Raw genomic sequence first — 57,671 nt, 5'->3', positions numbered from 1 at the left:
ACAGCACGTTGATGAACTGCGGCAGTTCGTCGAGGCTCGTGCGGCGCAGGAAAGCGCCGATTTTCGTCACGCGCGGATCGTTGCGCGTCGCCTGCGTGACATGGCCCTGCGTTTCCTTGTGCACGGCCATCGAACGGAACTTGTAGATGCGGAACGGCCGTCCATCCGCGCCCTTGCGATGCTGCGTGAAGAACACGGGACCGTCAGACGTCGCCTTGATCGCGATGGCGATCGCCACCAGCAGCGGCGACAGCGCCAGCAGCGCGGCGGCCGCGAAACAGCGATCGAACAGCAGCTTGGGCCACATCTGCAGCGTATTGACCGGTGACGTCGTCAGGTTGATGGTTGCAAGCCCGGCGACATCGGTCATCGAATGATTGAAGAGCGAGATGCTGCGCGTGTCCGGAATCAGCCGTAGGTTCACGAAATCATGGCGCAGCGCATGCACGAAGCGATAGATCGTGTGCTCCTGCGACAGCGGCAACGCGAGCCACACTTCGTTGATTTCCTCGGCGCGCACTTTCTCGACGAGTTCGTCGAAGTCGTTCAGCACCGGCAGGCGAGTGGAAGCGCCGAGCCGGCTGCCGACGCCGCTTGCCTGCAATTCTTCATCGCCGGTCGTATCGAGCAGGCAGACGGGCGTGAAGCCCTGTTCCGGCGTGCTGCTCAAATGCGCGAGCAGCGTGCGCGCGAAGCCCTGCGCGCCGACGATCGCCACGGTGCGCTGATTGAAGCCGCGTGAGCGCATCACGCGCAAGCCGAAATGCACGGCGCACTTCGCGAACACGATGAGCGCGCCGGAGATCAGCGTCGAGTAACCGAGCCACAGGCGCGACACCGCATCCATGCGATGCAGCGTGAACGCGAGCAGCAGGGCGCCCGCGACCACGGCCATCCAGGCGAGCGTGACGCGCGCGAGCATCATCGGCAGCGGCTTGCCGCGCCAGGTGTCGTACACGCCAAACGCGGGGAACAGCAGCAACGCGAGCACACTGTTGAACGCGATCAGCAGTTTCTCGACATCGCTGAAATCGAGCGAGGAGAAGCGCATCGAATGCGCGATTACCCCGCCTGCGACGATCAGCGACACGTCGAGACAACGTGCCGTCCAGCCGAACATGTCGTGCGTATTTCTCGTCTGCATCTGCATCGTCAGACGCTGGACGCCGACACGGCTTCCTGCGCACGCAGACGCGGCAGAAGGCGGTCGAACTCGCGCTTCACGAGGCCATAGCACTCGCAGGCGCGCGCTTCGAGGCCTTCGCGATCCACGACCTTGATGCAGCCACGGCTGTGATGGATGAGGCCCGCATCGTGCAGCTTGCCCGCCGCTTCGGTCACGCCTTCGCGACGCACGCCCAGCATGTCGGCGATCAGCTGCTGCGTCACCTGCAGTTCGTTCGACGCCGTGCGGTCGATCTCGATCAACAGCCAGCGGCAGAGCTGCTTGTTGAGCGAGTGATGACGATTACATGCGGCGGTTTGAGCGACCTGCGTGAGCAGGGCTTGCATGTACAGCAGCATCAGGCGACGCAGAAAGTCGGAACGGCCGAACTGCTCACGCAGCGCCTGCGCGCTCATGCGGTACGCAAAGCCCGGGCATTGCACTTGCACGCGCGTCGGCATGGTTTCGCCGCCCGTCAGCACGGGCACACCGGTCATGCCTTCGCGGCCCACTGCGGCGATTTCGACCGAGCCGCCGTCTTCCATCGTATGAAGCAGGGAGATGATGGCCGTCGTCGGAAAGTACACGTGATGGATGCGTTGGCCGGAGTCACAGAGCAGTTGTTCAGTGCGGAGCTGAACGAGTTCGAGATGCGGAGTCAGCGCTTGCCATTCGTGCGCGGGAAGCGCGCCAAGCAGGTGGTTGCCGTGCAGGTCGGACTGGAGGGTCAGCATGATTTTTTCTCTCGTAACTTCGCGCGTTGCGCTTCACTTTTTATACTGGTGTCACCGTTCTCTCGCGCGGCGCTTGCCGCTGCTGAAAACGCCTCACACCAGCCCCGTTAGCAGCCCGTCCTCGCTTGAGTTGGTTTAGTTGTCGCGTCGGTTCGGGTTGCGCGACTGTTTTAGCGAGGACTGTGCCAATCCGGGCAACGTCAATGCTGGTGGGGCCTCATAGTGGGAGCACCCCTCGTGATGCGGCGCAGCGCCGCATTTTTGTTTCAGTCTTGAACATGGGTGGTCTTAAGAATACGAATGCGCCGCCGAGCCTATCGTCAGCGCAATCCCGAGATCCGCAGCCCTGTCGTCGATCATCACCGTGCGATAAGCCTCGCGGCGATCCGCCATCGCTACAGAACACTTACTATCGTAGGGATAAAGAAAATTGATTCATCCATGTTCCATCGGTTTGGTGGCTTAGCGAACGCGTAATCGGGACACGCGATCTTCATCCCCCTCGCAGCCTTGTCATACGGGGCCCACAGCGCGCCCGACGAAACGTCGCGGGATTTTTCCGGAAAACAGCGAACGTTGCGCTGACTGCACGTTTCGAAAAGTGTGTGGGCAACGCCTCGTACGAATGCGCCCAGGCGCACCACGCTGCAGCGTGAAGAGGCCCACACAAGCCTTGCGCGGCCCCCGAATTTCTCATGACAAAAAGGCCGTAGGCGTAAAACGTTTGCGTGGGATAAACGACGCGTCGTGCTTTTTCGACTGACGAGAGTCGTGATGCAAGCGCACAGAAACGTTTCATCGAGGACAATCTTCGCGGTCATTCATCTCATCACGTGCCGATGAAACGCGAATGACACGGTCCGGCTGCACGACGCTACTGTCGGCGCCGCACCGACACGCCGCCTCGATGTGTCGGCGCGGGCGCGTTTCGAATGATCAACAGACGATAGCGGCCAACGGCGGAACGACGCGATCGTAGGCCTCCTGCATCGCGTCGAAGGATGCATCGCAAAGGTCGCGCTTCGAGTGCGAGAGCGCACGAGCAAGACGGCATTGCATGACCATCGCTTCGCTCGCGATTCTGCGCGCGCCGAGATGCGTCGACACGGGAATATCGAAGCCGTGCTCGCGCATCCATTGCAGGTAATGCGCGAGCAGCTCGAAGTTCGCGCCGAGTGGATGCATCACGTTGCATGCATAGAGGCGAGCGTATGCTTCGCCCCGCGCGAGCATGGTATCGACGTGTTCGGGAAATGCAGCGCGCCATCGTTCGATCGGGTTATGCATCGGACGCCGCAGGAGATGCGCGCAAAGCAGATCCGCCGAAACTTCGGCGAGCGCCGTCCCGGCAAGCGGATCACGTACACGCTTTGCGAACTCGACGTGCGGAAAGAGCGCCTGCCCATGCACTGTGCTCGCTGCACCGCCTTGTTCCGCCGCGTGCGCAGGGCTGGTTCTCAGGACGCCGTCGTAATCGTCGTCATCGAGCAGGTGATAGCCCGTGTGATGAAAGTAGCCGAGCCGCTTCGCATCGGGATCGATCACGTCGATACCGATAGTCGTCTTCGCATGTTCCGATCGATACGACGGCGCACGCGTATCAGGCAGAAAGAAGGCGTCCACTTCGACGAGCACGATGTTCCCGCGCCGCGTCTGCACGATCGCGCGTTCTTCGAGCGAATCGAATACGGACAGCTCCTGCACCTGCAGCCCGTATAGCTTCTCGATGTCTTCTTGCGGCAGGCGCGCGAGCGTGAACTGATCGTCTTCGAAATCCTGCGTGACGGTGAAGGCGAGCCCCGCATGCGGGTCGAGTCCGTTGCCGTGAAGAAGCTCGATCCACAGATCGACAGGACCGGCGCCGTCGCGCCAGATGCGCTCGCCGCGATGCAACTCGTGCGCACGATGACGCCGCGCGCGCATGCGTAGCGGGTCCAGTGAAACAACGCGTGAACGACTGACGCTGGAAGTCGTCATAGCGCTGGTATGAAACGCGCTCATGGTGTGACCTCGGGACCGGAGAAGCCGGCAACCGATACCGCGTGCGTTTGGAAGCGCTCGTTGTTTTTACCTGCGTTTTTATCGCGTTCGATGGCGGTATGCATTTTGATTTTCACATGAAGGCGCCTGAAGACGCGAGCGCAATCGGCACACGTGCGCCATCCTTGCGTGATTTTTTTCGCAAGGCATTTCGACGTGTGCGCGCTGAAGCGAGCGACGTCTTTTCCCCGGACGTCTTGTGCGCTTGAGGCCTTATTTGACGGGCCCGCAACGTCGAGCGTCGGTGCGCCCGCGCACTGAAACATTGGCGCGCGGGACTTAACGTTCAATCGTCAACGCCGGGACAACCGGAAAGCAAGGAGAACAAGAATATGAATTGGAAAATCCTGGATTTCGAACAGCTCACTGCGCGCGAGCTTTATCTGATTCTGCGCGCGCGCAGTGCGGTGTTCGTCGTCGAGCAATCGCATGTTCATCTCGATGCAGACGGCCGCGATGAAACCGGCGTGCATATCTTCGCCACCGATGACATGACGCGCCCGATGCCGGTGCTTGCCTACGCCCGCGTTCATGAAGGCGATCTCGAAGATCCCGAAGTCGTGGTGGACAAGATCCTGACAAGCCCTCTGCGTCGTGGCGACGGCACCGCGCACGCGCTCATCGAGCGCGTGCTCGCGGTATGTGCCGAACGCTGGCCCGGCCGTGCCGTGCGTCTGACGGCGCCGGTCAGCCTGCGCGGTTTCTACGAAGCATTCGGCTTCAGAAAAACCGAAGGGCCGTTCCTCGAACATGGCATGCCTTTTATCGGTCTGACGAGAAAGAGCCGTCAAGCGCGCGAAACGATGAACTCGGGCAAACGTCCGATCGGCGCGAACGCATTCGCGAACACCTACGAACTGCTATAACCCGCGCCGGCGCGCGTCGCTCTGCTGCGCGCCATCCGCATTTCCAATCCAGAAGAATAACGAAACACGCGACCGGCCTACTCACGTATGACGGGCACGCGTGCAACCTGCACCCTCATGCGAATAGTTCATCTCGCCAGCCATGCGCAGACGATCGGTAACGGCACCGTCAACATGATGGTGGACCTCGCGTGCATGCAGGCGCGTATGGGGCAAGACGTGGTGGTGGCTTCGTCGGGCGGCGGCTTCGAGCCGCTCTTGCGCCGGCATGGCATCACGCATATTCCGCTTCAGCAGTCGCGTCAGCCGTGGCGTGTGCCGTCGATGATCGCGGGCTTCAACAGACTCATCGATCGTTTCGATCCCGACATCGTTCACGCCCACATGATGACGGGCGCGCTCATTTCGCGTTTCGGCAGCATGCGCCGGCGTTTTGCGCTCGTGACCACGGTGCATCACGAGTTGCAGAAGAGCGCATCGCTGGTGCGCGCGGGGGACCGCATGGTCGCGGTGAGCGACGCCGTCGCGCGCACGCTCGAGGAGCGAGGCATCGGCCGCGAGCGGCTGTCGGTCGTGCTCAACGGCGCGGTAGGCGCGCCGCGCCTCGTGTGCCGGCCGATGGCGCGGCAGGTGCGCCTGAAGCATCCGAACGTCGTGTGCGTCGCGGGGCTGTATCGCCGCAAAGGCATCGCCGATCTGCTCAGGGCGTTTGCGCTCGTGCGCGCGCAGACCGAGGATCAGCGCTCATTCGTGCCGGAGCCGCATCTGTACCTGATCGGCGATGGCCCCGAGCGGGACGCGATGGAAGCGCTCGCCGCCGAGCTCGGCATCGCGCATGCGGTGGAGTTCACGGGCTTCGTCGCGGACCCGCGCCCGTATCTCGCGTGCGCCGATGTTTTCGCGCTCGCATCGCATCAGGACCCGTGTCCGCTCGTGATCGCGGAGGCGCGCGAGGCCGGTTGCGCAATCGTTGCGACGCGCGTGGGCGGTATCCCCGACCTGCTCGACGATGGCGCCGCCGGCGTGCTCGTGCCGCCCGGCGATCCCGCGCAGTTCGCCGCGAAGCTGCGCTGGCTGCTCATCGACTCGCCGGCGCGCGGCCAGTACGCATCGCGCGCGCGGGACGATCTGCAGCGCCTTTCGGTGGAACGCGTCGCGTCCGACTACATGACGGTTTATCAGCAGACGCTGACCGAACGCGCGTCGCTGGATCATCGGTCGATGCGTATCGACACGAGGCGCACGCGTACTTCCGACGGAGCCGCCTGACGTCACGGCGAAAGCGTGCCGGCAATCGTATTCGTCGGGGGAATGTACTAAGCAGTGCAGGATATTCGCTGCAACGCGTCATACAATAGCCGCGCCCAATCGGGCGAGCGTTCGCGTTCGCACAGAAAGCCTACGAGATGCTTGCTCAAATGGGTGTATCAGCGGCCAGCGAAATCGACGGCCGAAAAATAGCGAACGCCAGCGCCGCGCTGCGGCGCCGCCATTCCTCAGTTTTGCTGATGAATGGCGGCACGCGCGCGGCGCAAGCGCAGCTAGGAGAAACAAGCGGACGGACAAGGCAAGCGGCAATGCGGCGGCGCTTCGTGCGAAGGTGAGAGGGATAACCCTGTCAGGAGTCCCCCCGACTGGTTTTCGACGCAACGAAGACGCAACGTATAGCGCGATGATCGAATGCGAAAGCAGTCATCGTGCCTTGCCGCCACGGGACGCGCAACGCGATGCGCACGGACACACACGGCTACGGACAGGCGGAAAGGGGAGAAGCGTAATGGATGAAAACAAAGAGCGATCGCTGGTGGCGAAAGTCATGGACGGACTCGTCTCCGGCATCGTCGAGCAAAAATACGGCGCGATATTGCCGCCGCAGGACATTCTCTCGAAAGAATTCGACGTGAGCCGCACCGTGATGCGCGAGGCGCTCTCGATGCTGCTCGCGCGGCACATGCTGGACGTGCGGCCCAAGACGGGCACCCGCATCCGTCCGATGAGCGACTGGCGTCTCATCGACGAGGACGTGGTGAGCTGGCGTTTTCGCGCCAAGCCGGATCAGACTTTCTTGCGCGATGTAATCGAATTCCGCATGCTGATCGAGCCGCGCGCCGCCGCACTCGCCGCCGCCCGCGCGACGCCCGATGAGATCGCCGGCATCCGCGATGCGTTCGAAGCGCTGTCGCGCCTGCACTTCGGCGAGCCCGAATATCAGGCGGCGGACGAGGTGCTGCATACGCGCATCGTCGCCGCGAGCGGCAATCAGTTCTTCAGGCAAATGACCGCCATCGTGCGCGGCGCGCTGGTCACTGTGAATCCGATCGTCGACGGCATCGAGTCCGTGCGCGAAGCGACGCTTGCGGCGCAGCGAAGCGTCGTCGAAGCGATCGAGGCGAAAGACCCGGCAGCGGCCGAGCGCGCGACGCGAGAACTCGTCGATCTCGCAGCGGAGGAGGTCGGCCGCGCGTTTTCGCTCGAGCGCATGGGCGCGCGCGCGACGCCGCCGGACGTGAACGCTTCCGCAGGCGCCTGACGCCATCGCCCGCGCAATCGCGCCAGGGGCGAACATGCTGTCCGAGCGAAGCCGGGATGCGTCCCGGCTTTGTGCTTTCTGCCACGCGCGCTCCGATACCTTTTCGAGCACGCGTTCAGGCACAATGCCCCGCACGACGAACACATCGCGGAGGCGCGCTTGACGCATACCGACACCAATCTCGAAACGATACGCTGGGGCATCGTGGGCGCGGGACGCATCGCGCGGCGCTTCGCCGACAGTCTGCAACACGTGGAAGGCGCGATGCTCGCGGGCGTGTGGTCGCGGCGCGCAGAAACGGCGCGCGCGCTCGCCGAGCCCTTTGGCGCGCGGGCATTCGATGACTTCGACTCTCTGCTCGCGGGCATCGACGCCCTCTATATCGCGACGATGCAGGACAGTCACCCGCAGTACGCGTTGCGCGCGTTCGAAGCGGGCAAGCCGGTGCTCTGCGAAAAGCCTGCCGCCGTGAACGCGCGCACGCTGCAGCGCATGATCGATGCGGCGCGTGCATCGAAGCTGCTCTTCATGGAAGCGATGAAGCCGCCTTTCTACCCGCTCTATCGACGCTTGCGCGAGCATCTGCAAAAGGATCCGATCGGCGATATCGGTCTCGTGCGCGCGGGCTGCTCGATGGCGAACGTGCCGGCCGATCATCCGTCGTTTTCGCTGGAGGCGGGCGGCGGCGCGCTGCTCGATATCGGCATTTACGAGGCGTTTCTCGCGGTGGACTGGCTCGGCGAGCCGCTCGACGTGCAGACCATCGGCCGGCTAGGCGCGACGGGCGTCGATGTGTTCGCGAGTCTCAACGTGCGTCACGAGCGAGGCATATCGCAGACGTTCTGCGGGCTCGACATCCAGGGGCGCGGCGATGCGCTGATCGGCGGCACGCTCGGCACGGTGACGATTCACGAGAACTGGTGGAATCCGGCGCGCGCGACCATCGCTTATACGGACGGGCGCACGGTCGAACTGGATGAGCCGTTCACGGGCGGCGGCCTCAACTACGAGACCGCGCATTTCTGCGCGCTGCTGCGCGAAGGTGCGATTGAAAGTCCGGTGATGCCGCACGTGATGTCCATGCGCATGATGACGATCATGGACGCCGCGCGGCGTGATCTGGGGGTTCGGTTTCCGTTCGAAACCGATTGAACGAAGGCGGCCTCTCAATGCCGCCCAGGCAACGCGAGACGCCGCTCGAACACGCGCTGCACCACTTCGAGCACACTGCACAGCACCCAATAGACGAACGCCGCCGCGAGATAGAGCGGCAGCGGCTGATACGTCGATGCAATCACCTCCTGCGCGCTTCTCAAGAGTTCCGTGACGGTGATGACCGACACGAGCGACGTATCCTTGATGAGGCTGATGAGGCTGTTCGACAGGCTCGGCACCGCGATGCGCAGCGCCTGCGGCCCGATCACGTAGCGCAGCGTCTGCGTGCGCGACAACCCGAGGCTGTACGCCGCGAGCCATTGCCCGCTGTGGATGCCGAGAATCGCGCCGCGCATGCTTTCGGACAGATACGCCGCGACGTTCGCCGACAGTGCGATCACGCCGGCGGGCGTCGGTTCGAGCGAAATGCCGAGACTCGGCAAGCCGTAATAGATGACGAAGATCTGCACGAGCAAGGGCGTGCCGCGCATGACGCTCACATAGCAGCGCCCGACGGCAACCAGCGCCCGATTGCGGCTGATGCCCATCAACGCCAGCACGACGGCCGCAATGAGGCCGAAGAACATCGAGTAGAGCGCGAACTTGATCGTCAGTAGCGCGCCTTGCGCCAGCACCGGCGCCGATTGGACGAGCAGGGAAGTCGTGGACATGAAAGGGGAAACGTAAGCGGAAAGCGCTCGAATGGCGCACCGGTTGCGCGCAAAGCGCCCATCATAAACCGGACGCCAAAAAGAGAAGGGCGGCACCGCGAAACGATGCCGCCCACCACCGATGCCGACCAGGCCGCGATTACTTCGCCGGCTTGGTCACGTCGATGCCGAACCACTTGTCCGAGATCTTCGCGAAGGTGCCGTCCTTTTCGAGCTGGGCCATCGCGTCGTCGATCGCCTTCGCGAACTTCGGATTGCCCTTCTTGAACGGAATGCCCGACGGGTTGCCCGCGCCGACGCTCGCGCCCGTGCGCAGCGGCAATTGCGAGTTCTTCAGCAGATACGCGAGCATCAGGCGGTCGTTGAGCGCCGCGTCCAGACGCCCCGCAGCGAGATCGCGCAGATATTCCGGCGCGCCCGGATACGTCTTCACGTCGATGCCCGGCACCGACTTCGCCATGTCCATGTAGTTCGTGCCGAGGCCGACGCCGAGCTTCTTGCCCTTCAACTCCTCGAGCGACTTGAACTCGCGCTTGTCGTCGGCGCGCTGGATCAGCTGCGCGTTCGAGTACGTGTACGCCGGCGAGAAGTCGAGCGTTTCCTTGCGCTTGTCGGTGATGCCGACCTGGTTGACGATCACGTCGAACTTGCCCGCCTGCAGGCCCGCGATGATGCCGCTCCATTCCGTCGTGACGAATTCCGGCTTCACGCCAAGCTTGGCGGCGACCGCCTTCGCGATGTCCACGTCGTAACCGACGAGCTCGCCCGACGGCGCTTTCGAGTTGAACGGCGGGAACGTGCCTTCCAGACCGACGCGCAGCGTGCCGCGCTGCTTGACCTGATCGAGCAGGTCCTCGGCGTGCGCGGCCGTGGCGACGGCGGTGAAGGATGCGCCGATCAGGCTGGCGGCGACGAGCTTCTTGAGCGTGGACAGTTTCATCGTATTGTTTTTCCTGGTGTTGACTAGGGCGCGGCGCGCGTCTCTCGCGTCACGCCCGATAGGTGCGGCATCATAGAGAATAGGCAAGCCGCGCGTCATATCGTTTGCTTATGTCGATATTCCCTGAGCGAGCGCCTCGACGCATTCCGTCACCAGCGCCGGCCCGCGATAGATCAGCCCCGTATAAATCTGCACGAGCGATGCGCCCGCCGCGAGCTTCGCGCGTGCATCCGCGCCCGAGAAGATCCCGCCCACGCCGATGATCGGCACATCCGCGCCCATTTCCGCGCGCAACTTGCAGATCACCTCATTCGATGCATCGAACACCGGACGCCCGGACAGGCCGCCCGCTTCGTCGGCGTGCGGCATGCCGGCGACAGCCGTGCGCGAAAGCGTCGTGTTGGTCGCGATCACGCCGTCGATGCCATGCGTGAGCACGGTGCCGGCGATCGACTTGATCTGCTCGTCGTCGAGATCGGGTGCGATCTTGAGCGCGAGCGGCACGAGCTTGCCGTGCAGGTCGGACAGGCGCTGCTGCTTGTCCTTCAGCGCGCCGAGGAGGGCGTCGAGCTCGCCCGCGCCCTGCAACTGGCGCAGGTTCTTCGTGTTCGGCGACGAAATGTTGATCGTCACATAGCTCGCGAACGGATACACGCGTTCGAGGCAATAGAGATAGTCCTCGGCGGCGCGCTCGATCGGCGTATCGGCGTTCTTGCCGATGTTGAGCCCGAGGATGCCGCGATACCGCGCGGCCTGCACGTTGGCGACGAACTGATCGACGCCGCCGTTGTTGAAGCCCATCCGGTTGATGAGCGCGTTCGCCTCCGGCAGCCGGAAAATGCGCGGACGCGGATTGCCTGCTTGCGCGCGCGGCGTGACCGTGCCCACTTCGATGAAGCCGAAGCCGAGCGCCGCCAGCCCGTCGATGCACGCGCCGTCCTTATCGAGACCCGCAGCGAGCCCGACCGGATTTCGGAACGTGAGGCCCATCACCGTGCGGAGCGAGTCGGGGCCGTGTTTGCCGAGGATGCCGGCGAGCCCGGTGCGGCCGGCCGCGCGAAGCATGCGCAGCGTCAGGTGATGCGCGTCTTCCGCGTCCATGCGAAAGAGGTGCGAACGCGCGAGCGGGTAGAGAGAACTGAACACGAAGTGAAAGCCGGCGACGGCGATTTTTTTTAAGACCGCTATTTTAGCGGCTTTGGCGCGCCTGCCGGACTGCTGGAAACGCTGCCGCTATTTGGGCTGGCCCGGACCGTTCATGCGCCCGGGCATCGGCAGCGCACCGGCCGAATGCGTCGACGTGGGATCGAGCAGCGACCAGTGGCCGTCGATCAGTCCTTCGAGCGGCCGGAAGTTGGCCTTGTACGCCATCTTCTCGCTTTCGCGAATCCAGTAGCCCAGATAGACGTGCGGCAAGTCGAGGCTTTTCGCCTGCTCGATCTGCCAGAGGATGTTGAACGTGCCGAAGCTCGTCTTCGGCATGTCCGGTTCGAAGAACGTATAGACCGATGAGAGCCCGTCGCCGAGGATATCGATCATGCTGATCATGCGCAGCGCGCCCGGCGTATCCGGCTGCTCCGGCGACGGCCGCTCGCGGAATTCGACGAGCCGCGAGTTGATCCGGCTCTGCAGCAGGAACTGCTCGTACTGGTCGCGGCTGTCGCGGTCCATGCCGCCGCCCGCGTGCCGCGCCGACTGATAGCGCATATAAAGCGCGTAATGTTCTTCGTCGTAGTGCAGCGGCGCGACGCTCGCGACGAGATCGCCGTGCAGCTTCCAGACGCGCCGCTGCGCACGGTTCGGCACGAAGCGCCCGACCGGCACGCGCACCGGCACACAGGCCCGGCAGCCGTCGCAGTACGGCCGATAGGTGAAGACGCCGGAGCGCCGGAAACCGGCCTTGACCAGTTCCGTGTAGACATCGGAGTTGATGAGATGGCTCGGCGTCGCGACCTGGGAGCGCGCGACGCGCCCTTCCAGATAACTGCAAGGGTAGGGCGCTGTTGCATAGAATTGCAGCGCGGAAAGCGGTGACAGCGGCAGCTCGTTCGGATGTGTCACGTTGGCGGCTCTCGCAGGCGTCGTCTCTCGTGGCCGGCATCGCGGGCTTTTAGGCAAGCGGTGCCTGGCTAATCGGGCTTGTCGTCAGTAGTGCGTCGCACACTCGTTGCAAGGGTCGCGCCTGGCGGGATGCCGTGCGCTGAAGGCGTCAGCGCGCGGGCGTCTCGATGAGACCGGCGAGGACGGATTTGTCGAAGCGCCAGGGAATGGGCGGTTCGGCGACAGCCTTGCGCAGATGCGCGACGAACGCGCGGCGGGCAATCTCGCGGCCGCCCAGTGACGCCAGATGCGACGTGTTCTGCTGACAGTCTATCATCTCTATTTCGTGGCGGCGCAAGTGTCCGACGAGTGCGGCGAGCGCAATTTTCGACGCATCCGTGCGGTGCGCGAACATGGATTCCCCGAAGAACATTCTTCCGAACGAGACGCCGTACAGCCCGCCGACGCGCACGCCGTCGAACCACGTCTCCACGCTATGCGCCTTTCCCGCGCGGTGCAGCGTCGTGTAGGCGTCCACGATATCCGCCGTGATCCATGTGCCGCGCTGGCCCTCGCGCGGAGTTTGCGCGCACGCGCGCATGACGGCGGGGAAATCGTCGTCGACGCGCACTTCCCAGAGCGGATCGCGCAGGACGTGCTTCAGTGTCTTGCGCAGCGAATGCGACACCTTGAACTCCGCGGGCAAGAGCACCATGCGCGGATCGGGGCTCCACCAGAGCACCGGCTGGCCGTCCGAATACCAGGGAAAGATGCCGCGCCCGTAAGCGTCGACGAGGCGCGCCGGCAGCAGATCCGCGCTCGCGGCGAGCAGCCCCGGCGCACCGCTCGATGCGCCGAGCGCCCGCTCGACGGGCGGGAACGGATCGTCAAATGCGAGCCAGGGGACCATGATCGTCGGGCGGGCCGGATTCAGCCTTCGCGCAAGGTGCGGAAGATATCGCCCGTATGCAGGGTGAAATTGCCGGCGGCGCGGTCCGCGAAGAAGAAGCGCAGCGTCTGCCCGACTGTCGGGAACGCGATTTCGTCCCACGGAATCTCGTTTTCCTCGAAAAGACGCACTTCGAGACTTTCCTCGCCGGCATCGACTTCGATGTCGAGCAGCCGCGCGAGATAGAACAGATGCACCTGATGCACGTGCGGCACGTTGAGCAGCGTGAAGAGGCTCTGAATCTCGACGCGCGCGCCGGCTTCCTCCAGCGTTTCGCGCGCCGCGCCCTCGCTCGTCGTCTCCTCCATTTCCATGAAGCCCGCGGGCAGTGTCCAGTACCCGTAACGCGGCTCGATCGCGCGGCGGCAAAGCAGCACCTTGTCGTCCCACACCGGCACCGTGCCCACGACGTTGCGCGGATTCTGGTAGTGGACGGTGCCGCAACTGCCGCAGACATAGCGCTCGCGGTTGTCGCCGGGCGGAATGCTCAGGCCGACCTCATGGCCGCAGACGGAACAGAATTTCATGGAAATGGATGGCGGGAAGTGTGGTGCGAGTGTATCACCGGGGCGGGGCGGCTTTGGCGCGTGACGGCGGTTCGCTTCTGTCTTGTCGATGCTTCGCTCGCGCGGGCGGAGCCGGCCGCCTACTCGCTACAATAGTTGCCTATAACCTGCCGTCCCTCTACACGAGCGCCTCGCGCGCCCCCAAGCGAACCATGTCATCACAGCCCCGTCCTCCGCTGCTCGCCACCGCCGACGCCCTCGGCCTCCTGCTCGACGCCGCGCGCCGGGTGGATGGCGTCGAGCGCATCGACACGCTCGACGCGCTCGGCCGCGTGCTCGCCGCCGACGTGATCTCCCCGCTCGATGTCCCGCCGATGCACACCAGCTCGATGGACGGCTATGCGGTCCGCGCCGCCGATCTCGCCGCCGCCAGCGACGCCGCGCCGGTCACGCTGCCCGTGTCGCAACGCGTCCCGGCCGGTCACACGGCCGAGCCGCTCGCGGCGGGCACGGCGGCGCGCATTTTCACGGGCGCGACGGTGCCGCCGGGCGCCGATGCGGTCGTGATGCAGGAAATGGCGCGCGTATCGGATGACGGTGCTGTCGCCTTCATGCAAGCGCCCGAGGCGGGCGAGTGGATCACGCGGCAGGGCGCGGATATCCGGCACGGCTCGGTCATCCTGCCGTCGGGCACGCAATTGACCGCGCAGGCGCTGGGGCTCGCCGCATCTGTCGGGTGCGCGTCGCTCGACGTCGTGCGCCCGGTGCGCGTCGCGATCTTCTTCACCGGCAACGAACTGCGCATGCCCGGGGAGCCGCTCACGCCCGGCGCGATCTACAACTCGAACCGCTTCACGCTGCGCGCGCTGCTTGCGAAGCTCGGCTGCGACGTGACGGATTTCGGCATCGTTCCCGATCGCCTCGACGCGACCCGCGATACCCTGCGCCGCGCCGCGCTCGAACACGATCTGATACTGACGTGCGGCGGCGTGTCGGTCGGCGAGGAAGATCACGTGAAGCCCGCGGTCGAGGCCGAAGGCCGCATCGCCATGTGGCAGATCGCGATGAAGCCGGGCAAGCCGCTCGCGTTTGGCGCGGTGCGGCGCGGCCAGGCGGGTGAATCGGGGCGGCCGGACGAGGCGTATTTCATCGGCTTGCCGGGCAATCCGGTATCGAGCTTCTGCACGTTTCTGCTCTTCGTGCGGCCGTTCATTCTTCGGCTCGCGGGCGTGGCGAACGTCGCGCCGCGCGTGCATACGATGCGCGCCGACTTCACGCAGAAGAAGGCCGACCGGCGCAATGAATTCCTGCGCGCGCGCGTGAACGAAACGGGCGGGCTGGACGTGTTTCCGAACCAGAGTTCGGCGGTGTTGACATCGACGGTATGGGGCGACGGAATCATCGATAATCCGCCGAATCACGCGATTCAAGCAGGTGAAATGGTGCGCTTCATTCCGTTCTCTGAACTGATGCGCTAATCGAGGGTGAAGGACCCGCGTAAATGAAAGTCGAACTGAGATTTTTTGCGAGTGTGCGCGAGGCGCTGGGCGTCGCGAACGAGACGGTGAGCGTGCCGGACACGGTCGTCAATGTCGGCGATGTGCGCGCCTGGCTGCGCATGCGCGGCGGCGCATGGGCCGAGACGCTCGCGGAAGGCCGCGCGCTGCGCATGGCGTGCAATCACGTGATGACGAACGCCTCGCAGCGCATCACCGAGGGCTGCGAAGTCGCGTTCTTTCCGCCGGTCACGGGTGGCTGACATGACGACGCTCGCCAAAGTCCGCGTGCAGGAAGCCGATTTCGACCTGAGCGCCGAAGTCGCCGCGCTGCGCGCCGAGAACCCGAAGGTCGGCGCGGTGGCGTGCTTCATCGGCACGGTGCGTGACCTGAACGAAGGCAGCACCGTCGAGACGATGGAGCTCGAGCACTATCCCGGCATGACCGAAAAATCGCTGGAAGCGATCGCCGATCAGGCGCGCGAGCGGTGGCCGGGCTCGGACGTGCTGATCGTGCATCGCGTGGGAAAGCTGAAGCCGCTCGATCAGATCGTCCTCGTCGCGACGACGGCGATGCATCGCGCGGAAGCGTTCGAATCGTGCGCCTTCGTGATGGACTATCTGAAGACGCAGGCGCCGTTCTGGAAGAAAGAGAAGACCGAACGCGGCGAGCGCTGGGTCGACGCCCGCAAATCCGACGACGCCGCGCTCACGCGCTGGACGACGCCGGAAAAGTGATCGCTAGCCCCCGTCAACGGACTTGCCGACGAACTTCGCGGGAAACGGCTCGCCGGCCGGCCGCTCCGGAAACCGTGGCTCGTCGTTGCCGCCGGTGCGCTGGCGCTTGAGCGCCGCAAGTAGTTCCTCCTGCTCGGCGGGAATCTTGTAGTCCCAGCCGAACTTGCTCAACTGCAGGCTCTGCGCGATGCGCAACGCCGGTTCCATGAACTGCACCGCGGCGGCCGGCTCGTAGCGCGCCTCGACGGTGTTCAGAAACAGCGACAGCCAGCGCGCGAAGTGACGCGGCTCGATGCCTTCCAGTGGCCGATGCGCCTCCTGCACATTCCCGCGATACTGCTTCGAGCCGAGCACGAGGCTCGACCAGAAGGTCGTCATCTTCGCGAGATGCTCGTCCCATCGGCCGGTGAGTTCGCGGGCGAAGACGGGGCCGAGCAGGGGATCGTCGTCCACGCGGCGGTAAAACGCTTCGACCAGCGCGCGCACGTTGGCTTCGTTCGGTTCGCGCTCGCGCGTGGCGGCGGCGCTTCGGTGTTCTTGAATCATGGCGGGAAATCAGTCGGACAGACGTAGATAGCTTTTCCTGACGACACGCATTCAAGTGACGCGGAATGCGTGTCTCATGCAGGCTGTGCCCGGATATTAGACCTTGCAACGCCCGCGTGCGCTGATCGTCCCCTCGCATCGCACGGACTTATTGCCGCGCCCGGCATTCCACTCATCCCACGACATCATGCGACTGACCGACTGCATCGATAATGCGTTGTGCGTCCTGTTTTACCTGTCGGTGCGGCCGTCCGGCCTCTCGACGATTCGCGAAATGGCCGACGCTTACGGCATTTCCGGGGACCCTCTGACGAAGGTCGTTCAGCAACCCGGAGACCCGGGACCGGTCGAGACGGTGCGCGGGCGGCGCGGCGCTCTGCGGCTATTTCGGTCGTGAACCGGGCAACGCTGATCGTCGCGATTGCGTCGTTCAGCCGGGTCTGCCGCTTGCGCGGCGCGCTCGCCGCTGCCCGCGACGCCGTCTCGGTCGATGCGACACCCCGAGCGCGTCTTCGCGCTGTAGCGCGAACGGTCGCACGCTTGTCGCGCCCGAGACTCAAAAAATGCGCTCGCTGAGCGAAACCATGCTTGAAAGCGGCCAAAACCGCCTCATTTTGGTCGTATTCAGAATTGGAGCTTTCCAAAAATGAGAATCGACAAACTCACAACCAAGTTTCAGGAAGCACTCTCCGACGCGCAAAGCCTGGCTGTCGGCAACGACAACCAATACATCGAGCCGGTGCATCTGCTGTCCGCGCTGATCGCGCAGCGCGACGGCTCCGCGCGCTCGCTGCTGTCGCATGCGGGCGTGCAGGTTCAGGCGCTGCAGGCGGCGGTGAACGAAGCGATCGGCCGTCTGCCGCAAGTGCAGGGCACCGATGGCAACGTGCAGGTGAGCCGCGATCTGGCGGGCCTGCTCAACAACGCGGACAAGGAAGCGCAAAAGCTCAACGACACGTACATCGCAAGCGAAATGTTCCTGCTGGCGGTGGCCGATGACAAGGGCGAGGCGGGCCGCATCGCGAAGCAGCACGGGCTCACGCGCCGTGCGCTGGAAGCGGCGATCAACGCGGTGCGCGGCGGCGCGCAGGTCAACAGCCAGGATGCCGAAAGCCAGCGCGAGGCGCTGAAGAAGTACACCGTCGATCTGACCGAACGCGCCCGCGCCGGCAAGCTCGATCCGGTGATCGGCCGCGACGACGAAATCCGCCGCTCGATCCAGATCCTGCAGCGCCGCACGAAGAACAATCCGGTGCTGATCGGCGAGCCGGGTGTCGGCAAGACGGCAATCGTCGAAGGTCTCGCGCAGCGCATCGTCAACGGGGAAGTGCCGGAGACGCTCAAGGGCAAGCGCGTGCTCTCGCTCGACATGGCGGCGCTGCTCGCGGGCGCGAAGTATCGCGGCGAGTTCGAGGAACGCCTGAAGGCCGTGCTGAACGATATCGCGAAGGACGAAGGGCAGACCATCGTCTTCATCGATGAAATCCACACGATGGTCGGCGCCGGCAAGGCCGAGGGTGCAATGGACGCGGGCAACATGCTGAAGCCGGCGCTTTCGCGCGGCGAGCTGCATTGCATCGGCGCGACGACGCTCGACGAATACCGCAAGTACATCGAAAAGGACGCGGCGCTCGAGCGTCGTTTCCAGAAGGTGCTGGTGGATGAACCGTCGGTCGAGGCGACCATCGCGATCCTGCGCGGCCTGCAGGAGAAGTACGAGCTGCACCACGGCGTCGAGATCACCGATCCGGCGATCGTCGCGGCGGCGGAACTGTCGCATCGCTATATCACCGACCGCTTTTTGCCGGACAAGGCCATCGATCTGATCGACGAAGCCGCGTCGCGCATCAAGATGGAAATCGATTCGAAGCCCGAAGAGATGGACAAGCTGGACCGCCGTCTCATCCAGTTGAAGATCGAGCGCGAGGCCGTGAAGAAGGAAAAGGACGAGGCATCGCAGAAGCGGCTGCAACTCATCGAAGAGGAAATCGAGCGGCTCAACCGCGAGTATTCCGATCTCGAGGAAATCTGGACCGCCGAAAAGGCCGCGGTGCAGGGCAGCGCGCAACTGAAAGAAGAGATCGAGAAAGTGCGGGCCGATATCGCCCGTTTGCAGCGCGAGGGCAAGCTCGAGAAGGTCGCCGAGTTGCAGTACGGCAAGCTGCCTGAACTGGAGGCGCGGCTCAGGCAGGTCACGCAGGCGGAATCGCAGGAACAGAACAACCCGACGCGTCCGCGTCTCTTGCGCACGCAGGTGGGCGCTGAGGAAATCGCCGAAGTCGTGTCGCGCTCCACGGGCATCCCCGTCTCGCGCATGATGCAGGGCGAGCGCGAGAAGCTGCTGCAGATCGAAGGCAAGCTGCATGAGCGCGTCGTCGGCCAGGATGAAGCGATCGGCGCGGTAGCCGACGCGATCCGCCGTTCACGCGCGGGCCTGTCCGATCCGAATCGTCCGTATGGTTCCTTCCTGTTCCTCGGGCCGACGGGCGTGGGCAAGACGGAGCTGTGCAAGGCGCTCGCGGCGTTCCTGTTCGATTCGGAGGAGCATCTCATCCGCATCGACATGAGCGAGTTCATGGAGAAGCACAGCGTCGCGCGGCTGATCGGCGCGCCGCCGGGATACGTCGGTTATGAGGAGGGCGGCTATCTCACGGAAGCGGTGCGTCGCAAGCCGTATAGCGTGATTCTGCTCGATGAGATCGAGAAGGCGCATCCGGATGTGTTCAACGTGCTGCTGCAAGTGCTGGACGATGGCCGCATGACGGACGGACAGGGCCGCACCGTCGACTTCAAGAACACGGTGATCGTGATGACGTCGAACCTCGGGTCGCATGTGATTCAGGGCATGGTCGACGAGCCGCACGACAAGGTGAAGGACGCGGTCTGGGAAGAAGTGAAACTGCATTTCCGGCCGGAGTTCCTGAACCGTATCGATGATGTCGTCGTGTTCCATTCGCTCGATCGGGCCAATATCGAGTCGATCGCCAAGATTCAGCTGCAGCGCTTGCATGACCGGCTGGCCAAGCTGGATATGCAACTCGACGTGTCCGATACAGCGCTGGAGCAGATCGGCAAGGTCGGTTACGACCCGGTGTTCGGTGCGCGGCCGCTGAAGCGGGCGATTCAGCAGGAGATCGAGAATCCGGTCGCCAAGCTCATTCTCGCGGGGCGTTTTGGGCCGAAGGATGTCATTCCTGTCGATGTGCGCGAAGGCGAGTTCGTGTTCGATCGGGTGGTGCATTAAGGTGGATGCCGGTTTCTCGGTTCGGTAAAGAACCGGCTTCAGAAGGCAACGGAGCAATCCGTTGCCTTTTTTGCTTTCGTTGTCGATTGACCGGGAGGACGATCCTCATGCCGCCGCATGACGCCTGTCGTTCCAGATGATGACTTCCTGCTGCAGGTCAGGTCCGTAGCCGACCTCGCCGGGCGCGTATGGCGCGGTGAAAGAAACTTGCCTCTCGATCAGCGGGGATTCGTCGAAAACAAGCGCGCAGGTCGGGTAGATATAGACGATCGTAAGCCTTTGAATCGCTTGTTCGGTAAGCGCTTTGTCGAACCTTTGACGCATGACCGTCATGAGTTCGGCGCCGAACGGATTGAAGAAGAATGCGACGATGTCCTTCGAAGGAAAGGGCATGGTGGTCGCATCATCGACGAACGCGCGCATCGGCGTGCGATCAGGGAATCGGCGCGCGACGATCGCCGCATTGCGGTTCGCGGTATCGACGAGCGGCGCCGCAATGTCGTAGCCGAACACGGCATCGAAGGGAAATTCGGTGGCGACGATCATCGGCCGGCCCTTGCCGCAGCCAATGTCGATGAACGTGCGACCCGTCACGTCGCCGAGTTGCTGCAGCACATGCCGGACGATGCTCGGCTGGCATCCCATATACGGCAAATTGCCGGCCTCCGGACCATTGGTTCCCGTAGCCGATTCGGGCGGATAAATGCCGCCGGTATCGGTGCCGAGCATGCGGTCGATCGGATGCGTTCGATAACACCCGCTGTAGACCGCCCGCAAAACCGGCACGCGCTTGCCATACTTGCGGATAGCCGAAACGAAAAGAAGAGATTGGACCGAATCGGGTAGCCTCGCGACCGCGCCGATCAACGACCATTTGACTCGCCGCTTGATTTCCGCCTTCAGGGTTGCGTTCATAACCAATGTATTCTCCACGTCGAGTAGAAGAGAACGATCGTATGCTCGGGTGAACGAAATGAACGCCGCGACGTCAGGCGTAAAGGTGCGGTTCAAGAAAGCGATTTCATACAGCATGTGTCAAGCGAAACTAAAGAAGAAGAGTATCTTCCCGTAGTGCAGCGGTGCGATGGCGGGTTCCATGCATCGGCGTTTTCATCCGCTGAAAGAAATTCAGCTAGTCTTTAATTACATCGTTATCCGAATAATCTTATCGCTCTGCAATTGTTTGCCGTTTTGCGCTTGCGATCGCTTTAGCCAAACTGGCGAAGAGCAAAAAACAAAACCCCGCACGGCGCTAACCGTGCGGGGTTTGGTCAATGCAGACGATTCGCGCTTAACCTTGCTTCGATTGTCCGAACAGGCCGGCGAGCCCGCCAAGCGACCCGAGCACGCCCGTCAGATCCAGTTTTCCCTCTGGCGGCACTTCGCCATTCGGCGTCGCCCGGTCGACGATATGCGGCAGCACCGCCGCGAGCAATCCGGAAAGCTGGTCGCCTGACACACCCGCCTTCTGCGACAGCGCGCCGATATTCTCCGACCCCAGCACGTTCGTCAGCAGCCCCGGACTAATGGACTTGTTCTCCCCGGTCCTGATCCACGACGAGACGATATCGCCCGCGCCGTTATCGTGGAAACGCTGGATCAGCCCCATGATGCCGCCGGGCTGGCTGTTGACGAATTCAAGCGCTGCCGCGATCAGCGCGGCCTGGCCGCCGCCGCTCTGGCCGCCTTGTTGCGACGAATTGCCGAGGGAAGAGGCAAGGATATCGAGTAGGCTCATTTCTATCTCACTACAAAAAGTTTTGGGGTAACGTTGCGCATCAAAGGCTGCTGGCGGCAGCATCGCTCGCCGCCTTGTCTTTCTTGCGCTGCGATCGGGACGTTTTCGCGTCGCTCGTCGCCGCCGGTGCGGATGCGCCGGCAGTCGCCGCGCTCGACTTCTTCTTGCCGGAGGCAGCCGATGCGCCCGATGCCGGCGTCAGGGCCGGCGTGCGTTCGTTCGTCGCGGCGGGCGATGTCGCCGCCGTCGCGGCCGTCAACGACCTGACCGTCGAATTCGGCGCCGCGCCACCCTGCGACGCGGTCGGCGCGGGCTTCGAAGGCTTGCCGGTCGGCGGCAGCGACGAACCGCCGATGGTCAGTCCGCGTTCCTCCAGCTTCGCCACCGATTTCGCGCCCAGACCCTTCACGCGGTTCGCGAGATCGTCCGCGTCCTTGTAAGGTCCGTTCTTGGTGCGTTCGTCGATGATCGCCTTCGATTTTACCGGCCCGAGGCCTTTGACCGATTCGAGCGCGGCCTCATCGGCGGTATTGACATCGACGGTGGCGAAGGCGGCGCCGATGGACAGCATGAACGCAACGCACAGCATCAACAGCTTCTTGAGCATGACGACACTCCGGACAAATGAATTTGGACAGTGGATCGGAAACGCTCCGCACGTGCCGCTGAACGCACCGGCAGGGCGACGCCGTCAAGCATAGGACAAATTCCGCCCCGGGCGTTGACCGGGGCATTTTGCATGAGTCCGCAAGATGCGCCGCGTCTGCGCACAATCTTTAACGTCGCAGACGTGAGAAGCGTGCCGCGCAGCAATGGATGGCTGCGAAACTTTGGTTATGCCAATATCCCCGCGCGACAGGCAGCTTATTTCGATGCCGGCGCGGCCGTTTTCGCGAACGCGCCGCGCACTTCGAAGCCGACCTTGTCGACCGTTTCACCGCGTGCATCGACGAGTTCGAGCACGTGCCGTCCGGGCCACGGCAGCCAGGCGGCGCGGGCATCGTGACCGAACGGCTTGCCGTCGAGCCGCCACGTGAGCCGCCCGCCGCCGGCGCGTTCGAACCACACGCGCTGGCGTGCGGGCGGAATGTCGGGATCGAGCGCGAAGATGGTGCCGTCGGTCGGTGCGCCGATCTTTGCCGCTTGGGCATCGGGGCGCGCGTTGCGCTTCGCTGTCGTGGCCGATGACGCCGCCGCCGTCGCCGTCAGCCCGACACGGTCCATCTGCGTGCCGCGCAGGAACCATTCTTCGCGCGGCGGCTCGATGTCGTCCTGATACGCGACGCGCGTCTTCGCCACGCCCAGCGGCGCATCGGGCGCGCGGCTTCCCGCCCGCCGATGCAGATAGTCGACCAGCGCATGCCACGCGGGCGCCGCGCCCGTCACGCCGGAGACATCCCACATCGGCGCGCCGTCGGCATTGCCGACCCAGACGCCCACTGTATAGCGCGGCGTGAATCCGACCGTCCAGTTGTCGCGCATGTCCTTGCTGGTGCCGGTCTTGACGGCGCTGAACGTGCGCGTGGCGAGCACGCTGTCGAAGCCGAACGTGCGGGTGCGCGCGTTGTTGTCGGCGAGAATGTCGGTGACGATGAAACTCGCGTCCGCGCTGAAGACGCGCGTTCCGGCAGGCGCGGCCGGATGATCCGCCAGATCGAAAACGGGCCGCGCGATGCCCCCGTTCGCCAGCGCGCGATATGCGTTCGTGAGCGACGCGAGTGTCACGTCGGCACTGCCGAGCGCGAGGCTGAAGCCATAGTAATCGCCCGATTGCGACAGCGGCAGCCCGAGCGCGACGAGCGTTTTCGCGAAGCGATGCGGCGTCACCAGCACGAGCGCGCGCACGGCGGGCACGTTCAGCGACGAGCCGAGCGCCGTGCGCACGCTCACCCAGCCCTTGAAGTCGTGGTCGTAGTTCTGCGGGATGTAGAGGCCGCCGCCCGTTGCGAGATCGAGCGGGGCGTCGTCGAGCAGCGTGGCGGCGGTAAGCCGCTTCTCGTCGATCGCCTGCGCATACAGGAAAGGCTTGAGCGTCGAGCCGGGCTGACGTTGGGCGACGACGGCGTCGACTTTGGGTGCATTCGACAAGCCGCCCGCCGATCCGACCCACGCGAGCACGTCGCCGGAAGCATTGTCGATGACGACCGCCGCCGCATCGTGCACATTGCGCGGATGCGCGCGTGCGTTGAGTTCGGCGAGCGTGCGGGCAAGCGTGTCGCGGGTGAAGCGCTGCAGCCGCGCATCGAGTGTCGAACGCACGCGTGCGCCGGCCGCCGGATGCACTTCATTCGCGATGCGCCGGGCAAAATGCGGGGCGAGGGCATCGTCGCTGCGCGCGTAAGACGGGGCCGACGCTGTGCGCGTCAGCGTCAGTTGCACATAGCTGTCGAGGTTGACACACGGATCGGGAGTGTTCTTCTTGCCGTCTCCGTGCAAGGTCTGCATGTCGCGCAGGATGATGCACGCGCGCGCGGCAACCTTCGCGTAGGGCGCATTCGGTGCGCGCACGAGCGAGGCGGCAAGCGCTGCTTCGCGCTCGTCGAGGCCGGAGGGCGTCTTGTCGAAAAGCGTCTGCGACAGCGCCGACAGTCCGATGATCTCGCCGCGAAACGGCACGAGGTTCACATACGCTTCAAGGATCTGATCCTTGCGCCACGTACGCTCGAGCCACAGCGCGCTGACGGTTTGCTGCGCCTTCTCCGCGAAAGAGCGCCGCCCGGACGGCTTCCTGCCCTCATCGCCGATGAGGCCGGTCAGCTGCATCGTCACGGTGGATGCGCCGCGCGTCCGCGTGTTCCACATGTTGCCCCACGCGGCGGCGGCGGCCCCGCGCCAGTCGACGCCCGCATGCTCGTAGAACCGTTTGTCCTCCGAAACGACGATCGCTTCCCGCAGCGCCGGCGACACGTCCGCGAGCGCCACCCAGTCGCCGCGCCGCGCGCTCTTGTCGATGCGCGTGCGCTGCAGCGTTTCGCCGTCGCGGTCGAGCAGCAGCCAGTCGGAACTGCGCCAGTTCGCGCGCACGTCGTCGAACCCCGGCGCAGCGTAAGCGGCCGCGCAAAGCGCCATCGCGACGACGAAACAGGCGGCGCGTTTCACGATGTCACTTTGCCGCGAGCGGTTTGACGACCATCGGCGCATTCGGCAGCGCACCGAACGTCGACGGGGCGTACAGCGCCTCCACGCGCGTGGGCGGCAGGCCGAACGTGCCGGCGTTGTTGAGGCGCATCGTGTATTCGACGTGCAGCGAGCCCTTCGGCAGATAGTCGTAATACGCGCGACAGCCGTCGAAACTGCGCTCGATGAACGCCGCCCACGCGCCTGCGTCCGGCTTCTCGCCGCGCGTCGCCGCTTCGGAATCGCGGCCGAGTCCCGAGCCGAGAATCGTCGCGCCGGCGGGGATCGGATCGTTGACGACGACCCAGGTCATGTCGCTCTGCGCGTCGATGTCGAGACTCACGCGCACGATGTCGCCGCGCGACAACATCCCTTTGACGGCGGGTTCGATCGGCGTCACGGTCTTCGTGATGCGATAGCCGGCCGCCAACGGCGCTTTCAACGCGACCGCGGCGAGACTCTCGATGGTCGCCCACGGCTTGCCCGTGCCGTCCTGCGTCAAGGTCAGCGAGCCCGTGGACCACGGCAGCATCGTGCTGCGCATGCTGGCTGCCTTCGTGACCGGCATGGCCGATGCCATCGACGCCATCGCGGCGGGCGCGGCGGCGTCCCAGTTCACGTCACGCGCCGACGAGCCGAGCGCGATCTTCGTGCTGCCCGTGACCGGCGTGCTCTCGAAGAGGCGCGAGAAGCGGCCGACCGCAAGCGATCCCCACAGGTTGGCGGTGGTCGTCTGCCACGCGCCGTGCTGCTGCATCGCGAGCAGGCCCGCGACCAGACGCGGCATCTCGTCCTTCCAGCCGGGCGCATCGGCGAAAAGCAGCGCGGTGCGCGCGGCGTTCGTCTCGACGCCGGTCATGAGCCACCAGAGGTCGTCGTCGCGCTCGGTGGAGAAGGTGAGGCGGGTGCCCTGATACGTCAGCCGCGCGCGGATGATCTGCTCGGCCTGCGCACGCTTCTCGTCGCGATTCGGAACGCCGTCGACGCGCGACACGATTGCGTAATAGTCGAGCACCGCCGATGTCGGCCACTGATTGGGCGCGACCGTGATCGAGCCCAGCATGCGCGGCTGCGCAAGGCCGTAGCGCGCGAGCGCCTCGATGGCCGCGAGCTTTTCGAAGTCGAGATCGTCGCGGGGCGCCCAGAACTTTCGTTGGAGCTTGCCTTCGACGAAGTTCGCGAGGCCCGCCGTGAGACGGTCGCGCAGATCGGCAGACAGCGCGAAGCGGCGATCCAGCTTCGCAGCTTCGTCCGTGACCGCGAGCAGATACGCAGTCAGCGTCGGGCTGCCGCTTGCGCGCTGATCGTCGGACGGCGGGAAGTAGTTCGCGAGGCCGTCGCGGTCCAGATACGCGGGCATGCGCGTGAGCACGCCTTGCCATTGCGCGGCGTCCATCAGGCCGAGCGCGCGCGATGTCTGCTGTTCCAGGCAGTTGTACGGATAACGCTCGAACCAGCGGCGCACGCCCGGCAAGCCATCCGCGAGCTTCGGCTGCAGCGATACCGCGATGCCACCGCGCACCGCGCCATCGGCGGACTTCGCGGCATCGGCGGGCGGCGCGACGGGCAGCGCGAGCGTGCCGTCCACCTGCGCGATGGTCGCCTGCTGCACCGTCACCGGAACCGCCGCGACGACGCGCTGCGTGACTTGCACGGCGTCGGTGGCGCGGCCTGTCCCTTGCTCGCTGGCGCTCACAGTCCACGCGAGGCTCGCCGAAGCGTTCGTGCCGAGCACGTCCGGCGTGCTCACCTCCCAGGCCACTTCCTGCGACGATCCCGCCGCGAGTTCGATGTTGCGCGCATCCAGCGCGAGTGAACCCGCATGCGGCGCGACCACGACGCGCATCGTCCGGGCGGCCGCGTTGCGCAGCGTGAACTGCGCACGGAACGCATCGCCGACGCGCACGAGCGGCGGCAGTCCCGAAATGAGCTGCAAGTCCTGCGACGTCTGAACCGACGCACTGCCCGTGCCGAAACGGCCCGCGCCGACTGCCGCGATGGCGACGATCCGAAAGCGCGTAAGCGCATCGTTCAGCGGGACATCGACGGATGCTTCGCCGTTCGCGTCGAGCGTCACGCGCGGATTCCACAGGAGCAGGGTATCGAAGAGCTCGCGCGTCGCGCCATGTCCGCCGCCGCCGCCCGCGGGCACGGCCTTGCGTCCGAAGTGACGCCGCCCGACGATCTCCATCTGCGCGGTTGCCGTTTCGACGCCATATGCGCGCCGCTGCAGCATCGCGTCGAGCACGTTCCAGCTTTGGTTCGGCATGAGTTCGAGCAGGGCTTCATCGACGGCGGCGACGGCGATCTGCGTGCCGGCCGGCGCGGGCTTCCCACCGGGCAGGGCGACCTTGACCTTCACATGGGCCGTCGCGCGCACGGAATACGACTTCGCGTCCGGGCTCACGCTGACCGCGAGCTTGTGCGACGCCGTGCCGACTTTGATCGATGCAACTCCGTAACGGAACGCGGGCTTCGACAGATCGACGAGCGGCGTCGGCGCCTGATACTGGCGTCCTTCGTACCAGAACGCGCGCGCCCATTCGACCGGCGCCTTCCAGCCCCACGTGAAGAAGGAGTACCACGGCACTTCGCGCACGCGTCCGCGAAGCGCGAGCACGGACACGTAGACGTTCGGCCCCCAGGCCTCCTGCACCTTGAAGTCGATGGTCGGGTCTTTGCCGTTCAGTTCGACGACCCGCGTCTCCACGATCCCTTCGCGCTCCACCGCGACGAGCGCCGTCGCCGCGCGGAACGGCATGCGCACCTGGAAGCGCGCGGTTTCGCCCGGCTCGTAGCTGGTCTTCTCCGGCAACACGTCGATGCGGTCCGTGTTCTCGCCGCCGAACCACAGTTCGTCCTCGCGCGTGACCCAGACCGACGTGCTCGCGTTGGCTTCGCGGCCGTCGCCGTCTTTCGCAACGGCGATCAGATCGACGTTGCCGGCCTGTTTCAGTTTCGCGTCGCAGGAGAGCAGGCCGTGATCGTCGCTCTTGCCGCTGCAGAGCGTGCCGAGGTTGCTCGTCTCGCTGTGGTTGCCGTAAGCGTAGAAGCCGCCGACCATGCGCTTGCGCGAACTCGACATCACGCGGGCAACGCCCCTGATTTCGATCGATACCCCCGCGCGCGGCTTGCCTTGCAGGTCGAGTGCGAGCGCCTGGACCGGCACCGTATCGCCGACCGATACCCAATGCCCGGCCTTCACGCCGACGGCGACAGCGGCGGGCCAGAGCGTCGCGTCGCCGCTGATCGTCTGAACCTCGCCGTTCGGGTCGGCGAAGGTGGCTTCGAGCGCGAGACGCTTCGGCGAATCGACGGCGGGCAGCGGCATCACGGTGAGCTTGCCCGCGCCATCGCGATCAAGCGTCACGCGCACCTTGTCGGCGACGAGCTTCGTCGTCGAATCGCCTGCCTGATCTTCGCCGCCATCGCCTTCCTGATCCTCGGCGGGCGCGCTTGCGCCATCGTCCACCGGCTTGCGATACGGCGAGAAGCCGAACCCTTCGAATTGCGAAGCGAACGGCGGATACGTATCGCGCACGAGCGCCGATACTTGCACCGGCAGATTCGACGCCGGCCCGCCCTGTACATATTCGACGCGCACGGAAACCGGCGCTTCCTTCGCGGCGACGAGTCCGGGCGAATTGTTGTCGCCGGCCGAAATCGAGCCCTTGAAGACCGGCAGCCGGAACTCTTCGACGCGGAAGCTGCCCGTTTCATACGACTGACCGACCGGGCCGCCGCCGTCGTCGTCTGCGTTCCTGGCGCTCGAGGCGCCGTCATCTAGCGATACGCTGTACTCGCCGAGCTTCGCCGCTGCGGGCACAGTAAAAGCAGAGTCGGCGCTGTGGTCCGCGGCCCACGCGAGCGGCAGATGCCACGTTTGTCCGCTGCCGATATGGCGGATGGTCACGCGCGTCGGATACTTCTTCGCGAATGCGAAGCCGCCGAGCGTCTCGACGCGCAGCAGATGCTTCATCGACACCGTTTCGCCCGCGCGCAGCAGCGTGCGGTCGAAAATGGTGTGGGCGCGCTCGGTGCGCGTCGCGCTCATGTCCGTCGGCACATTGAAACGCCACGATTCGATGCCGCGATTCCAGTCCGATTGCACGAAAGCCATGTCGGGACCGGTGACGGGATCGTTCACGCGTGCGGATACGAAGAAGCCGTCGTAGGAGAAGCTCGCGTCATTGCACTTGCGCGCCGCCGGGAGCGGCTTGCCGATTCTCGCGATGCCCTGGGCATCGGTGGTGGCGGTGGCGATCTGATCGCCGTTGCAGTCGGTCACGCGCACTTGCGCGTTCGCCACAGGCTTGCCCTTGTCGAGCGTCGTCACCCAGACGACGCTGTTCTCACGCCCTTGCTTGAAATGCACGCCAAGGTTCGTGACGAGCACCGAGGTGCGGACGTACATCGCCTGTTGCTTGCTGAGGAGCGATGCGCCGAGCGCCGGCGACGCCAGTTCGACCACGTAGAACCCGGGCTTCGCGAACGGAATGCCGACGACTTCGAACGGCCGCAGCGCCTTCGGATCGGCGGCGGGCAGCGTCAGCGTTTCGACGCCCGCGCGTTGGGTCAGAAGCGAGAGCGAGCGAATGTCGATGGCCGGATCGTTGCCGACGGAGCCATCCTGATTGCGCACGATGACCGGCGCAATGCCGTTGCGCAGCGCCTCCGGCATGCGCGCCTCGACGCCCGAGCGCGACATCGTCATGCCGTTGAATTCGTCGACCCTGCGCATCCATCGGCGAATGTCGCTATCGGCGTCCAGCTTCAATTTCGCGATCTTCGACGTACCCGCATTCAGCCCCTGCACGTGCAGATCCGCTTCGACGTGACGCAGCGTGACCGGCAGCATCGCGGGCATGTCCGGCTCGGCGAACCGTTCGATGATGCCGAACGCACCCGACGAGAACTTGGCGAGCGGCGGCATGCCGGCGGTGGCCGTCTTCAGCGGGAAGAAGTCCGCATTGGCGAGCGCACGTCCGCTCACATCCTTCAGGTTCGACGGCGCTTCGATCGTCAGCGTCGCGCGTTCGGGCAGCGGCGCGGCGAATTCGACGGTAGTTACTTCGGCATCCTTGTCGTCCGGATTGGAGTACTGCGCGGCGGCGCCTTTCGGCCCGCGCAACACGAATTTCGCGGCGTCCGCGCGGCTGATCGGCGCGGTGAACGTGAGCCGCAGCGGACTCAGTGGCGTGCAGGGCGCGTTCGCGTTCTCGCGCTCGCACGTGAAGGCGGCCTTGAACGATTCGCGCACTCTGTAGTCGAAGCGCTCCTCGACGTCGTTCGGGATGCCGCTCGGGCCAGTGACGCCTTGCCCGAAAACGAGCTGCATCTTCGACGCCGACGGCAATCTCTGCTGACACGCGAGCGTCAGCACGCGGTCGCTTTCCTTCTGATAGCCGAAGTGTTCGAGGAGTGCTTTGCGCGTCGCGTCATCGGACATGCGCACAGGGATGCGGTTGCCGAGCGCGCTCGATTCGCACCAGACGTGATCGAGCACGGACGCTTGCGTGGCCGGCCCGTTCAGGCGCAACACGAAGACCTGATCTTCTTCGATATCGCCGTAATTCGGCTGGATGCGCGTGACGAACGGACCGCCGGTCTGGAACGTGAAGTGACTCGGGCCTGCGAGCGCGTTGCCCGCGGCGGACTTGATGCCCGCCTTGAGATCGACCGCGCAGCGCACGCCGGGCGGAAGATCGCTGTTGAAGTCGAAGGCCCACGTCTTCTCGTCGATCCAGCGCGCGCTGCCGGCCGTGGCCGCAGCCGGCGCGCCGTCACACGCGAGTTTCCCCGGTGGCGCGGCAGCGGGGCTGCCGAACGCGGTCATTGCTTCGTCGAACTTGACAACGACCTGCCTCACCTGGGCGACCTTGCCTTGCGGCGACACGCTGACGGCGCGCGCGGCATCGGCCCGATGGTTCGTCACGCTGAAGGTCAGCGCGGCGAGTACGGTGGTTGCGGCCAGGATCCATTTTTGTTTGCTGATAACGCGGCTCATCCACTCGCTCCGAGTGTTCCTCGACGCGCGATTTTACTGGAGGCCTACGCCGTTCTTTCCGTCCGGGTGCAAGCGTTGACGCTTTACGACGATTTCCTAACGCAGGTCGACGGCGCCGATATGCCGGGTGCTCACGCGCCGCCAATAAACGAAGAGGCCGACGCCCGCCACGCCGAGACTCAGCGAATTGGCGATCCAGAAGCCGCGCGCGCCTTGCAGCGAAGCGGGAATCGCGCCGCCGACGTCGAAGCCGAGCAGATAGCCGCCGCCGAGCCCGATGCCCCACAGCGCGATCGCATAGATGACGGTGGGCACGATCGTCACCTTGTACGCGCGCAAGATGAACGCGGTGGTGATCTGCAGCGCGTCGCACAGGTGATAGAAGAAGATGATGAGCACGAGCGGCATCGCCGCGGCGATCACGTTCGGATCGGGCGTGTAGGCGGCGATCACGTGCGGGCGGGCGGCAATCAGCACCACGCCATAGACGAGCGCCAGCACGCAGGCCATCGCGATGCCGTGACGCGAGATCGACGCGGCATCGTCGAAGCGCTGTGCGCCGAGCGCCTGCGAAACGAGTGTGGACGATGCAATGCCGATCGCGAGGGGCGTCATGTACAGCACCGCGCCGAGGTTGCCCGCGATCTGATGGCCGGCGAGCGTCGTCGTGCCGAAACGCGAGATGAAAAGCGCCATGAACGTGTACGACGTCACTTCGATCAGGTACGAGAGGCCCATCGGAATGCCGAGCCGCAAGAGCGCGAACTGACGTCGCAACACGGGCCACGTGAAGCGCGAAAAGATGCCGAAGGGGCGGAAGAACTCGAACTTCAGCAGCACCGTCATGCCGACGACCGCCAGCACCCAGTTGATGAGCGTGCTCGCGAGCGCGCAGCCCGGACCGCCGAGCGCCGGCACGCCGAAGCCGCCGAAGATGAACCAGGTGTTGAGCGGGAACTTGAGCACGAGTCCGCCGACCTGCAGGAACATCACGAGCCGCGGCTTGCCGACCGCGTTCGTCAGCGAGCTATAGACGCGAAACGCGAGGCTCGCGGGCAGGCCGAACGACAGGATGCGCAGGTAGTCGACCGTGCGATCGTGCAACGCGGGCGGCGCTTTGGCGAGACTCAGGAGCGGCTCGGGAAAATAGAGCAGCACGAAGCCGATGACCGTCAGCGCTGCGGCGAGCCACAGCGCCTGGCGCGTCTCCTCGCCGATCTCGCTTTCGCGGCCCGCGCCGAAGAGTTGCCCGGCAATCGGCTGCAATGCGACGAGGATGCCCGTCAGCCCGATGTAGACGGAGATATAGACCGATGAGCCGAGGCCGAGCGCGGCGAGATCGGTGGCGGAAAAGCGGCCGACCATCGCGGTATCGATGACGCCGAACGCGATCACCGCGAGCTGGCCGATCAGCACGGGCCACGCGAGCGATGCGATCTTGCGCACATCGCGCCACATGCCGGTCGTGCCGGGTTGAACGGGTGATGTCGAGGTCATGTCCTTTTTATTGCGGCCGGCGCAGGCTGCGCTTGCGCACGGGTTTTTTCGGCGGCGGAACGGGGCGCTCGATGCGTACATACAGCCGGAAGCGCTCGTCGCGATCGGCGACGCGCCGGCCTTCCCAGACGAGCTTCCATTCGAACGTCGACATCGACGACGGATCGCCGAAGTCGGAGCGATCCTGACGCAGGATGACGTCGCAGTCTTCGTCGAACGCAAACTGCATGCCGCCGAAATAGGCGAACGTCGCGATCTGCGCGTCGCCCAGGCGCGCGGGCGAGATGCAGGTGTAGTCGGCCGGAAGATGTGAGGCGATCTGCTCCGCGACATCGCGATACGTGCGGCTATAGTTGACTACCGGCAGCCATAAGGTCATGAGCAGCACCCACATGAGCGTGGTGCCTGCGCTCGACAATACGACGCTGCGCCACAGTACCTTCGGATGACGCGTGAGCCGCCAGCGCGCGAGCACGAACCAGCAGACCGTCACGGCGACCGCGCAGACGAACGAGATCAGCTTGAACTCGGGATGAAAGCCCGGCGCGAGACGCGCGAGGTTGCGGGCCATCGGCGCGGGAAAGCCGAACATGCCGGCCGTCCACACGAGCCAGACCAGCGTGCCGATGATCGTGAAGCTCAACATCGCGAACCAGTCGATCGCGTTGATCGCGCCGCGCTTGAGCGTGGGCAGCGCGAAGGTCGCGAGCACCGAAAGCGGCGGCAGCAGCAACATGAAGAGCCGGTTCGTTTCGTGTGCCTGCAGCACGACCAGCACGAGCAGTGGCCCGATGACCGACAGCGGCACGGCGACGTGCGGCGAGCGGCGCATGCCGCCCCAGCTCACGAACGCCCAGATCGCGAGCGGCCACGCGGGCCACGTGAAGAGCGGGAGGTTCTTCATCGCGTAGCCGAACTCGAGCGCCGGCGGCGCGGTGAACGTGTGGAAGCTGTTGCGCCACCATTGGCGCAGCCACCATTCGCCGTCGTCGGGGAAAAAGTGCAGCGTTGGCAGCACCCAGGCGGCGATCAGCACGACCGCGACCGGCAAGCCGAAGATCAGCAGCGGCGCGGCCCGCACCTGACGCACGATGACCGTCATCGCGAGCGTGCAAAGCAAGAGTGCGAACACGAGCACGGGCGAGCTCGACAACCCGACGACGCCGATCGCCGCACCCCACACGAGCGCGCCGTGGATCGGCTTGTCGAGGCTGCGCACGAGGCCGTAGATGAGCATCGCGGTGCCGGCGAACTGCGCGACTTGCGGCGTGGTTTCGTGACCGCGCTCCGCGAGGCCGAAGCAGGCGAGCAGAATGAGCAGTGCGCCATCGGCGAGCGTGCGGCCGTAGTCGCGCGGTTCCGGCTCGCCGCCGAATGCATATTTGAAGGGCTGCGCTTCGTCACGCCGGCCGAGCAGATACGCCGAATACCAGACGAACGCGCAAGCGAGACAGAACAGCAAGCCGGTGATCACGCGCGATGCGTTGCTCGCATCGACCCACGGACTCAGCACGCGTATGAACGACGCGCCGAGCCAGTACATCAGCGGTCCGTCGCCGGTGGCGGCCTTGCCGAGCAGGTTCGGCAGAAGCCAGTCGCGGGCGTCGCCGTTGGCCATCGTCCACATGACGCCGAAACCCGCCGCGTCTTCGTTCTTCCAGGGATCACGGCCGAACAGGCCGAACGACGCATAGGTGATGCAGATGGCGAGCAGCAGCCAGCGCGGCAGGGCGCTGGTGGCGGAGGCGGTCAGACGAACGACAGATCGCATGCGAGAAGGCTTGATGGAGAGACGGGCCTGGAAGATGCGCCGCGGGGCTGCGGGGCTGCGGGGCGGCGGGGCCGGAGCATCCGGCATTGTAGTCGTGTCGCGGGTCCCGGCGGCACTGCGAAACTTCGCGCCACGCATCGCGATGCAGGCCGCGCCAATGTATAAAACCGCGAGCCGACAAAAAAGGGCAGCCGAAGCTGCCCTTTCTTGCTGAAACCCGAAGCCCGACTTACTTCTTGGTGGAGAAGCGCGCGAACTTGTTGTTGAACTTCTCGACGCGGCCGGCCGTGTCCATGATCTTCTGCTGGCCGGTGTAGAACGGATGCGATTCCGACGACACTTCGATCTTCGCGAGCGGGTAGGTCTTGCCGTTGAATTCGGCGGTTTCGCGCGTCTGGATGGTCGAGCGGGTCACGAAACGGAAGTCGTTCGACATGTCGACGAACAGGACTTCGCGGTAATCCGGGTGAATGCCTTCTTTCATGGTCTTTCCTGATATCTGGCGGTAGCCAACCCGCCGCACCGTTTCATGGCGCCCTTCGCGAGTCACTTGCCTGGGTCGAAAAACGGCGATTATGCCAGAAAATCAGCCGCTCGACACCTTTTCCCGTCACGCGTGCGAGCCGGCCAGCGCGCCGACGCCGGCGGGATCCTGCCGGTAGTACCGCGCGAGCAGCCGGTACAGTTCCGGGTATTCGGCCTCGAATGCGCCTGGCGTGACGAACAGCGCCTCGCTGCACACGGCGAAGAACTCCGACGGATGATCCGCTGCATAAGGGTCGATCAGCGATTCGCGCTCGAAGCGGCGAAAGCGCGATTGCGGCACGGCATCGACGCGGGCGCAGAACTGGTCGTAGGCGTTGTCGAAGATATCGGACCAGGCGGCGTTATCGAGCGGCGCATGCCAGCGGCGAAAGAGCGGAGGATGCCCGTCGGCTTCGCCGTTCACCATGTCGATCTTGTGCGCGAACTCGTGGATGACGACGTTGTACGCGTCCGAGGCATCGGCCATCTGCGTGTCTTCCCACGACAGCACGACCGGCCCGCCTTCCCATGCCTCACCGCTCGCGTCGTGCTCGATCTCGTGAACGACGCCGGCCTCGTCCTCCACCGTCTTTCTAATGACGAACTCGCCGGGATAGACGATCACGCCGACCCAGCCGCCATAGAGGTCGAGGTCAAGGTTGAGCACCGGCAGGCAGGCTTGCGCGGCGATCGAGACGATCATCTCGTCGGTCAGTTCGAGCCCGTGCGCGGTCGAGAACTCCTTTTGCGCGATGAACAGGCTCGTCGTCTCGCGCAGGCGCTCGCGGTCGGCCGCGATGAGGTGGCGATAGAACGGGAAGGCATCGAGCGTGCGCTGCCAGAGGGCATCGTCGATTGCATACTTGCGCAGCGCGCGCTCGCGGCGTTGCGCGCCGAACCAGCGGGTGAAGAGGTTGGCCATGCGTGGTATCGGAAGGCTCGGACAGTGCGGATTGTACGCAAGGCGCCCATGAAAAAACCGCCTGACGATGCAGGCGGTTCTTTTATACGTCACGCGGAAGATCAGCTTCCGCCGCGGCGCATCATGTCGAAGAACTCCGAGTTGCTCTTTGTCTGACGGATCTTGTCGAGCAGGAATTCCATGGCTTCGACTTCGTCCATGTCGTGAATGAATTTGCGCAATACCCAGACCTTTTGCAGCAGGTCCGGCTTGATGAGCAGTTCTTCGCGGCGCGTGCCCGACTTGTTCAGATTGATCGACGGATAAACGCGCTTTTCGGCGAGGCGGCGTTCGAGGTGCACTTCCATGTTGCCGGTGCCCTTGAACTCTTCGTAGATCACGTCGTCCATGCGGCTGCCCGTTTCGATCAGCGCCGTGCCGATGATGGTCAGCGAACCGCCTTCCTCGATGTTGCGCGCGGCTCCGAAGAAGCGCTTCGGACGCTGCAGCGCGTTTGCATCGACACCGCCCGTCAGCACCTTGCCCGACGCCGGCACCACCGTGTTGTACGCACGCGCGAGACGGGTGATGGAGTCGAGGAGAATCACGACGTCGTGCTTCATTTCGACGAGACGCTTGGCCTTCTCGATGACCATTTCGGCCACTTGCACGTGACGCGCGGCGGGTTCGTCGAACGTCGATGCGATGACTTCGCCGCGCACCGAACGCTGCATTTCCGTCACTTCTTCAGGACGTTCGTCGATGAGCAGCACGAACAGAATGACATCCGGATGATTCGCCTTCACCGCATGCGCGATGTGCTGCAGCATCACGGTCTTGCCCGACTTCGGCGACGCCACCAGCAGGCCGCGCTGGCCCTTGCCGATGGGAGAAATCATGTCGATGATGCGGCCGGTGACATTCTCTTCGCCGCGCATTTCGCGTTCGAGCGGCAGCGGCTTGTTCGGATGCAGCGGCGTGAGGTTCTCGAACATGATCTTGTGTTTCGAGGCCTCGGGCGGCTGCCCGTTGACTTTGTCGACCTTGACGAGCGCGAAATAGCGTTCGCCGTCCTTCGGCGTGCGCACCTCACCTTCGATCGTGTCGCCGGTATGCAGATTGAAGCGGCGAATCTGCGACGGGCTGATATAAATATCGTCCGTACTCGCGAGATAGGAAGTCTCGGGCGAGCGCAGGAAACCGAAGCCGTCCGGCAGCACTTCGAGCGTGCCGTCGCCGAAAATCGTGTCGCCAGCCTTGGCGCGCTTTTTAAGAATCGCGAACATCAATTCCTGCTTGCGCAGGCGGTTCGCATTTTCGATCTCGAGGCCATTGGCCATCTCGATCAGTGCAGACACGTGCTGAGACTTGAGCTCGGATAAATGCATACGGATTTCCCGCCAGGGAGAAGAGGTGCGACAGAAAGATGGGAGAAGAGGTGAGCGGAACCGCTCTAGGACTTAATACTTCTTGAAGTCTTGTAATTCTAGCATAGCACACGCCGTGCGGGCCTCGGATAGGCCGGGGGCGGGGCTTTTCAGCCGATGTTGTCGCGCGACAACATCGGCCGGGGCGCGGTCTTCAGGGCTCCGCCGCCGCGATCGAGCGAGGCAGACTTCCGATGACGACGCGGTTTACAGGTTGCTATCGAGGAATGCGGTGAGTTGCGACTTGGACAGCGCGCCGACCTTCTGCGCGGCGACCGCGCCGTTCTTGAACAGGATCAGCGTGGGGATGCCGCGCACGCCGAACTTGACCGGCGTCAACTGATGCTCGTCCACATTGATCTTCGCGATTTGCAGGCGATCGCCGTAATCCTTCGCGACTTCGTCGAGGATCGGGGCAATCATCTTGCACGGACCACACCACTCGGCCCAGAAGTCGAGCAGGACAGGTTTATCCGACTTGACGACGTCCTGTTCGAAAGAAGCGTCGCTGATGTGCTTGATTGATTCGCTCATTGTCTGAATACCTCAATTGATTCGAGGCCGCGTTGGAATGCTCGCCACGATACACCAAAACTGAAAAGGAATTTCGCCGCTCGGAAGCCGCGAACTCCGCTCGCCGGACGTCGTGCAAAAGCGTGCAATTCGCCGGTCACGGATAAGTCATGTGTCATCTTAGCCTACTTTGCTATCCGTTGCCGGTGCCCGATAGGGACAATCTGAGGCCGAAAGCACGCAGCGCAAGAGGGCGCCGATCACAGGCTTCCGGGCCTCGCGCGGGGCGTGATACAATTCGACGTGACGGGCCTCCTCGCATGGTGGCACGGTCAACCTGGTCAGGTCGGGAACGAAGCAGCCACAGCCGTTTTCTACCAGTGCCGAGGGTCGGGCTCGTCACCTTCCGCTTTTCCTCTGCGCTTTTTCTGCGCTTCTCTTTCGCTGTATCTCCTTCGTCTCTGAGTCATTCCGACACTGGCCGGTGCTGCTGACGCGCGTGTGTCGTTTGCATACTGCTGCCGCGAAAGCGACCGTTCCGACGCCCGGCTAGGCCCGTCCGAGCGGCGTTTGCCATAAGTCGTTGCTGATACAATTTCGCGCATGACCTATCAAGTTCTCGCACGCAAATGGCGGCCGAAATCGTTCGAGTCGCTCGTCGGCCAGGAGCACGTCGTTCGGGCGCTCACGCACGCGCTCGACGGCGGCCGTCTGCATCACGCTTATCTCTTCACGGGCACGCGCGGCGTCGGCAAGACCACGCTCTCGCGCATCTTCGCGAAGGCGCTCAACTGTGAAACCGGCGTGAGCTCGAAGCCGTGCGGCGTGTGCCGCGCGTGCCGGGAAATCGACGAGGGCCGGTTCGTCAACTATGTCGAAATGGATGCGGCGAGCAATCGCGGTGTCGATGAAATGGCCGCGTTGCTGGAGCGCGCCGTGTACGCGCCCGTCGATGCGCGTTTCAAGGTCTACATGATCGACGAAGTCCACATGCTGACGAACCACGCCTTCAACGCGATGCTGAAGACGCTGGAAGAACCGCCGCCGCATGTGAAATTCATTCTCGCGACCACCGATCCGCAGAAGATTCCGGTGACGGTGCTCTCGCGTTGTCTGCAGTTCAATCTGAAGCAGATGCCGGCGGGGCATATCGTCTCGCACCTCGAGAACATCCTTCAGCAGGAACAGATCACGTACGAGCCGCAGGCGCTGCGGCTTTTGTCGCGCGCAGCCGACGGCAGCATGCGCGATGCGCTGTCGCTGACCGATCAGGCCATCGCGTATTCCGCGAACGAGGTCACCGAGGAAGCCGTGCGCGGCATGCTCGGCGCGCTCGATCAAAGCTATCTGATCCGCCTGATCGACGCGCTCGCCGCCAGCGATGGCGCAGGCGTCCTGACCATCGCGGATGAAATGGCGCTGCGCAGCCTGTCGTTCTCGACGGCGCTGCAGGATCTGGCGAGCCTGCTCCATCGAATAGCGTGGGCGCAGTTCGCGCCGTCGTCCGTGCTCGACGAGTGGCCCGAAGCCGCGGATATCCGCCGCTTCGCGGAGATGCTGTCCGCCGAGCAGGTTCAATTGTTCTATCAGATTGCTACCGTGGGGCGCGGCGAACTCGGTCTTGCGCCCGACGAATACGCGGGCTTCACCATGACGCTCCTGCGCATGCTGGCGTTCGAGCCGGCGGGCGGGCCGGGCGGTGGCGGCGTCGCCGTCAACGCGCCGCAAGCGACGAAGGCGCCGCGCAGCGCCGCGCTTGCCGGCGCAATGGCCGAACGTGCGGTCGTGCCTCTGCCCGTGTCGGCGAAGGCGGCGGAAGCTGCGCCGGTCGAGACATCGGCGAACGGTTCGCCGCAGCCAAAGCGCGGGGACGTTGCGGAAACTCGTGAATCACAACCGGCGACCGGCGTCACGTCAACGCGTTCGGACGAGCCGGCTGCGAGCAGCGCAGAGAATCCCGCGGCTTTGCGCGCTACGAGCGACGCCAAAGCCAGTGACGCACCGCCGGTCGTGGTGACGCGAACGATCGAGCCGAATGAACCGGCAGACGTGCCGCCCGCCGCGACCGCGCCGATTCGCGCAGCAGCCCGTCAGGCGGCCGATGATGCCGTGAGTCAACCACAGGACGCATCGCAAGCCGATGCAGCGAAGCGCCCTGGCGGCGGAGCCAGCGCGGCGCTTGAAGTGCTGCGCAGCGCGGGCATGCGCTTGTCTTCGGATCGCGGAGCGCGGGGGGCATCGGCGGCTGCGGCGAATGGATCGGCTGCACCGAAGCCTGCCGCACCGAAGCCCGCCGTCCAGGTCCAGCCGCCCGTGCCGCGCCGGCCCGCGCCTGCGCCCGCCGCCGCTGCCCCCGAACCGAAGGCGAAGCCCGCGGCGAAAGTCATCCCGCCGTGGGAGGACATGCCGCCGGACGACTATCCGCCGGCATCGTCGCAAGACGAGTATTTCATGCCGCCTGATGACGGTTTCATGCCCGCGTTCGACAGCGGCCCCGACGACATGCGTTTCGCCGGCGAGCCCGCATCCGCGCCCGCGCCCGCGCCGAAGGTCGATACGACGCCGCTGCCGCCCGCCGTCCCGCTCGATGCGCTCGGCGTCGCGGTTGAATGGGCAGCGCTCGCGGCCCATTTGCCGCTCAAGGGCGTCGCGTATCAGCTCGCGTTCAATAGCGAACTGACCGCCTGCGACGCGAATTCCGTCACGCTCAAAGTCGCCGTACAGATGTACTCGGACGCCTCGCACGTCGCGAAGCTGAAGGCCGCGCTCGCGGAAAACCTCGGGCGCGCAGTCGAAGTCAACGTCGATGTCGGCCCGGTGCGCCGCACCGCCGCCGCGCTCGATGCCGTCGAACGTGCACGACGCCAGCAGGAGGCCGAGCAGGAAATCCAGCGCGACCCGTTCGTGCAGTCGCTGATCCGCGATTTCGGCGCGAGCATCGTTCAGGGTTCCATCCGGCCGCTCGCATCGGACGCATCCGCACAGCAGGCGCCGCGCGCACAGTAAGATAGGCCGCATTCGCGGCATCGCCATTTTTCGCGCGCCGTTGCAGTCGTTGCACGCGCGGCGCGCTCGTCGCCATCCGCCATATCCGCTTTCCAGTAAGGAGCCGAACCATGATGAAGAACCAACTCGCCGGGCTGATGAAACAAGCTCAGCAGATGCAGGAAAACATGAAGAAGATGCAGGACCAGCTCGCGCTGATCGAGGTCGAAGGCCAGTCCGGCGCGGGCCTCGTGAAGGTGACGATGACCTGCAAGAACGACGTCAAGCGCGTGTCGATCGACCCGAGCCTGCTCGCCGACGACAAGGACATGCTCGAAGATCTCGTCGCCGCAGCCTTCAACGACGCGGTACGCAAGGCCGAAGCCACCACGCAGGAAAAGATGAGCGGCATGACGGCCGGCATGCCGATGCCGCCCGGCTTCAAGCTGCCGTTCTAAATCCGCGCCCCCGCGCGGGGCGCGTCATGAGGACACATGAAACAACCTTCCGCTTTGTCGGCGCTCGTGGAGGCGCTGCGCGCGCTGCCCGGCGTCGGTCCCAAGTCGGCGCAGCGCATGGCGTATCACCTGATGCAGCACGACCGCGCCGGCGCGGAAAAGCTCGGCCAGTCGCTCTTGTTCGCGACCGAGCATCTGCGGCACTGCGAGAAGTGCAACACGTTCACCGAGGCGGCCGTGTGCGAAGTCTGTCTCGATGAAGCGCGCGATCCGGCGATGCTGTGCGTCGTCGAGACGCCCGCCGACCAGATCATGCTCGAACAGACGCTCACCTATCGCGGGCTTTACTTCGTGCTGATGGGCAGGCTCAGTCCGCTCGACGGCATCGGGCCGAAGGAGATTCACTTCGACCGGCTCATCAACCGCGCGCTCGACGGCGTCGTGCAGGAAGTGGTGCTCGCCACCAACTTCACCAACGAAGGCGAAGCCACCGCGCACTACCTCGCGCAGACGCTGAAGTCGAAAGGGCTCAGGGTGACGCGGCTCGCGCGCGGCGTGCCGGTCGGCGGCGAACTCGAATATGTCGATGCCGGCACCATCGCGCGGGCGATGATCGACCGGCGCTCCGTCTAACTCAGCAAACCAACACGTCATGACCGAAAACGAAGCACTCGCGATTGCGACGCACCGGCATTACAAGGGTGGGCTCTATCGCGTGATCGGCGTTGCGCGGCATTCCGAAACCGAAGAAGAGATGACGGTCTACGAACATCTCTGGCCGCACGAGCGCGGCATGTGGGTGCGTCCCGCAGCGATGTTCAACGATACCCTCGCCGACGGCACGCCGCGCTTCAAGCCGCTCTGAAGCGGGACAGCAAAGCCCATAAGGAAAGGAGACGAGAATGACCGCATCGACCGGGCCGCTCGCCGGCGTCAAAGTGCTCGAACTCGGCACGCTCATCGCCGGCCCGTTCGCCGCGCGCTTCATGGGCGAGTTCGGCGCGGATGTCATCAAGATCGAAGATCCGAACGGCGGCGATCCGCTGCGCAAGTGGCGCAAGCTGTATCCCGAGGTGGGCGGCACGTCGCTGTGGTGGGCGGTGCAGGCGCGCAACAAGAAGTCGGTGACGGTCAATCTCAAGGCGGAAGAGGGCAAGGAAATCGTGCGGCGGCTCGCGAAGGAAGCGGATATCGTCGTCGAGAATTTTCGTCCGGGCCTGCTCGAGAAGCTCGGTCTCGGCTACGAAACCTTGTCCGCCGAAAACCCCGGCCTCGTGATGGTGCGGCTTTCGGGCTACGGGCAGACCGGGCCGTATCGCGATCGGCCGGGCTTCGGCGCGATCGCCGAATCGATGGGCGGGCTGCGTCACATCACCGGCTATCCGGATTTGCCGCCGCCGCGCATCGGCATCTCGATCGGCGATTCGATCGCGGCGCTGCATGGCGTGATCGGTGCGCTGATGGCGCTGCATCATCGGCAGGTGAACGGCGGCAAGGGGCAGGTGGTCGACGTCGCGCTGTACGAAGCCGTCTTCAACATGATGGAGAGCGTCGTGCCCGAGTACGGCGTCTACGGCCTCGTGCGCGAGCGCACCGGCGCGTCGCTGCCGGGCATCGTGCCTTCGAATACGTATCCTTGCCGCGATGGAAGCATCGTGATCGGCGGCAACAGCGACCCGATCTTCAAGCGCCTGATGACGGCAATCGATCGCCCCGATCTCGCCGACGATCCCGCGCTCGCCTCGAACGATGGCCGCGTGCCGCGCACGCAGGAAATCGACGACGCCATCGCCGCGTGGCTCGCGACGCGCAGCATCGACGAGGCGCTCGCCGTGCTCAATGCCGCCGATGTGCCGGCAGGGCGCATCTACAGCGTCGCGGACATGTTCACCGATCCGCAATATCTGGCGCGTCAGATGCTGCAACGCTTTCCGTGGCAGGACGGCCGTGAGATCACGCTGCCGAACGTCACGCCGAAGCTCTCCGACACGCCCGGCGAGACGCGCTGGCTCGGACCCCGACTCGGTGAACACACCGATGAAGTGCTTCAAACGCTCGGGTATCATCCTGACGATATTGCGCGGCTGAGAGCGGCCAGGGTTATCTAGGCCAGGCTCCGCCGCGACAACGACAAAGAACATGCAGCGCGCCATGTTGCATGAGACAGGAGACAAACAACGATGAAACGAAGAACGTTCATCGCGAGCGGCGCAATGCTCGCGGGTAGTGCACTGTCGGGCATGCCGCTCGCATTGGCTCAGGGCAAGCCCGAGCAGACGAAGGTGTCGATCGCGGTCGGCGGCAAGAATCTTTTCTACTACCTGCCGCTCACCATCGCGGAGCGCCGCAACTACTTCAAGGACGAAGGGGTCGACGTCGAGATCGCGGACTTCGCGGGCGGCGCGAAGGCGTTGCAGGCGGCGGTCGGCGGCAGCGCCGATGTCGTATCGGGCGCATTCGAACACACGCTGCTGCTGCAGGCGAAGAATCAGTACTTTCGCGAATTCGTGCTGCAAGGACGCGCGCCGCAGATCGTGCTCGCCGTATCGAAGAAGACGATGCCGAACTACAAGTCGGTCGCCGATCTGAAAGGCAAGAAGATCGGCGTGACGGCGCCGGGTTCGTCGACGGCGATCATGGCGAGCTTCGTCCTCGCGAAGGCGGGGCTCAAGGCGAGCGACGTGTCGTTCATCGGCGTGGGCGCGGGAGCGGGCGCGATCGCCGCGCTGCAATCCGGCCAGATCGATGCAATCGCCAATCTCGATCCCGTGATGACCAAGCTCGATCGCGCGGGGGAGATCCGCATCGTCTCCGATACCCGCACGCTCGCGGATACGAAGACGGTCTTCGGCGGCAACATGCCGGCGGGGTGTCTTTATGCTTCGCAGAGCTTCATCAACAAGAATCCGAACACGACGCAGGCGCTGACCAATGCGATGGTCCGCGCGCTGAAGTGGCTGCAGACGGCATCGGGCAAGGAACTGATCGCGACGGTGCCGGAAGGTTATCTGCTCGGCGATCGCGCGTTGTACCTCGATTCATGGCAGCACGTGAAAGAAGCGCTGTCGCCGGACGGACTGATGCCCGAGGACGGCCCGGCGACATCGCTGAAGACGCTGCAGGCATTCGACGAAACGGTAAAAGGCAAGCCGATCGACGTGTCGAAGACGTGGACCAACGACTTCGTGAAGAAGGCGCTCGCGACCGTCAAGGCGTGAGCGATGAGCATACTTTCGACACACGCGCTCGCGCTGGAAGACGTCACATGCACGTTCGCTGCGCGCGAGAGCCGCAGTGACCGTTATACCGCCGTTCGGAATACGAACCTTTACATTGCTCCCGGCGAATTCGTATCGGTCGTCGGCCCGACGGGCTGCGGCAAGTCCACGTTGCTGAACGTATCGGCGGGACTGTTGCAGCCGTCGTCGGGCGCGGTGAGCGTGTTCGGCGAGCCGCTCAGGGGCATCAACCGGCGCGCGGGCTACATGTTCCAGGCCGATGCGCTGATGCCCTGGCGTTCAGCGCTCGACAACGTCACCGCCGGCCTCGCATTCCGTGGCATGACGAAGGACGAAGCCGACGCGCGCGGCGAGGAATGGCTCAAGCGCGTGGGCCTGGGCGGTTTCGGCGACCGCTATCCGCATCAACTGTCGGGCGGCATGAGAAAGCGCGTCGCAATGGCGCAAACGCTCATTCTCGATCCCGACATCATCCTGATGGACGAGCCGTTTTCCGCGCTCGACATCCAGACGCGCCAGTTGATGGAGAACGAACTGCTCGATCTATGGGCCGCGAAACGCAAGGCGGTGCTTTTCATCACGCACGATCTGGACGAAGCCATTTCGATGTCCGATCGCGTCGTGGTGCTGTCGGCGGGGCCGGGGACGCATCCGATCGGCGAGTTCGCCATCGACTTGCCGCGTCCGCGCGATGTCGCGGAGATCCGCTCGCATCCGCGTTTCGTCGAGCTGCACGCGCAAATCTGGGGTGTGCTGCGCGAGGAAGTGCTCAAGGGTTATCAGCAGCAGTTGAAACGGAACGATCATGTGGAATAGGCTGCGCCCGAATCGAACGAATCTGATGGTCTGGCAATGGCTGTTGCTCGTCGCGTGCTTCCTGCTGTGGTACGCGCTCACCAGCCCGACGCTTCTGCCGCCTTTTTATTTCGACGACGCGAACAAGGCCGCGTTCTTCTTCGGCGAGCCGCAGAAGGTGCTCGTGCGCATCTGGGAGTGGTTCAGCAGCGGCGAGATTTACCTCCATCTGTGGGTGACGCTGATCGAGACGGTGCTCGCGTTCGTCATCGGCACCGTCTTCGGTCTGGCGGTCGGGCTATGGCTCGCGCTCGCGCCGACGATGAGCGCGCTCCTCGATCCGTACATCAAGGCCGCCAACTCGATGCCGCGCGTGATTCTCGCGCCAATCTTCGCGGTCTGGTTCGGTCTCGGCATCTGGTCGAAGGTCGCCCTCGGCGTGACGCTCGTGTTTTTCATCGTGTTCTTCAATGTCTATCAGGGCGTGAAGGAAGTGAGCCCGGTCGTGCTCGCGAACGCGCGCATGCTCGGCGCGAATCGCAAGCAACTGCTTCGCTACGTGTATCTGCCGAGCGCGACGAGCTGGGTGTTTTCCAGTCTGCATACGTCGGTCGGGCTGGCGTTCGTCGGTTCGGTGGTGGGCGAGTATCTCGGCTCGGCGCGCGGGGTCGGCTATCTCATCTTGCAGGCCGAAGGCACGTTCGATATCAACACGGTGTTCGCCGGTATCCTCGTGCTGACCGCGTTCGCACTCGTGCTCGACGGACTCGTCGCGCTCGTCGAGCGTCGGCTCATGAAGTGGCAGCCGAAGAGCGGCGAGACCGAGAAGCTGTAGGCCGTCCTGCGCGTGACGATACGTGTCAGCCGGTGTCGGCCCGATCGGCGCAGGTGGGTTATCCTTTCGCAAACCGAATCGATACCATCGCCGCGCTCGCTGCCGCATTGCTGTAAGATTCGGCCCGACTTTCCCGGCTCGGGGCATCGGCGACACGGCGCCTTCGTGACGCGATTCACGCGATTTGCGCAAGACAAAGAATGAGATTGGACACCAGCAGTGCGGTGGCGGTGGCGTTGCCACCGCCGATCGGAGATAGCCTGATCGGGCTCGTGCTCGTCAACAATCTCGTCCGCAACGGCTATCGACCGGTCGTGTTCGGCTGGGTGGCGGAACAGCTCGCGGACTGGCTGCCAGGCGTGGAGGTGCGGCAACCGGGCGCGTGTCCGCGCGCTTTCGAGACGGTCATCGAACTCTGGAAGACCGACTACGGCGCGGCGCTCAGCCGTTCGGGACAGACGCTTCGTCTCGACCAGCTTCCCGAATACGGCGGCAGCAAGCATATGGTGGAGCGCATCGTCGATGTCGCGACTCATGTGCTGGAGCTTCCCGAAGTGACGCGTTCGAATGGACTCGTCGTGCCGGCCGGCGTCATGCGCGGGCGGTTCGCAAATCGCGTGGCTATTCATCCGACCGGCAGTCATCCTGAAAAGATGTGGGATCGCGACAAGTTCATTGCGCTGTCGCGCGCGCTCGCGCGGCGTCAGCTCGTGCCGAGCTTTCTGGTTTCGCCGAGCGAAATGTCCGACTGGAACGATGTTGCGCGTGCCGGGCATGAAGTAAATGCGCTGCCGCGCCTCGGCGATGTCGCGACGTGGATCGCCGAATCGCGATGGTTCATCGGCAACGATTCGGGGCTCGGGCATCTCGCGTCGTCCCTCGGCGTGCCGACGCTGACGCTCTTCATGCGACGCGGCCTCGCCCGGTCGTGGAGGCCGGGCTGGGGGCCGGGCGCTATCGTGCTGCCGCCGGCGCTGGTGCCGTCAGCGGCGTTGAGGGAGCGGTTCTGGAAGCGGCTCCTGAGCGTGCGTCGTGTGATGGCCGCGTTCAGCGCGTTGCAGGGCGCGAACGCGCGCGAGACGCAGAACCTGCGATCCACTGCGCGGCGGGAGAGGGATGCAGCGCAGGCGACGATATTGCCGGATGCCTAGCCGGCATGCCTGTGTCGCCGGCGCCCCTCACATCGACATCTCCACCACGACCTTCCCTGTGACCCGGCGATTCATCATGTCATCGAGGGCCTGCGCGGTCTCATCGAGCGGATAGCGCCGCGTCACGGCGGGACGCAGCTTCCCCGCTCGAATTCACTCGACCATCGTCGCGAATTCGCTGTCTGCAAGCGCAGGTTCGCGCCGCATGTGGTCGCCCCAGAACACGCCGACGATGCTCGCGCCTTTCAGCAGCGCGAGATTGAGCGGCAGCTTCGGAATTTCGCCATTCGCGAAGCCGACGACGAGATAGCGCCCGCGCCAGCCGATGCTGCGAAACGCCGGCTCCGCATACGCGCCACCGACGGGATCGAATATGACATCGGGGCCATCGCCGCCGGTCAGCGTCCTGACGCGTTCGCGCAAGTCCTCGTTCGCATAGTCGATGACATCGTCCGCGCCATGTTCGCGGCAGAACGCGAGCTTCTCCTCACTCGACGCCGCCGCGATCACGCGCGCCCCGATTATCTTGCCGATCTGCACCGCGGCCAGCCCGACGCCGCCCGCCGCGCCGAGCACGAGCAGCGTGTCGCCGGCTTTCAGCGCGCCGCGATCGACGAGCGCGTGATACGACGTGCCATAGGCGATGGTGAAGGCGGCGGCATCGGCGAAATCGACGTCATCGGGCAGCGCGATGCACGCGGCCTCGCTCGCCCGCGCCTGTTCGGCGAACGCGCCCTGCGCCGTGTAGGCCGCCACGCGCATGCCGGGGCGAAAGCGCGTCACGCTTGCGCCCACTTCACGCACGACGCCCGCGAACTCCGCGCCCGGCGTGAAGGGCAGCGGCGGCTTGAACTGATACTTGTTCTGAATGATCAGCACGTCAGGGAAATTCACGCTCGCCGCCTTCACGTCGATGACGACTTCGCCCGCTTCGGGATGCAAGTCGGGCAGCGTCTCGACGGTCAGCGTGTCGGGTAATCCATGCTGGTTGCAGCGAACGGCGCGCATGTCGTCTCCTTGTCGATAGTCGCTCAGTTTATGACACGGCGCGCACCCCGGACGAGCCCCGGCGAGTCGTCCGCGCGCCATCTTTCCTCGGTTACAATCGCCGGATGCGAATCCTACTCAGCAACGACGACGGTTACCTGGCTCGCGGCATCAACGTGCTGCACGACGCCTTGCAGCCGCTCGGCGAAGTGACCGTGATGGCGCCGGAGCAGAACTGCAGCGGCTCATCGAACTCGCTCACGCTGTCCCGGCCTCTGAGCATCCATCGCGCGGCGAACGGTTTCAATTTCGTGAACGGCACGCCAACCGACTCCGTGCATATCGCGCTGACCGGCATGCTCGACGAGCAGCCGGACCTCGTCGTGTCCGGCATCAACAACGGGCAGAACGTCGGCGAGGACACGCTGTATTCCGGCACCGTTGCGGCGGCCACCGAAGGCTTCATGTTCGGCATTCCGTCCATCGCGTTCTCGCTGGTCGGACGCGACTGGCTGCATCTCGAAGACGCGGCGCGCGTGGCGGCGGAAATCGTCGCGCATTTCCTCGAGCACCCGATGCCCGGCCATCCGTTGCTCAACGTGAACATTCCCAGTCTGCCGTACGACCAGCTCGGCGAATGGCGCGTCACGCGCCTCGGCAAGCGCCATCCTTCGCAGCCCGTCATCCGCCAGACCGATCCGCGCGGCAATCCGATCTATTGGATCGGCCCCTCGGGCGATGCACTGGACGCGAGCGAAGGCACCGATTTTCATGCCGTGGCGAACGGCCATGTCTCCATCACGCCGCTTCAGCTCGACCTGACGCATACCCGGCTCATGGCGGAAACGCGCGAATGGGCGCGCGCCGGGAGCCGCCGCACATGACCGACGAGCGCGCCAAGCGCTTTCCGCTGGCGCTCGCGGACCTCGTGCGCGAGCCGCGCAAGCCCGCTGGCCGGGCCGATGCATCGCGCGTCAAGCCGGCCGTCGTATCGTCGGGCAAACCCGGCGCGTTGCGGTCCGCCGCAAGCGCGCCGAAGAGCGGGGCGGCTGCATCCACGTTTTCCGCGAAATCGTCAACCGGTCTCGCGAAACCGGTTCCCGGCACGACGCGCAGTCCGGCGCAAGCGCCGCATCCGCGTACGAGCGCATTGCGCACTGCGCAGCGCGGCGGCGAGCGCGATCCGCTGAACGGCGCGGCGAACGCTGCGTCGAAAAAAGGCGCGCCCAATGTCGCGCTGGCCAGCACGCAAACGCTGACCTCGGAACGGGTGCGCGAGCGCATGGTCGAACGGCTGCGTGCCAACGGCATCACCGATTCCCGCGTGCTCAACGCGATGTCGGTGGTGCCGCGCCACATGTTCGTCGATCCCGGGCTCGCCGCGCAGGCCTACGAAGACGCCGCGCTGCCCATCGGCCATCACCAGACCATCTCGAAGCCGTCTGTGGTCGCCCGCATGATCGAGCTCGTCGCGGCCGGGCGCACGCTCGACAAGGTGCTCGAGATCGGCACCGGTTGCGGCTATCAGGCGGCGGTGCTGTCGCAGGTCGCGAAAGAGGTGTATTCCATCGAGCGCGTGCGCCCGCTGTCCGAGCGCGCGAAGCTCAATCTGCGGCCGCTGCGCGTGCCGAACATCCGGCTTCACTACGGCGACGGCCGCCTCGGCCTGCCGGCGGCGGCGCCTTTCGATGCGATCGTGATCGCATGCGCGGGGCTCGATGTGCCGCAGGCCCTGCTCGATCAACTCGCGGTGGGTGGCAAGCTCGTCGCGCCGGTCGGACCGCAGGCTGCGCAGTCGCAGGTTCTGACGCTCGTCACGCGCATTTCGGCGACGCAGTGGCGGGAGTCCCAGCTTGATCGCGTTTTCTTTGTACCTTTAAAATCCGGAGTGATTTGACACCGATGAGTATCTTGCGTGCTTTGCGAGAAGGAAGTGCGGACGTTCGTCTGACGGCGGCGCAACGCGGCGTTTGCGTATTGGCGCTATCCGTGCTGGCGGCCTGTTCGACGCGCATGGACATGGCGCCGGTGGTCGACAGGACCGGCGCCCCGATCGCCACCGACGCGGCTCAGGCAGCCGCCGCAGCAAACCTTCCGCCGCCGCCGGGCTATTACCGTGTGAAGCCGGGCGACACCCTATATCGGATCGCACTGGAAAACGGTCAGAATTATCACGACATTGCCACGTGGAACAACCTGACGAACCCGAATCAGATCGAAGTCGGTCAGTTGGTGCGCGTCGCGCCTCCGGGCGCCAATCTCGCGGCGGCGACGCCGGGTGTGTCGACGGCTCCGATCGCCGGCGGCGCGGTGCAGGCGCAGCCGCTCGGCGGCACGCAGCAGCCGGGCGTTGCAGCGGGCGCAACGCCGGGTGCAACATCCCAGCCGCCGTATTACGGTCCGAGTTCGGGCATGGGCGCCGCCACTGGCGAAGCGGGCAGCGCGCCGGGCGTGCCGGGCGTCGATAGCAGCGCGGCGGCGACTCAGCCGGCGTTCAGCTGGCCCGCACGCGGTCCGATCATCGGTACGTTCGACGAAGCGAAGAACAAGGGTTTGAATATCGGCGGTGCGGCGGGCGACGCGGTCAACGCTTCAGCGGATGGACGCGTGGTCTACTCCGGAAATGGGCTGCGCGGCTACGGCAATCTCATTATCATCAAGCACGACGCTACTTTTCTCACGGCATATGCACATAACCGCGCTTTGATGGTAAAAGAAGGAGACGCGGTGACTAAAGGGCAGAAGATCGCTGAGATGGGCAACAGCGATTCGGACCGTGTGATGTTGCATTTCGAAGTTCGCCGGCAGGGTAAACCTGTTGACCCACTGAAGTATTTGCCGCCGCAATAAAGCGGAACCATCATGCCGAAAACGAAGCGCCGCCTGCCGCAAGCCGAGACTGAGACGATCAGCCGACCTTTGCAAGTGTCGGTGGAGGAGGGTGCTTCGACCCATGATGACGACGCCGAGAACATCGACGTCGACGTCGATTCCGAGGAAGAAAGCGGAAGCCGGGACAAGAGCGAAGAAGGCGCCGAACGCGCAAACGATTCCGCTCCCGACGCCGACGACTTTCGCTCGCTTCTTCAGGCCGAACTCACGGCCGATACCATCCAGCATTACCTGAACCGCATCAGCGTGAAGCCGCTGCTTACCGTCGAGGAGGAGCAGCGGTATTCGCGTCTCGCAAAGGCGGGCGAGTTCGAGGCGCGGCAGGTGATGATCGAGCGCAATCTGCGGCTGGTCGTCAGCATCGCGAAGGGTTATCTGAACCGCGGCGTGCCTTTGCTCGATCTCATCGAAGAGGGCAATCTCGGCCTCATGCATGCCATCGAGAAATTCGATCCGACGCGCGGTTTTCGTTTCTCGACATATGCGACATGGTGGATCCGCCAGAGCATCGAACGTGCGATCATGAATCAGGCGCGCACGGTGCGGCTGCCGGTGCACGTGATCCGCGAACTCAATCAGGTGTTGCGCGCCAAGCGCCATCTGGAAAAAAATTCCGCCAACTCGAACGATGCCGTCGCGCCCGAGCGCCGCGATGCGAGCATCGACGATATCGCCTATCTCACCGGCAAGACGCCGGAGGAAGTGACCGACATTCTCGCGCTCAACGAACATACCGCGTCGCTCGACGCGCCGCTCGATCTCGATCCGGGCAGCAGCCTGCTCGATCTTCTGTCGGACGACCAGAGCCAGTCGCCCGATGCCGAAGTGCAGCATCGCGAACTCGAGTCGCTCACGCGCCTCTGGCTGTCGCGGCTGTCGGACAAGCATCGGCATGTAATCGAACGACGTTTCGGACTCAATCACATCGAGCCCGCGACGCTCGAAGAACTGGCCGACGAGATGGGCCTCACGCGCGAACGTGTGCGCCAGATCCAGCAAGAGGCGCTCGTAAGGCTCAAGCGTTTCTTCGCATCGAACGGCGTTCGCAAGGACGCCGTGCTTTAAAGCTGATCGACGCCCGCGAGGGGGTCGCATCGCCGTACTTCTGCAGGATTCAATGACACCGATTCTCGTATTCGACATCGAGACCATTCCCGATGTCGACGGCATTCGCCGTCTCGAAGATTTGCCCGACGATCTCTCCGACCGCGAAGTCGCGGACCATGCATTCGCCGCGCGGCGCGAACGCGTCGGCAACGATTTTTTGCCGCATCATCTGCAGCGCGTGGCCGCGATCTCCTGCGTGTTCCGCGACAACAACGGCTTCCGGGTCCGCTCGCTGGGCACGAAGGACGATGGCGAGGCTGCGCTCATCCAGTCGTTCTATCGCGTGATCGAGAAGTACACGCCGCAACTCGTTTCGTGGAACGGCGGCGGCTTCGATCTGCCGGTGCTGCATTACCGTGCGCTCGTGCAGGGCATCGCCGCACCGCGATACTGGGATCTCGGACAGGACGATCGCGAGTTCAAGTTCAATAACTACATCAGCCGCTATCACATGCGGCATATCGATCTGATGGACGTCCTCGCGATGTATCAGGCGCGCGCCAATGCGCCGCTCGATGCGCTCGCCAAACTTTGCGGCTTTCCGGGCAAGCTCGGCATGGACGGTGGCAAGGTCTGGGAAGCGTATTGCGACGGCCAGCTCGACGAAATCCGCAATTATTGCGAGACCGATGTCGTCAACACGTATCTGATGTATTGCCGTTTTCAGATGATGCGCGGCGGTTTCACGCCCGACGAGTACGCCGACGAAATCAACTTCGTGAAGAACGCGCTCGCGCAGGAAGCATCGCCGCACTGGGCGGAGTATCTCGCCGCGTTCGGGCAATGACTTCGTGACGTTCGTCTACAATCTCGTGTTTGCCATCCCGTCAGTCAGGAAGTACGCAGGTGTCTGAAGCCGCTCGAAAAAATCCGCATCGCCGCCGCGCCGCGCCGGCCAAATCCGTTACGCCCGATCCCTCGTTCGTCGCGCCCGAAATCGAAATCGACGCGCTCGATATGGAAGCGCGCGGCGTCGGCCGCACGGTCAACGAGGACGGCGAGCCGGGCAAGGTCATCTTCGTCGAAGGCGCGCTGCCGGGCGAACGGGTCAGCTACTCCAGCTACCGCAAGAAGCCGAGCTTCGAGCAGGCGCAAGTCGTCAAGGTGCTGCGCGAAAGCGTGATCCGCGCGAAGCCGAAGTGCCAGTTCTTCGGCACGTGCGGCGGCTGCTCCATGCAGCATCTCGATGTCCGCGCGCAGATCGCCGTGAAGCAGCGCGTGCTGGAAGACAATCTGCAGCATCTGGCGAAGCTCCGCGCCGAAACCATGTTCCGGCCGATTCACGGTCCGTCGTGGGGATACCGCTATCGCGCGCGGCTGACGGTGCGGCATGTCGAGAAGAAGGGCGGCGTGCTGGTCGGTTTCCACGAGCGCAAGAGCAGCTACGTCGCGGACATGACGAGCTGCGAGGTGCTTCCGCCGCACGTCTCCGCGATGCTCGTGCCGCTGCGACACATGGTGGCGGGGCTGTCGATCCGCGATCGCATGCCGCAGATCGAACTTGCCGTCGGAACGGACGTGACTGCGCTCGTGCTGCGCATTCTCGAACCGCTCACCGAAGCAGACGAAGCGCTGATTCGCGCGTTCGCCGATGAGCATGACGTGCAGTTCTGGCTCCAGCCGAAGGGGCCGGATACGGTTTATCCGTTCTATCCGCTCGACCGCGAACTGGCTTATACGCTGCCGGAATTCGATATCCGCATGCCGTTCAAGCCGACCGATTTCACGCAGGTCAATCACCAGATCAACCGCGTGCTGGTGGCGCGCGCGCTGAGCCTGCTCGCGCCGCAGCCGTCGGACCGCGTGCTGGACCTGTTCTGCGGCATCGGCAATTTCACGCTGCCGCTCGCGCGGCTGTCGCGCGAGGTCGTCGGCATAGAGGGAAGCGAAGCGCTGACGGCGCGCGCGCTGGAAAATGCAAAGGCGAATGGCGTCGACGGCCATACGTCGTTCGCTTGCCGGAATCTCTTCGAAGTCACGGCCGATGATTTCCGCGCGCTAGGCGCATTCGACAAGTTCCTGATCGATCCGCCGCGCGAAGGCGCGCTCGCGGTATCGAAGGCGCTCGCGGACATCGCGCAAAGCGGCGACGGGCCGCTGCCGGAGCGCATCGTCTATGTGTCGTGCAATCCGGCGACGCTCGCGCGCGATGCCGGTCTGCTCGTACACGAAGCCGGGTATCGGATGAAGGGGGCCGGCGTCGTGAACATGTTCCCGCATACGTCGCATGTCGAATCGATCGCGTTGTTCGAGCGCGACTGAGGCATCGCCCGATTTCAGCGGACGCAAAAAAACCGGCCTGAAAAGGCCGGTTTTTCATTTTCGAAGCGCGTACCGCCGATCAGTTGCGGTTGCCGCCGAAGATGCCGAGCAGCGCCAGCAGGTTCGTGAACACGTTGTACAGATCGAGGTAGATCGCGAGCGTCGCGCTGATGTAGTTCGTCTCGCCGCCGTTCACGACGCGCTGCACGTCGAACAGCATGTACGCCGAGAAGATCACGATGGCGAGCACCGAGATGGTCATCATCAGCGCCGGCAGTTGCAGGAAGATGTTCGCGAACGCCGCCAGCAGGATCACCAGCACGCCCATGAACAGCCACTTGCCGAGGCCCGAGAAGTCACGCTTGCTGACCGTGGCGATGGTCGCCATTGCGGCGAAGATCACGCCGGTGCCGCCGAACGCCATCATGATGAGCTGCGGCCCGTTCGAGAAACCGAGGATGAAACTCAGCAGGCGCGAGAGCATGAGGCCCATGAAGAACGTGAAACCCAGCAGGACGACGACGCCCATGCCGCTGTCCTTCGTCTTTTCGATCGCGAACATGAAGCCGAACGCGATGGCCAGGAACGCGATGAAACTCATCGCCGGGCTCGTGGCGGCGAACAGCGAGAAGCCCGTCGCCACGCCGACCCAGGCGCCGAGAACCGTCGGCAGCATCGACAGCGCGAGCAGCCAGTAAGTATTGCGCAGCACCTTGTTGCGCACCTCCACCGAGGTGACGCTGCCGTTACGGCCAAAGCTGTAGGGTGATTCGTTCATGGTTTCTCCTTGCTCCAATTGTCTTCGTTGGTCCTGCTTCAATATGCGTCACACGTCAATGATAGGGTCGCGGACTTAAGCCATTCTTAGGATTCGCGGCGCTTGCTTCCCGCCATAACCGGCTCGAATATGGCTGCGGCCCGTGCCGAATTCAATGCCTGGCGCTGCCTTTCACGCGGGGCGGTCCTTGCACCTTTGATGCTTACGGCGCCGTAAGGTTTCAATCGCAATCATACCTTGGTTCGTGCTACAATTGTCGATTCGTTTTAATCCGTAAACCGTTCATTTTTTGGAGTTTTTCATGGCGATCGAGCGCACCCTGTCGATTATCAAGCCGGACGCAGTGGCAAAGAACGTTATCGGCCAGATCTACAGCCGTTTCGAGAACGCTGGTCTGAAGATCATCGCGTCGCGCATGGTTCATCTGTCGCGCGCCGACGCTGAGAAGTTCTACGCCGTGCACGCCGCACGTCCGTTCTTCAAGGACCTCGTGGAATTCATGATCTCCGGCCCGGTCGTCATTCAGGTGCTGGAAGGCGAAAACGCAATCGCCAAGCATCGCGACCTGATGGGCGCGACCGATCCGAAGAAGGCCGAGAAGGGCACGATCCGCGCTGACTTCGCCGACAGCATCGACGCAAATGCCGTGCACGGCTCGGACGCTCCGGAAACGGCACGTCAGGAAGTCGCGTTCTTCTTCCCGGAAGTGAACGTTTACTCGCGTTAATCGCAACGCCGATCGCACGCCGGTCGGCAAACCGATCCAAGCGTTGGTCGCCGCGCCGGACCAATCGCGCGGTCATCGCGCCGCAACGCAGAAATAGTTGTCACAAAGCAGGAATTGGCGCGAACGGTCCCGGACCCGGTTGATGCAACCGGTCCGGGCTTCGCAATCTGTAAATGGCAGAACTCGACATGACGAGCAGCACCACCGTCAATCTTCTCGATCTCGACGCCGCCGGGCTGGTCGCTTACTGCGGCAGCCTCGGCGAAAAGCCGTTTCGCGCCAAGCAATTGCAGCGCTGGATCCACCAGTTCGGCGCCGACGATTTCGACGGCATGACCGATCTCGCGAAATCGCTGCGCGAAAAACTCAAGGGCCGCGCCACGCTGGCGATGCCCGGCATCATAAGCGACCACGTTTCCTCCGACGGCACCCGCAAGTGGCTGATCGACGTCGGCAACGGCAACGCGGTCGAAACCGTGTTCATTCCCGAAGAAACGCGCGGAACGCTGTGCGTCTCGTCGCAGGCGGGGTGCGCGGTCAACTGCCGGTTCTGCTCCACCGGCAAGCAAGGTTTCTCCCGTAATCTGACGACCGCGGAAATCATCGGCCAGTTGCGCATGGCGGAGTTCGCCCTGCGCAAGTCGCTCGGCCGCGAAGTCGGCGGGCCGGGCAAGGGCGAGCGCGTCGTCACGAACGTCGTGATGATGGGCATGGGCGAACCGATGCTGAATTACGACGCCGTCGTGCCGGCCATGCGCCTGATGCTCGACGACAACGCCTACGGCCTCTCGCGCCGGCGCGTCACGCTGTCCACGTCCGGCGTGGTGCCGATGATGGACCGCCTCGCGGCGGACCTGCCGGTGGCGCTCGCGGTATCGCTGCACGCGCCGAACGATCCGTTGCGCGACATGCTGGTGCCGCTCAACAAGAAGTATCCGCTGCGCGAGTTGATGGCCGCGTGTCAGCGTTATCTGAAGGTCGCGCCGCGTGATTTCATTACGTTCGAATACTGCATGCTGGACGGCGTGAACGACACCGAAGCGCACGCGCGCGAACTGCTCGCCGTCACGCGCGACGTGCCGTGCAAATTCAACCTGATCCCGTTCAACCCGTTCCCCGAGTCGGGCCTGACCCGGTCGAAGAACGAGCAGATCAAGCGGTTCGCGCAAGTTCTGATCGACGCGGGCATCGTCACGACCGTGCGCAAGACGCGCGGCGACGATATCGACGCGGCCTGCGGCCAGCTCGCCGGTGCGGTGCAGGACCGGACGCGGCTCGCCGAGCGCACGAATCGCGCGGGCGGCAAGGTGATCGAGGTGCGCGCGGTCTGACGGCGGCGCGTTCCTGGACGCACCGTCGGGCATGCTAGCCGGCACTGGCGTGTCGCTACAACGAAGTCCATAAATAACAACGAAGCAAGCGCCCCACAGGGCGCGCAAAGCCGAACATTTTGTTATAAAGCGGTCTGCAACAGCGCCGGAGTTGTATCGTTCAGTGCTTTTTGCACTTCACGGCGCAGCAGCGCTATATAAAAGATTCGATGCGAGGAATTTGGGATGAGTGAGCCGCAACACCCGACGCCTTTCGGCAGTCATACCGGCGATCTGTCTGCCACTCAACAGGATGGCCGGACGCGAGTCGACGGGGCGGCATCGGACGAGCGCCAGGCGGGGCCCCTGGACTCGCTGCAGGCAGTCGGCGCGCGTCTCGCGCAGCTCCGGCACGCGAAAGCGTGGTCTATCGACGATGTATCGGCGCGCCTCAAAGTGTCGCCGCAAAAGCTGGCGGCGCTCGAAGAGGGCGATATCAGCCACTTGCCGGACCGTACGTTCGCGGCGGGCATCGTGCGCAGTTATGCGAAGGTTCTGGGCGCTGACCCGACGCCGTTCACGCAGGCGTTTCGCCGTGACGGCGTGCCGGTGGAACACAATCTGAAGGTGCCGGCGTCGTCGGGAGCGGGCTTGCCGCGGGGGCGCGTCTCGGTGCCGCTCGGCAGTTCCTCCGGCCGCAAGCGTTCGTGGCTGTGGGGCGTAGCGGCCATCGTCGTGGCGCTGGCGGCGCTCGCGATGTGGCATACCGGCGGGGATTCGTCGGCGTGGCTCGCCCGGTTGAAGTCGAGTGCGACTCCTGCAGCGATGTCCAGCGACAAGCCCGCCGCGTCGCAAGTCGCGACGCCCGATGAAGCAGCGGCGGCGAATACCGGCGAGGCATCGTTGCCCGAGGTGGCCGCAGCGCCCGGCGAACAGCCGATGCCACGACCGCTCGGCACGAACGCGTTGCCGGCGTCGTCGTCGACGATTGCAGCGGTGCAGGGCGCGAGCGCGGCGGCTGCGGCATCG

The 57,671-nt window shown here is 64.4% G+C and carries 49 protein-coding genes, 1 other RNA gene and 1 pseudogene (2 of these 51 cut by a window edge); 28 read left to right on the top strand and 23 right to left on the bottom strand.

Translation table 11 applies throughout. The features are described 5' to 3' along the window. The 3 genes from P9255_RS27125 to P9255_RS27115 form a co-directional block, all read right to left on the bottom strand. A protein-coding gene (locus P9255_RS27125) for an undecaprenyl-phosphate glucose phosphotransferase (RefSeq protein ID WP_309765446.1) crosses the window boundary here: on the bottom strand, nucleotides 1-1,120 show its 5' portion. It extends 281 nt beyond the left edge of the window; 1,120 of the gene's 1,401 nt are visible here — the first part of the coding sequence; its start codon is at nucleotides 1,118-1,120; its stop codon lies beyond the left edge, outside the window. A gap of 32 nt (nucleotides 1,121-1,152) precedes the next feature. Then, a complete protein-coding gene (locus tag P9255_RS27120; RefSeq protein ID WP_040050175.1) occupies nucleotides 1,153-1,899 on the bottom strand; it encodes a Crp/Fnr family transcriptional regulator in 747 nt (248 codons plus the stop codon). A gap of 936 nt (nucleotides 1,900-2,835) precedes the next feature. Continuing rightward, nucleotides 2,836-3,822 carry a DUF1839 family protein gene (locus P9255_RS27115; protein WP_309790728.1) on the bottom strand — a complete coding sequence of 329 codons (987 nt, stop codon included), beginning with the start codon at nucleotides 3,820-3,822 and terminating at the stop codon, nucleotides 2,836-2,838. A 449-nt stretch (nucleotides 3,823-4,271) separates the two neighbouring features. On the opposite strand from P9255_RS27115, the gene P9255_RS27110 reads away from it, so the two are divergent. The 4 genes from P9255_RS27110 to P9255_RS27095 all read left to right on the top strand — a co-directional run bounded on the left by P9255_RS27110 (nucleotide 4,272) and on the right by P9255_RS27095 (nucleotide 8,487). After that, nucleotides 4,272-4,805, top strand: a complete 534-nt coding sequence (locus tag P9255_RS27110; protein ID WP_309790727.1) for a GNAT family N-acetyltransferase — start codon at nucleotides 4,272-4,274, stop codon at nucleotides 4,803-4,805. A 117-nt stretch (nucleotides 4,806-4,922) separates the two neighbouring features. Beyond that, nucleotides 4,923-6,074, top strand: a complete 1,152-nt coding sequence (locus P9255_RS27105; RefSeq protein ID WP_309790726.1) for a glycosyltransferase family 4 protein — start codon at nucleotides 4,923-4,925, stop codon at nucleotides 6,072-6,074. A gap of 508 nt (nucleotides 6,075-6,582) precedes the next feature. Then, nucleotides 6,583-7,335, top strand: coding sequence for an FCD domain-containing protein (locus P9255_RS27100; protein WP_309764686.1), 753 nt, complete (start codon nucleotides 6,583-6,585; stop codon nucleotides 7,333-7,335). Between the two features lie 159 nt (nucleotides 7,336-7,494). Further along, a complete protein-coding gene (locus tag P9255_RS27095; RefSeq protein ID WP_309790725.1) occupies nucleotides 7,495-8,487 on the top strand; it encodes a Gfo/Idh/MocA family oxidoreductase in 993 nt (330 codons plus the stop codon). 14 nt (nucleotides 8,488-8,501) lie between these two features. Here P9255_RS27095 and P9255_RS27090 read toward each other — a convergent pair whose 3' ends face one another. From P9255_RS27090 to P9255_RS27065, 6 genes are all read right to left on the bottom strand, one after another. Further along, nucleotides 8,502-9,161, bottom strand: a complete 660-nt coding sequence (locus P9255_RS27090) for an amino acid ABC transporter permease (RefSeq protein ID WP_309764688.1) — start codon at nucleotides 9,159-9,161, stop codon at nucleotides 8,502-8,504. Between the two features lie 139 nt (nucleotides 9,162-9,300). After that, nucleotides 9,301-10,101, bottom strand: coding sequence for a cystine ABC transporter substrate-binding protein (locus P9255_RS27085; RefSeq protein ID WP_309764689.1), 801 nt, complete (start codon nucleotides 10,099-10,101; stop codon nucleotides 9,301-9,303). A gap of 108 nt (nucleotides 10,102-10,209) precedes the next feature. Further along, a complete protein-coding gene (locus P9255_RS27080) occupies nucleotides 10,210-11,247 on the bottom strand; it encodes a quinone-dependent dihydroorotate dehydrogenase (protein ID WP_309790724.1) in 1,038 nt (345 codons plus the stop codon). Nucleotides 11,248-11,334: 87 nt separating this feature from the next. Further along, nucleotides 11,335-12,162, bottom strand: coding sequence for an arginyltransferase (locus P9255_RS27075; RefSeq protein WP_309764690.1), 828 nt, complete (start codon nucleotides 12,160-12,162; stop codon nucleotides 11,335-11,337). 148 nt (nucleotides 12,163-12,310) lie between these two features. Further along, complete coding sequence (gene aat, locus P9255_RS27070) at nucleotides 12,311-13,051, bottom strand: leucyl/phenylalanyl-tRNA--protein transferase (protein ID WP_309790723.1); 741 nt, start codon at nucleotides 13,049-13,051, stop codon at nucleotides 12,311-12,313. 20 nt (nucleotides 13,052-13,071) lie between these two features. Next, nucleotides 13,072-13,617, bottom strand: coding sequence for an NUDIX hydrolase (locus P9255_RS27065; protein WP_309764692.1), 546 nt, complete (start codon nucleotides 13,615-13,617; stop codon nucleotides 13,072-13,074). Between the two features lie 215 nt (nucleotides 13,618-13,832). On the opposite strand from P9255_RS27065, the gene glp reads away from it, so the two are divergent. From glp to moaE, 3 genes are read left to right on the top strand one after another with little or no spacing between them, the layout of a single operon-like run. Beyond that, nucleotides 13,833-15,074, top strand: a complete 1,242-nt coding sequence (gene glp / locus P9255_RS27060; protein ID WP_404980458.1) for a gephyrin-like molybdotransferase Glp — start codon at nucleotides 13,833-13,835, stop codon at nucleotides 15,072-15,074. Between the two features lie 23 nt (nucleotides 15,075-15,097). Further along, on the top strand, nucleotides 15,098-15,355 hold the full coding sequence (gene moaD / locus P9255_RS27055) for a molybdopterin converting factor subunit 1 (protein ID WP_309764694.1): 258 nt from the start codon (nucleotides 15,098-15,100) through the stop codon (nucleotides 15,353-15,355). 1 nt (nucleotide 15,356) lies between these two features. Then, nucleotides 15,357-15,830, top strand: coding sequence for a molybdopterin synthase catalytic subunit MoaE (gene moaE, locus P9255_RS27050; protein ID WP_309790721.1), 474 nt, complete (start codon nucleotides 15,357-15,359; stop codon nucleotides 15,828-15,830). Nucleotides 15,831-15,833: 3 nt separating this feature from the next. On the opposite strand, the gene P9255_RS27045 is transcribed toward moaE, so the two are convergent. After that, on the bottom strand, nucleotides 15,834-16,376 hold the full coding sequence (locus tag P9255_RS27045) for a group III truncated hemoglobin (RefSeq protein ID WP_309790720.1): 543 nt from the start codon (nucleotides 16,374-16,376) through the stop codon (nucleotides 15,834-15,836). 187 nt (nucleotides 16,377-16,563) lie between these two features. On the opposite strand from P9255_RS27045, the gene P9255_RS27040 reads away from it, so the two are divergent. Together P9255_RS27040 and clpB are read left to right on the top strand one after the other, a co-directional pair. After that, complete coding sequence (locus tag P9255_RS27040; RefSeq protein WP_309790719.1) at nucleotides 16,564-16,773, top strand: Rrf2 family transcriptional regulator; 210 nt, start codon at nucleotides 16,564-16,566, stop codon at nucleotides 16,771-16,773. 249 nt (nucleotides 16,774-17,022) lie between these two features. After that, nucleotides 17,023-19,620, top strand: a complete 2,598-nt coding sequence (gene clpB, locus P9255_RS27035; protein WP_309790718.1) for an ATP-dependent chaperone ClpB — start codon at nucleotides 17,023-17,025, stop codon at nucleotides 19,618-19,620. A 105-nt stretch (nucleotides 19,621-19,725) separates the two neighbouring features. On the opposite strand, the gene P9255_RS27030 is transcribed toward clpB, so the two are convergent. The 11 genes from P9255_RS27030 to trxA all read right to left on the bottom strand — a co-directional run bounded on the left by P9255_RS27030 (nucleotide 19,726) and on the right by trxA (nucleotide 37,137). After that, nucleotides 19,726-20,535, bottom strand: a complete 810-nt coding sequence (locus P9255_RS27030; RefSeq protein ID WP_309790717.1) for a class I SAM-dependent methyltransferase — start codon at nucleotides 20,533-20,535, stop codon at nucleotides 19,726-19,728. Between the two features lie 376 nt (nucleotides 20,536-20,911). Next, the gene (locus P9255_RS27025; protein WP_309790809.1) at nucleotides 20,912-21,358 is read right to left on the bottom strand and encodes a YidB family protein; all 447 of its coding nucleotides are present in this window, start codon (nucleotides 21,356-21,358) and stop codon (nucleotides 20,912-20,914) included. A gap of 40 nt (nucleotides 21,359-21,398) precedes the next feature. Next, nucleotides 21,399-21,965 carry a helix-hairpin-helix domain-containing protein gene (locus tag P9255_RS27020; protein ID WP_309790716.1) on the bottom strand — a complete coding sequence of 189 codons (567 nt, stop codon included), beginning with the start codon at nucleotides 21,963-21,965 and terminating at the stop codon, nucleotides 21,399-21,401. Nucleotides 21,966-22,222: 257 nt separating this feature from the next. Further along, nucleotides 22,223-24,499, bottom strand: coding sequence for a penicillin-binding protein 1C (pbpC, locus tag P9255_RS27015; RefSeq protein WP_404980430.1), 2,277 nt, complete (start codon nucleotides 24,497-24,499; stop codon nucleotides 22,223-22,225). Beyond that, a complete protein-coding gene (locus P9255_RS27010; RefSeq protein WP_309790715.1) occupies nucleotides 24,462-30,482 on the bottom strand; it encodes an MG2 domain-containing protein in 6,021 nt (2,006 codons plus the stop codon). The genes pbpC and P9255_RS27010 overlap by 38 nt, the downstream gene beginning before the upstream one ends. A 96-nt stretch (nucleotides 30,483-30,578) precedes the next feature. Next, entirely contained in the window at nucleotides 30,579-31,940 is a 1,362-nt protein-coding gene (locus P9255_RS27005) for an MATE family efflux transporter (protein ID WP_309790807.1), read from the bottom strand. A 46-nt stretch (nucleotides 31,941-31,986) separates the two neighbouring features. Next, complete coding sequence (locus P9255_RS27000; protein WP_309764702.1) at nucleotides 31,987-33,750, bottom strand: glycosyltransferase family 39 protein; 1,764 nt, start codon at nucleotides 33,748-33,750, stop codon at nucleotides 31,987-31,989. A 229-nt stretch (nucleotides 33,751-33,979) separates the two neighbouring features. Further along, complete coding sequence (locus tag P9255_RS26995; protein WP_040050153.1) at nucleotides 33,980-34,234, bottom strand: type B 50S ribosomal protein L31; 255 nt, start codon at nucleotides 34,232-34,234, stop codon at nucleotides 33,980-33,982. Nucleotides 34,235-34,360: 126 nt separating this feature from the next. Further along, the gene (locus P9255_RS26990) at nucleotides 34,361-35,197 is read right to left on the bottom strand and encodes a zinc-dependent peptidase (RefSeq protein ID WP_309790714.1); all 837 of its coding nucleotides are present in this window, start codon (nucleotides 35,195-35,197) and stop codon (nucleotides 34,361-34,363) included. Nucleotides 35,198-35,298: 101 nt separating this feature from the next. Next, a complete protein-coding gene (rho, locus tag P9255_RS26985; protein WP_035968253.1) occupies nucleotides 35,299-36,564 on the bottom strand; it encodes a transcription termination factor Rho in 1,266 nt (421 codons plus the stop codon). 246 nt (nucleotides 36,565-36,810) lie between these two features. Next, on the bottom strand, nucleotides 36,811-37,137 hold the full coding sequence (gene trxA, locus P9255_RS26980; protein ID WP_309790713.1) for a thioredoxin TrxA: 327 nt from the start codon (nucleotides 37,135-37,137) through the stop codon (nucleotides 36,811-36,813). A 284-nt stretch (nucleotides 37,138-37,421) separates the two neighbouring features. Here trxA and ffs point away from each other — a divergent pair. The 10 genes from ffs to P9255_RS26930 all read left to right on the top strand — a co-directional run bounded on the left by ffs (nucleotide 37,422) and on the right by P9255_RS26930 (nucleotide 46,579). Further along, nucleotides 37,422-37,520: signal recognition particle sRNA small type (gene ffs, locus P9255_RS26975), an RNA gene on the top strand. A 199-nt stretch (nucleotides 37,521-37,719) separates the two neighbouring features. After that, on the top strand, nucleotides 37,720-40,122 hold the full coding sequence (locus tag P9255_RS26970; protein WP_309790712.1) for a DNA polymerase III subunit gamma/tau: 2,403 nt from the start codon (nucleotides 37,720-37,722) through the stop codon (nucleotides 40,120-40,122). 110 nt (nucleotides 40,123-40,232) lie between these two features. Next, on the top strand, nucleotides 40,233-40,559 hold the full coding sequence (locus P9255_RS26965) for a YbaB/EbfC family nucleoid-associated protein (RefSeq protein ID WP_014191628.1): 327 nt from the start codon (nucleotides 40,233-40,235) through the stop codon (nucleotides 40,557-40,559). A gap of 36 nt (nucleotides 40,560-40,595) precedes the next feature. Next, a complete protein-coding gene (recR, locus tag P9255_RS26960; protein WP_309790711.1) occupies nucleotides 40,596-41,192 on the top strand; it encodes a recombination mediator RecR in 597 nt (198 codons plus the stop codon). 19 nt (nucleotides 41,193-41,211) lie between these two features. After that, nucleotides 41,212-41,424 (top strand): DUF1653 domain-containing protein, encoded by a 213-nt coding sequence (locus P9255_RS26955; RefSeq protein WP_309790710.1) that lies wholly within the window; start codon nucleotides 41,212-41,214, stop codon nucleotides 41,422-41,424. 37 nt (nucleotides 41,425-41,461) lie between these two features. After that, nucleotides 41,462-42,667, top strand: a complete 1,206-nt coding sequence (locus P9255_RS26950; protein WP_309790709.1) for a CaiB/BaiF CoA-transferase family protein — start codon at nucleotides 41,462-41,464, stop codon at nucleotides 42,665-42,667. Nucleotides 42,668-42,739: 72 nt separating this feature from the next. Further along, on the top strand, nucleotides 42,740-43,777 hold the full coding sequence (locus tag P9255_RS26945; RefSeq protein ID WP_309790708.1) for an ABC transporter substrate-binding protein: 1,038 nt from the start codon (nucleotides 42,740-42,742) through the stop codon (nucleotides 43,775-43,777). A gap of 3 nt (nucleotides 43,778-43,780) precedes the next feature. Continuing rightward, nucleotides 43,781-44,614, top strand: coding sequence for an ABC transporter ATP-binding protein (locus tag P9255_RS26940; protein ID WP_309790707.1), 834 nt, complete (start codon nucleotides 43,781-43,783; stop codon nucleotides 44,612-44,614). Continuing rightward, nucleotides 44,604-45,428, top strand: coding sequence for an ABC transporter permease (locus P9255_RS26935; RefSeq protein WP_309764710.1), 825 nt, complete (start codon nucleotides 44,604-44,606; stop codon nucleotides 45,426-45,428). The genes P9255_RS26940 and P9255_RS26935 overlap by 11 nt, the downstream gene beginning before the upstream one ends. A gap of 200 nt (nucleotides 45,429-45,628) precedes the next feature. Continuing rightward, entirely contained in the window at nucleotides 45,629-46,579 is a 951-nt protein-coding gene (locus P9255_RS26930; protein WP_309790706.1) for a glycosyltransferase family 9 protein, read from the top strand. Between the two features lie 27 nt (nucleotides 46,580-46,606). On the opposite strand, the pseudogene P9255_RS26925 reads toward P9255_RS26930, so the two are convergent. After that, a pseudogene (locus P9255_RS26925) lies at nucleotides 46,607-47,587 on the bottom strand (NADPH:quinone oxidoreductase family protein). 104 nt (nucleotides 47,588-47,691) lie between these two features. Here P9255_RS26925 and surE point away from each other — a divergent pair. The 6 genes from surE (at nucleotide 47,692) to rlmD (ending at nucleotide 53,827) form a co-directional block, all read left to right on the top strand. Further along, on the top strand, nucleotides 47,692-48,450 hold the full coding sequence (surE, locus tag P9255_RS26920) for a 5'/3'-nucleotidase SurE (protein WP_309790705.1): 759 nt from the start codon (nucleotides 47,692-47,694) through the stop codon (nucleotides 48,448-48,450). After that, entirely contained in the window at nucleotides 48,447-49,463 is a 1,017-nt protein-coding gene (locus P9255_RS26915) for a protein-L-isoaspartate(D-aspartate) O-methyltransferase (protein WP_309790704.1), read from the top strand. Before surE ends, P9255_RS26915 begins: the two co-directional genes overlap by 4 nt. 5 nt (nucleotides 49,464-49,468) lie before the next feature. Then, on the top strand, nucleotides 49,469-50,416 hold the full coding sequence (locus P9255_RS26910; RefSeq protein WP_309764716.1) for a peptidoglycan DD-metalloendopeptidase family protein: 948 nt from the start codon (nucleotides 49,469-49,471) through the stop codon (nucleotides 50,414-50,416). 12 nt (nucleotides 50,417-50,428) lie between these two features. After that, nucleotides 50,429-51,523: an RNA polymerase sigma factor RpoS gene (gene rpoS, locus P9255_RS26905; RefSeq protein ID WP_309764718.1), complete on the top strand. Its 1,095-nt coding sequence runs from the start codon at nucleotides 50,429-50,431 to the stop codon at nucleotides 51,521-51,523. A gap of 52 nt (nucleotides 51,524-51,575) precedes the next feature. Further along, the gene (locus P9255_RS26900; protein ID WP_309764719.1) at nucleotides 51,576-52,352 is read left to right on the top strand and encodes a 3'-5' exonuclease; all 777 of its coding nucleotides are present in this window, start codon (nucleotides 51,576-51,578) and stop codon (nucleotides 52,350-52,352) included. Between the two features lie 149 nt (nucleotides 52,353-52,501). Beyond that, nucleotides 52,502-53,827 (top strand): 23S rRNA (uracil(1939)-C(5))-methyltransferase RlmD, encoded by a 1,326-nt coding sequence (gene rlmD / locus P9255_RS26895; RefSeq protein WP_309790806.1) that lies wholly within the window; start codon nucleotides 52,502-52,504, stop codon nucleotides 53,825-53,827. 79 nt (nucleotides 53,828-53,906) lie between these two features. On the opposite strand, the gene P9255_RS26890 is transcribed toward rlmD, so the two are convergent. After that, on the bottom strand, nucleotides 53,907-54,605 hold the full coding sequence (locus tag P9255_RS26890) for a Bax inhibitor-1/YccA family protein (protein ID WP_309764720.1): 699 nt from the start codon (nucleotides 54,603-54,605) through the stop codon (nucleotides 53,907-53,909). 301 nt (nucleotides 54,606-54,906) lie between these two features. Here P9255_RS26890 and ndk point away from each other — a divergent pair, with 301 nt between their 5' ends. From ndk to P9255_RS26875, 3 genes are all read left to right on the top strand, one after another. Next, entirely contained in the window at nucleotides 54,907-55,332 is a 426-nt protein-coding gene (gene ndk, locus P9255_RS26885) for a nucleoside-diphosphate kinase (protein WP_244794611.1), read from the top strand. 188 nt (nucleotides 55,333-55,520) lie between these two features. Further along, the gene (rlmN, locus tag P9255_RS26880; RefSeq protein ID WP_309764721.1) at nucleotides 55,521-56,663 is read left to right on the top strand and encodes a 23S rRNA (adenine(2503)-C(2))-methyltransferase RlmN; all 1,143 of its coding nucleotides are present in this window, start codon (nucleotides 55,521-55,523) and stop codon (nucleotides 56,661-56,663) included. 225 nt (nucleotides 56,664-56,888) lie between these two features. Continuing rightward, nucleotides 56,889-57,671 carry the 5' portion of a helix-turn-helix domain-containing protein gene (locus P9255_RS26875; RefSeq protein WP_309790703.1) on the top strand. Its footprint extends 330 nt past the window's final position, so 783 of the gene's 1,113 nt are visible here — the first part of the coding sequence; its start codon is at nucleotides 56,889-56,891; the stop codon falls past the right edge of the window.

Origin of the sequence: Caballeronia sp. LZ019 (assembly GCF_031450825.1) — a bacterium.
Lineage (GTDB): Bacteria > Pseudomonadota > Gammaproteobacteria > Burkholderiales > Burkholderiaceae > Caballeronia.
This window is presented reverse-complemented; position numbering and strand designations above follow the sequence as displayed.

Excerpts from the sequence above, each read along its gene's own strand:
- P9255_RS27120 (WP_040050175.1), bottom strand. The coding sequence starts at position 1,899 with ATGCTGACCCTCCAGTCCGACCTGCACGGCAACCACCTGCTTGGCGCG.
- P9255_RS27115 (WP_309790728.1), bottom strand. The coding sequence starts at position 3,822 with ATGCGCGCGCGGCGTCATCGTGCGCACGAGTTGCATCGCGGCGAGCGC.
- P9255_RS27110 (WP_309790727.1), top strand. The coding sequence starts at position 4,272 with ATGAATTGGAAAATCCTGGATTTCGAACAGCTCACTGCGCGCGAGCTT.
- P9255_RS27105 (WP_309790726.1), top strand. The coding sequence starts at position 4,923 with ATGCGAATAGTTCATCTCGCCAGCCATGCGCAGACGATCGGTAACGGC.
- P9255_RS27100 (WP_309764686.1), top strand. The coding sequence starts at position 6,583 with ATGGATGAAAACAAAGAGCGATCGCTGGTGGCGAAAGTCATGGACGGA.
- P9255_RS27090 (WP_309764688.1), bottom strand. The coding sequence starts at position 9,161 with ATGTCCACGACTTCCCTGCTCGTCCAATCGGCGCCGGTGCTGGCGCAA.
- P9255_RS27085 (WP_309764689.1), bottom strand. The coding sequence starts at position 10,101 with ATGAAACTGTCCACGCTCAAGAAGCTCGTCGCCGCCAGCCTGATCGGC.
- aat (WP_309790723.1), bottom strand. The coding sequence starts at position 13,051 with ATGGTCCCCTGGCTCGCATTTGACGATCCGTTCCCGCCCGTCGAGCGG.
- P9255_RS27065 (WP_309764692.1), bottom strand. The coding sequence starts at position 13,617 with ATGAAATTCTGTTCCGTCTGCGGCCATGAGGTCGGCCTGAGCATTCCG.
- moaD (WP_309764694.1), top strand. The coding sequence starts at position 15,098 with ATGAAAGTCGAACTGAGATTTTTTGCGAGTGTGCGCGAGGCGCTGGGC.
- moaE (WP_309790721.1), top strand. The coding sequence starts at position 15,357 with ATGACGACGCTCGCCAAAGTCCGCGTGCAGGAAGCCGATTTCGACCTG.
- P9255_RS27045 (WP_309790720.1), bottom strand. The coding sequence starts at position 16,376 with ATGATTCAAGAACACCGAAGCGCCGCCGCCACGCGCGAGCGCGAACCG.
- P9255_RS27040 (WP_309790719.1), top strand. The coding sequence starts at position 16,564 with ATGCGACTGACCGACTGCATCGATAATGCGTTGTGCGTCCTGTTTTAC.
- clpB (WP_309790718.1), top strand. The coding sequence starts at position 17,023 with ATGAGAATCGACAAACTCACAACCAAGTTTCAGGAAGCACTCTCCGAC.
- P9255_RS27030 (WP_309790717.1), bottom strand. The coding sequence starts at position 20,535 with ATGAACGCAACCCTGAAGGCGGAAATCAAGCGGCGAGTCAAATGGTCG.
- P9255_RS27025 (WP_309790809.1), bottom strand. The coding sequence starts at position 21,358 with ATGAGCCTACTCGATATCCTTGCCTCTTCCCTCGGCAATTCGTCGCAA.
- P9255_RS27020 (WP_309790716.1), bottom strand. The coding sequence starts at position 21,965 with ATGCTCAAGAAGCTGTTGATGCTGTGCGTTGCGTTCATGCTGTCCATC.
- pbpC (WP_404980430.1), bottom strand. The coding sequence starts at position 24,499 with ATGCGCCGATGGTCGTCAAACCGCTCGCGGCAAAGTGACATCGTGAAA.
- P9255_RS27010 (WP_309790715.1), bottom strand. The coding sequence starts at position 30,482 with ATGAGCCGCGTTATCAGCAAACAAAAATGGATCCTGGCCGCAACCACC.
- P9255_RS27005 (WP_309790807.1), bottom strand. The coding sequence starts at position 31,940 with ATGTGGCGCGATGTGCGCAAGATCGCATCGCTCGCGTGGCCCGTGCTG.
- P9255_RS27000 (WP_309764702.1), bottom strand. The coding sequence starts at position 33,750 with ATGCGATCTGTCGTTCGTCTGACCGCCTCCGCCACCAGCGCCCTGCCG.
- P9255_RS26995 (WP_040050153.1), bottom strand. The coding sequence starts at position 34,234 with ATGAAAGAAGGCATTCACCCGGATTACCGCGAAGTCCTGTTCGTCGAC.
- P9255_RS26990 (WP_309790714.1), bottom strand. The coding sequence starts at position 35,197 with ATGGCCAACCTCTTCACCCGCTGGTTCGGCGCGCAACGCCGCGAGCGC.
- rho (WP_035968253.1), bottom strand. The coding sequence starts at position 36,564 with ATGCATTTATCCGAGCTCAAGTCTCAGCACGTGTCTGCACTGATCGAG.
- trxA (WP_309790713.1), bottom strand. The coding sequence starts at position 37,137 with ATGAGCGAATCAATCAAGCACATCAGCGACGCTTCTTTCGAACAGGAC.
- P9255_RS26970 (WP_309790712.1), top strand. The coding sequence starts at position 37,720 with ATGACCTATCAAGTTCTCGCACGCAAATGGCGGCCGAAATCGTTCGAG.
- P9255_RS26965 (WP_014191628.1), top strand. The coding sequence starts at position 40,233 with ATGATGAAGAACCAACTCGCCGGGCTGATGAAACAAGCTCAGCAGATG.
- recR (WP_309790711.1), top strand. The coding sequence starts at position 40,596 with ATGAAACAACCTTCCGCTTTGTCGGCGCTCGTGGAGGCGCTGCGCGCG.
- P9255_RS26955 (WP_309790710.1), top strand. The coding sequence starts at position 41,212 with ATGACCGAAAACGAAGCACTCGCGATTGCGACGCACCGGCATTACAAG.
- P9255_RS26950 (WP_309790709.1), top strand. The coding sequence starts at position 41,462 with ATGACCGCATCGACCGGGCCGCTCGCCGGCGTCAAAGTGCTCGAACTC.
- P9255_RS26945 (WP_309790708.1), top strand. The coding sequence starts at position 42,740 with ATGAAACGAAGAACGTTCATCGCGAGCGGCGCAATGCTCGCGGGTAGT.
- P9255_RS26940 (WP_309790707.1), top strand. The coding sequence starts at position 43,781 with ATGAGCATACTTTCGACACACGCGCTCGCGCTGGAAGACGTCACATGC.
- P9255_RS26935 (WP_309764710.1), top strand. The coding sequence starts at position 44,604 with ATGTGGAATAGGCTGCGCCCGAATCGAACGAATCTGATGGTCTGGCAA.
- P9255_RS26930 (WP_309790706.1), top strand. The coding sequence starts at position 45,629 with ATGAGATTGGACACCAGCAGTGCGGTGGCGGTGGCGTTGCCACCGCCG.
- surE (WP_309790705.1), top strand. The coding sequence starts at position 47,692 with ATGCGAATCCTACTCAGCAACGACGACGGTTACCTGGCTCGCGGCATC.
- P9255_RS26915 (WP_309790704.1), top strand. The coding sequence starts at position 48,447 with ATGACCGACGAGCGCGCCAAGCGCTTTCCGCTGGCGCTCGCGGACCTC.
- P9255_RS26910 (WP_309764716.1), top strand. The coding sequence starts at position 49,469 with ATGAGTATCTTGCGTGCTTTGCGAGAAGGAAGTGCGGACGTTCGTCTG.
- rpoS (WP_309764718.1), top strand. The coding sequence starts at position 50,429 with ATGCCGAAAACGAAGCGCCGCCTGCCGCAAGCCGAGACTGAGACGATC.
- P9255_RS26900 (WP_309764719.1), top strand. The coding sequence starts at position 51,576 with ATGACACCGATTCTCGTATTCGACATCGAGACCATTCCCGATGTCGAC.
- P9255_RS26890 (WP_309764720.1), bottom strand. The coding sequence starts at position 54,605 with ATGAACGAATCACCCTACAGCTTTGGCCGTAACGGCAGCGTCACCTCG.
- ndk (WP_244794611.1), top strand. The coding sequence starts at position 54,907 with ATGGCGATCGAGCGCACCCTGTCGATTATCAAGCCGGACGCAGTGGCA.
- rlmN (WP_309764721.1), top strand. The coding sequence starts at position 55,521 with ATGACGAGCAGCACCACCGTCAATCTTCTCGATCTCGACGCCGCCGGG.